This window comes from Streptomyces sp. NPDC001515 (genome assembly GCF_053597115.1).
The window spans coordinates 50817-98361 of sequence record NZ_JBSFHN010000033.1 but is presented as its reverse complement, the minus strand read 5'-3'; the positions used below and the strand labels follow the sequence as shown (position 1 = coordinate 98361).

Annotated in this window: 45 protein-coding genes, 1 tRNA gene, 1 pseudogene and 1 riboswitch; of the genes and pseudogenes, 24 read left to right on the top strand and 23 right to left on the bottom strand. The window is 72.2% G+C overall.

Annotation, left to right across the window (positions count from 1 at the left end):
• The 8 genes and pseudogenes from ACWCXC_RS29405 to ACWCXC_RS29370 all read left to right on the top strand — a co-directional run.
• Window positions 1-94: pseudogene (locus ACWCXC_RS29405) on the top strand (esterase); the annotation flags it as partial.
• Window positions 69-2036, top strand: a complete 1968-nt coding sequence (gene shc, locus ACWCXC_RS29400; RefSeq protein ID WP_450891022.1) for a squalene--hopene cyclase — start codon at window positions 69-71, stop codon at window positions 2034-2036. The pseudogene ACWCXC_RS29405 and the gene shc, both read left to right, overlap by 26 nt.
• Window positions 2036-2695, top strand: a complete 660-nt coding sequence (locus tag ACWCXC_RS29395) for a phosphorylase family protein (protein ID WP_450681215.1) — start codon at window positions 2036-2038, stop codon at window positions 2693-2695. Before shc ends, ACWCXC_RS29395 begins: the two co-directional genes overlap by 1 nt.
• 5 nt (window positions 2696-2700) lie before the next feature.
• Window positions 2701-3720: an adenosyl-hopene transferase HpnH gene (hpnH, locus tag ACWCXC_RS29390; RefSeq protein WP_450681214.1), complete on the top strand. Its 1020-nt coding sequence runs from the start codon at window positions 2701-2703 to the stop codon at window positions 3718-3720.
• Window positions 3721-3883: 163 nt separating this feature from the next.
• Entirely contained in the window at window positions 3884-5812 is a 1929-nt protein-coding gene (gene dxs / locus ACWCXC_RS29385; RefSeq protein WP_450891021.1) for a 1-deoxy-D-xylulose-5-phosphate synthase, read from the top strand.
• Complete coding sequence (locus tag ACWCXC_RS29380) at window positions 5809-7206, top strand: aspartate aminotransferase family protein (protein WP_450681212.1); 1398 nt, start codon at window positions 5809-5811, stop codon at window positions 7204-7206. Before dxs ends, ACWCXC_RS29380 begins: the two co-directional genes overlap by 4 nt.
• 79 nt (window positions 7207-7285) lie before the next feature.
• Window positions 7286-7894 (top strand): helix-turn-helix domain-containing protein, encoded by a 609-nt coding sequence (locus tag ACWCXC_RS29375; RefSeq protein ID WP_450681211.1) that lies wholly within the window; start codon window positions 7286-7288, stop codon window positions 7892-7894.
• A 46-nt stretch (window positions 7895-7940) separates the two neighbouring features.
• Window positions 7941-8117, top strand: coding sequence for a DUF6126 family protein (locus tag ACWCXC_RS29370; protein ID WP_450681210.1), 177 nt, complete (start codon window positions 7941-7943; stop codon window positions 8115-8117).
• A 42-nt stretch (window positions 8118-8159) separates the two neighbouring features.
• On the opposite strand, the gene ACWCXC_RS29365 is transcribed toward ACWCXC_RS29370, so the two are convergent.
• The gene (locus tag ACWCXC_RS29365) at window positions 8160-8972 is read right to left on the bottom strand and encodes a tyrosine-protein phosphatase (RefSeq protein ID WP_450681209.1); all 813 of its coding nucleotides are present in this window, start codon (window positions 8970-8972) and stop codon (window positions 8160-8162) included.
• 500 nt (window positions 8973-9472) lie between these two features.
• Window positions 9473-9627, top strand: a riboswitch (cyclic di-AMP (ydaO/yuaA leader).
• Window positions 9628-9630: 3 nt separating this feature from the next.
• Between ACWCXC_RS29365 and ACWCXC_RS29360 the strand changes: the two genes are divergently transcribed.
• Together ACWCXC_RS29360 and ACWCXC_RS29355 are read left to right on the top strand one after the other, a co-directional pair.
• Window positions 9631-10560 carry a M23 family metallopeptidase gene (locus tag ACWCXC_RS29360; RefSeq protein WP_450681208.1) on the top strand — a complete coding sequence of 310 codons (930 nt, stop codon included), beginning with the start codon at window positions 9631-9633 and terminating at the stop codon, window positions 10558-10560.
• A gap of 186 nt (window positions 10561-10746) precedes the next feature.
• The gene (locus ACWCXC_RS29355; protein ID WP_450681207.1) at window positions 10747-11571 is read left to right on the top strand and encodes an SGNH/GDSL hydrolase family protein; all 825 of its coding nucleotides are present in this window, start codon (window positions 10747-10749) and stop codon (window positions 11569-11571) included.
• A gap of 15 nt (window positions 11572-11586) precedes the next feature.
• On the opposite strand, the gene ACWCXC_RS29350 is transcribed toward ACWCXC_RS29355, so the two are convergent.
• From ACWCXC_RS29350 to ACWCXC_RS29320, 7 genes are all read right to left on the bottom strand, one after another.
• The gene (locus tag ACWCXC_RS29350) at window positions 11587-12501 is read right to left on the bottom strand and encodes an STM4011 family radical SAM protein (protein ID WP_450681206.1); all 915 of its coding nucleotides are present in this window, start codon (window positions 12499-12501) and stop codon (window positions 11587-11589) included.
• Window positions 12502-12508: 7 nt separating this feature from the next.
• Window positions 12509-13873: an STM4012 family radical SAM protein gene (locus ACWCXC_RS29345; protein WP_450681205.1), complete on the bottom strand. Its 1365-nt coding sequence runs from the start codon at window positions 13871-13873 to the stop codon at window positions 12509-12511.
• On the bottom strand, window positions 13870-14685 hold the full coding sequence (locus ACWCXC_RS29340; protein ID WP_450681325.1) for an STM4013/SEN3800 family hydrolase: 816 nt from the start codon (window positions 14683-14685) through the stop codon (window positions 13870-13872). Before ACWCXC_RS29340 ends, ACWCXC_RS29345 begins: the two co-directional genes overlap by 4 nt.
• A gap of 28 nt (window positions 14686-14713) precedes the next feature.
• On the bottom strand, window positions 14714-15838 hold the full coding sequence (locus tag ACWCXC_RS29335) for an STM4014 family protein (RefSeq protein ID WP_450681204.1): 1125 nt from the start codon (window positions 15836-15838) through the stop codon (window positions 14714-14716).
• A gap of 78 nt (window positions 15839-15916) precedes the next feature.
• Window positions 15917-16867 (bottom strand): STM4015 family protein, encoded by a 951-nt coding sequence (locus ACWCXC_RS29330; RefSeq protein ID WP_450681203.1) that lies wholly within the window; start codon window positions 16865-16867, stop codon window positions 15917-15919.
• 157 nt (window positions 16868-17024) lie between these two features.
• Window positions 17025-17420 (bottom strand): hypothetical protein, encoded by a 396-nt coding sequence (locus ACWCXC_RS29325; RefSeq protein ID WP_450891020.1) that lies wholly within the window; start codon window positions 17418-17420, stop codon window positions 17025-17027.
• 59 nt (window positions 17421-17479) lie between these two features.
• Window positions 17480-18688: an IS110 family transposase gene (locus tag ACWCXC_RS29320; RefSeq protein WP_450891019.1), complete on the bottom strand. Its 1209-nt coding sequence runs from the start codon at window positions 18686-18688 to the stop codon at window positions 17480-17482.
• A gap of 297 nt (window positions 18689-18985) precedes the next feature.
• On the opposite strand from ACWCXC_RS29320, the gene ACWCXC_RS29315 reads away from it, so the two are divergent.
• Together ACWCXC_RS29315 and ACWCXC_RS29310 are read left to right on the top strand one after the other, a co-directional pair.
• Window positions 18986-19312 carry a hypothetical protein gene (locus tag ACWCXC_RS29315; RefSeq protein ID WP_450685113.1) on the top strand — a complete coding sequence of 109 codons (327 nt, stop codon included), beginning with the start codon at window positions 18986-18988 and terminating at the stop codon, window positions 19310-19312.
• A 67-nt stretch (window positions 19313-19379) separates the two neighbouring features.
• Window positions 19380-20381 carry a DUF6745 domain-containing protein gene (locus ACWCXC_RS29310; protein WP_450685112.1) on the top strand — a complete coding sequence of 334 codons (1002 nt, stop codon included), beginning with the start codon at window positions 19380-19382 and terminating at the stop codon, window positions 20379-20381.
• A 56-nt stretch (window positions 20382-20437) separates the two neighbouring features.
• Here ACWCXC_RS29310 and ACWCXC_RS29305 read toward each other — a convergent pair whose 3' ends face one another.
• The 3 genes from ACWCXC_RS29305 to ACWCXC_RS29295 all read right to left on the bottom strand — a co-directional run bounded on the left by ACWCXC_RS29305 (window position 20438) and on the right by ACWCXC_RS29295 (window position 23112).
• The gene (locus ACWCXC_RS29305) at window positions 20438-21028 is read right to left on the bottom strand and encodes a TetR/AcrR family transcriptional regulator (RefSeq protein WP_450685111.1); all 591 of its coding nucleotides are present in this window, start codon (window positions 21026-21028) and stop codon (window positions 20438-20440) included.
• Between the two features lie 90 nt (window positions 21029-21118).
• Window positions 21119-22327, bottom strand: coding sequence for a Glu/Leu/Phe/Val dehydrogenase dimerization domain-containing protein (locus ACWCXC_RS29300; RefSeq protein WP_450891018.1), 1209 nt, complete (start codon window positions 22325-22327; stop codon window positions 21119-21121).
• A 197-nt stretch (window positions 22328-22524) separates the two neighbouring features.
• Entirely contained in the window at window positions 22525-23112 is a 588-nt protein-coding gene (locus tag ACWCXC_RS29295) for a carboxymuconolactone decarboxylase family protein (RefSeq protein WP_450685109.1), read from the bottom strand.
• 220 nt (window positions 23113-23332) lie between these two features.
• Here ACWCXC_RS29295 and ACWCXC_RS29290 point away from each other — a divergent pair, with 220 nt between their 5' ends.
• The 7 genes from ACWCXC_RS29290 (at window position 23333) to ACWCXC_RS29260 (ending at window position 29684) form a co-directional block, all read left to right on the top strand.
• Entirely contained in the window at window positions 23333-23773 is a 441-nt protein-coding gene (locus tag ACWCXC_RS29290; protein ID WP_450685108.1) for a TIGR03618 family F420-dependent PPOX class oxidoreductase, read from the top strand.
• 96 nt (window positions 23774-23869) lie between these two features.
• The gene (locus tag ACWCXC_RS29285; RefSeq protein ID WP_450891017.1) at window positions 23870-25132 is read left to right on the top strand and encodes an MBL fold metallo-hydrolase; all 1263 of its coding nucleotides are present in this window, start codon (window positions 23870-23872) and stop codon (window positions 25130-25132) included.
• A 391-nt stretch (window positions 25133-25523) separates the two neighbouring features.
• Window positions 25524-27500: an ATP-binding protein gene (locus tag ACWCXC_RS29280; RefSeq protein ID WP_450891016.1), complete on the top strand. Its 1977-nt coding sequence runs from the start codon at window positions 25524-25526 to the stop codon at window positions 27498-27500.
• 7 nt (window positions 27501-27507) lie between these two features.
• A complete protein-coding gene (locus ACWCXC_RS29275; RefSeq protein WP_450891015.1) occupies window positions 27508-27942 on the top strand; it encodes a roadblock/LC7 domain-containing protein in 435 nt (144 codons plus the stop codon).
• A 2-nt stretch (window positions 27943-27944) separates the two neighbouring features.
• Complete coding sequence (locus ACWCXC_RS29270; protein ID WP_450685104.1) at window positions 27945-28316, top strand: DUF742 domain-containing protein; 372 nt, start codon at window positions 27945-27947, stop codon at window positions 28314-28316.
• 220 nt (window positions 28317-28536) lie between these two features.
• A complete protein-coding gene (locus ACWCXC_RS29265; RefSeq protein WP_450685115.1) occupies window positions 28537-29106 on the top strand; it encodes a GTP-binding protein in 570 nt (189 codons plus the stop codon).
• Window positions 29103-29684 (top strand): GAF domain-containing protein, encoded by a 582-nt coding sequence (locus ACWCXC_RS29260; protein ID WP_450685103.1) that lies wholly within the window; start codon window positions 29103-29105, stop codon window positions 29682-29684. Before ACWCXC_RS29265 ends, ACWCXC_RS29260 begins: the two co-directional genes overlap by 4 nt.
• Before the next feature lie 66 nt (window positions 29685-29750).
• Here the strand turns inward: ACWCXC_RS29260 and ACWCXC_RS29255 are convergent, their stop codons facing one another.
• Together ACWCXC_RS29255 and ACWCXC_RS29250 are read right to left on the bottom strand one after the other, a co-directional pair.
• A complete protein-coding gene (locus ACWCXC_RS29255; RefSeq protein WP_450685102.1) occupies window positions 29751-30656 on the bottom strand; it encodes a transketolase family protein in 906 nt (301 codons plus the stop codon).
• 78 nt (window positions 30657-30734) lie between these two features.
• Window positions 30735-31436 (bottom strand): transketolase, encoded by a 702-nt coding sequence (locus ACWCXC_RS29250; RefSeq protein WP_450891014.1) that lies wholly within the window; start codon window positions 31434-31436, stop codon window positions 30735-30737.
• Between the two features lie 126 nt (window positions 31437-31562).
• Here ACWCXC_RS29250 and ACWCXC_RS29245 point away from each other — a divergent pair.
• Window positions 31563-31636: transfer RNA gene (locus ACWCXC_RS29245), tRNA-Pro, on the top strand.
• Window positions 31637-31746: 110 nt separating this feature from the next.
• On the opposite strand, the gene ACWCXC_RS29240 is transcribed toward ACWCXC_RS29245, so the two are convergent.
• The 8 genes from ACWCXC_RS29240 to ACWCXC_RS29205 form a co-directional block, all read right to left on the bottom strand.
• Window positions 31747-32211, bottom strand: a complete 465-nt coding sequence (locus tag ACWCXC_RS29240) for a tyrosine-type recombinase/integrase (protein WP_450685100.1) — start codon at window positions 32209-32211, stop codon at window positions 31747-31749.
• Window positions 32212-32727: 516 nt separating this feature from the next.
• Window positions 32728-34953: a catalase/peroxidase HPI gene (katG, locus tag ACWCXC_RS29235; RefSeq protein WP_450891023.1), complete on the bottom strand. Its 2226-nt coding sequence runs from the start codon at window positions 34951-34953 to the stop codon at window positions 32728-32730.
• Between the two features lie 250 nt (window positions 34954-35203).
• Window positions 35204-35473 (bottom strand): DUF6510 family protein, encoded by a 270-nt coding sequence (locus ACWCXC_RS29230; RefSeq protein ID WP_450685099.1) that lies wholly within the window; start codon window positions 35471-35473, stop codon window positions 35204-35206.
• 48 nt (window positions 35474-35521) lie between these two features.
• A complete protein-coding gene (locus ACWCXC_RS29225; RefSeq protein WP_450685098.1) occupies window positions 35522-36232 on the bottom strand; it encodes an FAD-binding oxidoreductase in 711 nt (236 codons plus the stop codon).
• 3 nt (window positions 36233-36235) lie between these two features.
• On the bottom strand, window positions 36236-36835 hold the full coding sequence (locus tag ACWCXC_RS29220) for a sulfite oxidase-like oxidoreductase (RefSeq protein ID WP_450685097.1): 600 nt from the start codon (window positions 36833-36835) through the stop codon (window positions 36236-36238).
• 120 nt (window positions 36836-36955) lie between these two features.
• Window positions 36956-37783, bottom strand: coding sequence for an alpha/beta fold hydrolase (locus tag ACWCXC_RS29215; RefSeq protein WP_450891013.1), 828 nt, complete (start codon window positions 37781-37783; stop codon window positions 36956-36958).
• Between the two features lie 397 nt (window positions 37784-38180).
• Entirely contained in the window at window positions 38181-38387 is a 207-nt protein-coding gene (locus tag ACWCXC_RS29210; RefSeq protein ID WP_450891012.1) for a hypothetical protein, read from the bottom strand.
• A gap of 315 nt (window positions 38388-38702) precedes the next feature.
• Window positions 38703-39041 (bottom strand): hypothetical protein, encoded by a 339-nt coding sequence (locus ACWCXC_RS29205; RefSeq protein WP_450891011.1) that lies wholly within the window; start codon window positions 39039-39041, stop codon window positions 38703-38705.
• A gap of 718 nt (window positions 39042-39759) precedes the next feature.
• On the opposite strand from ACWCXC_RS29205, the gene ACWCXC_RS29200 reads away from it, so the two are divergent.
• Window positions 39760-40698, top strand: a complete 939-nt coding sequence (locus ACWCXC_RS29200; RefSeq protein WP_450891010.1) for an RNA polymerase sigma-70 factor — start codon at window positions 39760-39762, stop codon at window positions 40696-40698.
• 197 nt (window positions 40699-40895) lie between these two features.
• Here ACWCXC_RS29200 and ACWCXC_RS29195 read toward each other — a convergent pair whose 3' ends face one another.
• The gene (locus tag ACWCXC_RS29195; RefSeq protein ID WP_450891009.1) at window positions 40896-41504 is read right to left on the bottom strand and encodes a hypothetical protein; all 609 of its coding nucleotides are present in this window, start codon (window positions 41502-41504) and stop codon (window positions 40896-40898) included.
• A 206-nt stretch (window positions 41505-41710) separates the two neighbouring features.
• A complete protein-coding gene (locus ACWCXC_RS29190; RefSeq protein ID WP_450891008.1) occupies window positions 41711-42790 on the bottom strand; it encodes a DUF5954 family protein in 1080 nt (359 codons plus the stop codon).
• Window positions 42791-43114: 324 nt separating this feature from the next.
• Here ACWCXC_RS29190 and ACWCXC_RS29185 point away from each other — a divergent pair, with 324 nt between their 5' ends.
• From ACWCXC_RS29185 to ACWCXC_RS29175, 3 genes are all read left to right on the top strand, one after another.
• Window positions 43115-44086 carry a helix-turn-helix domain-containing protein gene (locus tag ACWCXC_RS29185; protein WP_450891007.1) on the top strand — a complete coding sequence of 324 codons (972 nt, stop codon included), beginning with the start codon at window positions 43115-43117 and terminating at the stop codon, window positions 44084-44086.
• A gap of 292 nt (window positions 44087-44378) precedes the next feature.
• Window positions 44379-46292 carry a PhoX family protein gene (locus ACWCXC_RS29180; RefSeq protein ID WP_450891006.1) on the top strand — a complete coding sequence of 638 codons (1914 nt, stop codon included), beginning with the start codon at window positions 44379-44381 and terminating at the stop codon, window positions 46290-46292.
• A 74-nt stretch (window positions 46293-46366) separates the two neighbouring features.
• Window positions 46367-47545 (top strand): N-acetylmuramoyl-L-alanine amidase (locus tag ACWCXC_RS29175; RefSeq protein WP_450891005.1); only part of this gene is annotated, 1179 nt, incomplete at its 3' end.

The following is a 47545-nucleotide window of genomic DNA, read 5'->3' as shown; positions in this document are numbered from 1 at the left end:
GATCTCCTCCACGGACGTCGAGGAGATCCTGCTGGAACAGAGCTACCACGTCGCGACGTTGGACCATGATGCGGAGCGGATCTTCGACGAGAGCGCCGACAACCGAATCAACCCTCGCCGCGGACGACGTCCTCGCCGCCGCGCGGCGGGCCGCGGAACGCTCGGTGGAGCACCTCCTCGGCCGGCAGGACGAGCAGGGCTGGTGGAAGGGGGACCTCGCCACCAACGTCACCATGGACGCCGAGGACCTGCTGCTCCGTCAGTTCCTGGGCATCCAGGACCCCGAGACCGTCCGGGCCGCGGCGCTCTTCATCCGCGGGGAACAACTCGGTGACGGCACCTGGGCCACCTTCCACGGCGGACCCGGGGAACTCTCCACCACCATCGAGGCGTACGTGGCCCTGCGTCTGGCCGGGGACCGGCCGGACGACCCGCACATGGCCCGTGCCGCCGGATGGATCAGGGAACAGGGCGGCATCGCCGCGAGCCGGGTCTTCACCCGGATCTGGCTGGCCCTCTTCGGCTGGTGGAAATGGGAGGACCTGCCCGAGCTGCCGCCCGAGCTGATGTTCTTCCCGAAGTGGGTCCCGCTCAACATCTACGACTTCGGCTGCTGGGCCCGCCAGACCATCGTGCCGCTCACCGTCGTCTCCGCGAAACGGCCGGTGCGGCCCGCGCCCTTCGCCCTGGACGAACTGCACACCGACCCGGCCGACCCCAATCCGCCGCGCCGCCCGGCCCCCGCGACCAGCTGGGACGGGATTTTTCAGCGGCTCGACAAGGCCCTGCACCTCTACCATCGCGTCGCCCCGCGCAAGCTGCGCAAGGCCGCCATGAACGCCGCGGCCCGCTGGATCATCGAACGCCAGGAGAACGACGGCTGCTGGGGCGGGATCCAGCCGCCCGCCGTGTACTCCGTCATCGCCCTGCACCTGCTGGGCTACGACCTCGACCACCCGGTGATGCGTGCCGGGCTGGAATCGCTGGACCGCTTCGCGGTGTGGCGCGAGGACGGCGCCCGCATGGTCGAGGCCTGCCAGTCCCCGGTCTGGGACACCTGCCTCGCTACCATCGCGCTGGCCGACGCCGGGGTCGCCCCCGACCACCCGGCGCTCGTCAGGGCGGCCGACTGGATGCTCGGCGAGGAGATCGGCAGACCGGGGGACTGGTCCGTACGCAGACCCCGACTGGCCCCGGGCGGCTGGGCGTTCGAGTTCCACAACGACAACTACCCGGACATCGACGACACGGCCGAGGTGGTCCTCGCCCTGCGCCGGGTCCGCCACCCCGACCAGGCGCGGGTGGACGCCGCCATCCGGCGCGGAGTGCGCTGGAACGTCGGCATGCAGTCCCGCAACGGCGCCTGGGGCGCCTTCGACGCCGACAACACCAGCGCCTTCCCCAACCGCCTGCCCTTCTGCGACTTCGGTGAGGTCATCGACCCGCCCTCGGCCGATGTCACCGGCCACGTCGTGGAGATGCTGGCCGTCGAGGGCCACAACCGGCACCCGGCCACCCGCCGGGGCATCGAGTGGCTGCTCGCCGAACAGGACGCGGGCGGAGGCTGGTTCGGCCGCTGGGGCGTCAACTACGTGTACGGGACCGGGTCGGTGGTCCCCGCCCTGATCGCCGCCGGGCTGCCCGCCTCCCATCCGGCCGTCCGCCGGGCGGTCGGATGGCTGGAGTCCGTCCAGAACGACGACGGCGGCTGGGGCGAGGACCTGCGCTCGTACACCGAGGACAAGTGGATCGGCCACGGCGCCTCGACCGCCTCCCAGACCGCCTGGGCGCTGCTGGCCCTGCTCGCCGCCGGACGGCGCGACACCACCGCCGTCGCCCGGGGCATCACCTGGCTGACGGAGACCCAGCAGGCCGACGGCTCGTGGGACGAGCCGTACTTCACCGGGACCGGCTTCCCCTGGGACTTCTCCATCAACTACCACCTCTACCGGCAGGTCTTCCCGCTGACCGCGCTCGGACGGTACGTGCACGGCGACCCGTTCGCCGGCCGGGCACCGCTGCGCGAGGGGGCCTGATGGGCGATGCCCGGGGGGCGACCGTCCCCGCCGGCCCGCTGCTCGTCGCCTGCGCGCTGGGCATCGAGCAACTGGCCCTGCGCAGCGGCCGGGGCCGGGCGGGCTCGGCGCCCGGACCGGTCACCGTCCTGCGTACGGGCATGGGGCCCAGGGCCGCCGAGGCGGCCGTCGCACGGGCGCTCGACGGCGAGCGGGCGCGCGGCGCCGCCGTCATCGCCTCCGGGTTCTGCGCCGGGCTCGCCCCCGGCATGCACCCCGGCGATCTGGTGGTGGCCGACGAGACCCGGGCCGCCGGGCAGCCGGTCACCTGCACGGGCACGGAGGTGCTGGCCGAGGCACTGGCCAGGGCCGTCCCCGGACGCACCGTCCACACCGGTCCGCTGACCGGCTCCGCCCATGTCGTACGCGGACACGAGCGGGCCGAGCTGCGGGCCACCGGAGCGATCGCGGTGGACATGGAGTCCGCCGCGACCCTGAGCGCCGCGCTGCGGTCCGGGCCGCGCCCGGTTGCCGCCGTACGGGTGGTCGTGGACGCTCCGGAGCACGAGCTCGTCCGCATCGGCACGGTCCGCGGTGGAATATCGGCATTCCGCGTTCTTCGTGCCGTCCTTCCCGCTTTCTATGAATGGCACCGATCTTTGCTGCTCCCCAGGAGGTGAGCCAGATGGCCATGCCGCTCCGTCAGTCCATCAAGGTTGCGACGTACCTCATTGAACAGAAGCTCCGAAGGCGGGAGAAGTTTCCGCTGATTGTCGAGTTGGAGCCCTTGTACGCGTGCAATCTCGCCTGCGAGGGCTGCGGGAAGATCCAGCATCCGGCCGGAGTGCTCAAGCAGCGCATGCCGGTGGCCCAGGCGGTCGGCGCCGTGCTCGAATCGGGCGCGCCGATGGTGTCCATCGCCGGTGGCGAACCCCTGATGCACCCGCAGATCGACGAAATCGTGCGCCAGCTGGTGGCGCGGAGGAAGTACGTCTTCCTCTGCACCAACGCCATGCTGATGCGCAAGAAGCTCGACAAGTTCACGCCCTCGCCTTACTTCGCCTTCACCGTGCACATCGACGGACTGCGCGAGCGGCACGACGAATCGGTCGCCAAGGAAGGGGTCTTCGACGAGGCGGTGGCGGCGATCAAGGAAGCCAAGAGCCGCGGCTTCCGGGTCACCACCAACTCCACGTTCTTCAACACCGACACCCCGCAGACCATCATCGAGGTCCTGAACTACCTCAACGACGACCTCAAGGTCGACGAGATGATGATCTCGCCCGCCTACGCCTACGAGAAGGCACCGGACCAGGAGCACTTCCTGGGCGTCGACCAGACCCGCGAACTGTTCAGGAAGACCTTCGCGGGCGGCAACCGGACCCGCTGGCGCCTCAACCACTCCCCGCTCTTCCTGGACTTCCTGGAGGGCAAGGCGGACTTCCCCTGCACGGCCTGGGCCATCCCCAACTACTCCCTGTTCGGCTGGCAGCGCCCCTGCTACCTGATGAGCGACGGCTATGTGCCGACGTACCGGCAGCTCATCGAGGACACCGACTGGGACAAGTACGGCCGGGGCAAGGATCCCCGCTGCGCCAACTGCATGGCGCACTGCGGCTACGAGCCGACCGCCGTGCTCGCCACCATGGGATCGCTCAAGGAGTCCCTGCGGGCCGCACGGGAGACCGTCGGCGGAAGCCGCTGAAGTGACGACCGCCCGGGAACCGGCCCCGCCGGATCCCGGGCAACCGCCGGCCCCGGCCCCTCGCGACGCGCCGGGCCGGCGGGGTCACGGACGCGCGGGCACCCCCTCACGGGGGTCCCGCCGTCGTCGTGTGTGGAAACAGGAGCAGAGAGGGGGCCCGGGAATGTCGCTGTTGCCGTCCATCCGGGGGCCGCACGATCTCAAGGCGCTGAGCGGAGCGCAGCTGGACGAACTGGCCGAGGACATCCGGACGTTCCTCATCCGGGCGGTGGCCAGGACCGGGGGCCATCTGGGGCCCAACCTCGGCGTGGTGGAACTCTCCATCGCCCTGCACCGGGTCTTCGACTCGCCCGTGGACCGGATCCTCTGGGACACGGGCCACCAGAGCTACGTCCACAAGCTGCTCACCGGACGCCAGGACTTCTCCAAACTGCGCGGCAAGGGCGGCCTGTCGGGCTATCCCTCCCGCGAGGAGTCCGAACACGACGTCATCGAGAACTCGCACGCCTCGACCGTCCTCGGCTGGGCCGACGGCCTGGCCAAGGCCAACGAGGTGCTGGGCAGGGAGAACCACGTCGTCGCGGTCATCGGTGACGGGGCGCTCACCGGAGGCATGGCCTGGGAGGCGCTGAACAACATCGCCGCCGCCAAGGACCGCCCGCTGATCGTCGTCGTCAACGACAACGAGCGCTCCTACGCCCCGACCATCGGCGGCCTGGCCGACCACCTCGCCACCCTGCGCACCACCGACGGCTACGAGCGCTTCCTCTCCTGGGGAAAGAACGTGCTCCAGCAGACCCCCGTGGTCGGCCGCCCGCTGTACGAATCGCTGCACGGCGCCAAGAAGGGGTTCAAGGACACCTTCGCCCCGCAGGGCATGTTCGAGGACCTCGGGCTCAAGTACCTCGGCCCGGTCGACGGCCACGACACGGCGGCCGTCGAGACCGCGCTCCAGCGCGCCAAGCGCTTCCACGGTCCGGTGCTGGTCCACTGCATCACCGAGAAGGGGCGCGGCTACGCCCCCGCGCTGGAGGACGACGCCGACCGCTTCCACACCGTCGGCGCGATGGACCCGCTGACCTGTGTGCCGCTCGCCCCGGCCCCCGGGCCCTCCTGGACCTCGGTCTTCGGGGACGAGATCGCGGCCATCGGAGCCGAGCGGCCGGACGTCGTCGCCCTCACGGCGGCGATGCTGCACCCCGTCGGACTGACGAAGTTCGCGGAGGCGTTCCCCGACCGCGTCTGGGACGTCGGCATCGCCGAGCAGCACGCCGCGGTCACCGCCGCCGGACTGGCGACGGGCGGACTGCACCCGGTCGTCGCCGTCTACGCGACCTTCCTCAACCGGGCCTTCGACCAACTGCTGATGGACGTCGCCCTGCACGGGTGCGGGGTGACCTTCGTCCTGGACCGGGCCGGGGTCACCGGCCCCGACGGCGCCTCCCACAACGGCATGTGGGACATGTCGATCCTCCAGGTCGTCCCCGGACTGCGGATCGCCACCCCGCGCGACGCCGTGACGCTGCGCCAGGAACTGCGCGAGGCGGTGGCCGTGGACGACGCCCCCACCCTCGTGCGCTTCCCCAAGGAATCCGTCGGCGAGCCGGTCCCGGCGGTCGGCCGGATCGGCGGGATGGACGTCCTGCACCGCGCGGAGGACGCCGACGTCCTGCTGGTCGCCGTCGGTGTCATGGCCCCGGTCTGCCTCCAGGCCGCCGACCTGCTGACCGGCGCCGGCATCCGCTGCACCGTCGTCGACCCCCGCTGGGTCAAGCCGGTCGACCCGGCCCTGGCACCGCTCGCCGCCGCGCACCGGCTCGTCGCGGTCGTCGAGGACAACAGCCGGGCCGCGGGCGTCGGCTCCGCCGTCGGCCTGGCGCTGCGGGACGCCGGCGTCGACGTACCGTTGCGCACCTTCGGCATTCCCGACCAGTTCCTCGCCCACGGCAAACGGTCCGAGGTACTGGCCGACATCGGACTCACACCGGTCGAGATCGCCGGCCGGATCGGCGCGGCGCTGGCCGCCCGGGACGCGGCGGACGGGACGGGGCGGGACGCCCCGCACCACGGTCACCAGGGGAGCGGAGCATGAACGACGAGGGGCCCAAGGGCTTCGATCTGGCACGGCTCCTCGCGGAGCGCGGCGCCGAACGCTACGAACTGCACACCAAGCACCTCAACCACCAGCTGCCGCGCATGCTGCACACCATCGGCTTCGACAAGGTCTACGAGCGGGCCGAGGGCGCCCACTTCTGGGACGCGGAGGGCAACGACTACCTGGACATGCTGGCCGGCTTCGGCGTGATGGGGCTCGGCCGCCACCACCCCGTCGTCCGCCGGGCGCTCCACGACGTCCTGGACGCCTCCCTCGCCGACCTCACCCGGTTCGACTGCCAGCCCCTGCCCGGCCTGCTGGCCGAGAAACTCCTCACACACAGCCCGCACCTGGACCGGGTCTTCTTCGGCAACAGCGGTACGGAGGCGGTGGAGACCGCGCTCAAGTTCTCCCGGTTCGCCACCGGCCGGCCCAGGATCCTCTACTGCGCCCACGCCTTCCACGGGCTGACCACCGGCTCCCTCTCGGTCAACGGGGAGTCCGGCTTCCGCGACGGCTTCGCCCCGCTGCTGCCCGACACCGCCATCGAGCTGGGCGATCTCGACGCGCTGCGCCGCGAGCTGAAGCGCGGCGACGTCGCCGCCCTGGTCGTCGAACCGATCCAGGGCAAGGGCGTGCACGCGGCACCCCCGGGCTTCCTGCGCGAGGCCCAGGAGCTGCTGCACCGGCACAAGGCGCTCCTGATCGCCGACGAGGTGCAGACCGGCCTCGGCCGGACCGGCGACTTCTACGCGTACCAGCACGAGGAGGGCGTCGAGCCCGATCTGGTCTGTGTCGCCAAGGCGCTCTCCGGCGGCTACGTGCCGGTCGGGGCCACCCTCGGCAAGGACTGGATCTTCAAGCGGGTCTACTCCTCGATGGACCGCGTCCTGGTCCACTCCGCGAGCTTCGGGTCCAACGCCCAGGCGATGGCGGCCGGTCTCGCCGTGCTCACGGTGATGGAGGACGAGGAGACCGTCGCCCACGCCCGGCGGACCGGGGACCTGCTGCGCGAACGGCTGGCCGCGCTCGTCGGCCGCTACGAGCTGCTGCACGAGGTGCGCGGACGCGGGCTGATGATCGGCATCGAGTTCGGCCGGCCGTCCTCGCTGAAGCTGCGCAGCCGCTGGACCATGCTCCAGGCCGCCCGCAAGGGGCTCTTCGCACAGATGGTGGTCGTCCCGCTGCTCCAGAAGCACCGCATCCTGACCCAGGTCTCCGGCGACCACCTCGAAGTGATCAAGCTGATTCCCCCGCTGGTGATCGACGACGCGGACGTGGACCGGTTCGTGACCGCGTTCACCGCGGTGATGGACGACGCGCACAACGGCGGCGGTCTGATGTGGGACTTCGGGCGGACCCTGGTGAAGCAGGCGGTCGCCAACCGCTGACCGGGCGCGGCCGTGCCGAGGGATTTGCCTGGGAGGCAAGAAATTTGCCTCTCAGGAAAGTTCCTGGCCCAATAGGAGTATGAATCCTCCGGAAGGAGGGGTGGCCGACGAGCTGCCCGGGGTCGCGCCCCGTCTGCGCGATCTGCGTCGCAGTCGTGGTCTCACCCTGGAGAGCGCCGCCCAGCGGGCCGGACTCTCGCCCGCGCATCTCTCCCGGCTCGAAACGGGCCGGCGCCAGCCCTCGCTGCCGATGCTGCTCGGTCTGGCCAGGATCTACGGTACGACGGTCTCCGAGCTGCTGGGCGAGATGCCCCCCGAACGTGACGCGATCGTGCGCGGCCGGAGGTTCGAGGGCGCCGAGGCCGACGGCTGGACGTACCAGCAGGCCGGGGGGTCGGGCCGGGCGATGCAGGCGCTGCGCGTCCTCGTTCCGTACGGGGCCCAGAGCGATCTGGTGCGCGTCCATCCCGGCGAGGAGTGGCTGTACGTCCGGAGCGGGCACCTGCGGGTGGTCCTCGGTGAATCCGCGCACGACCTCGCGCCCGGCGACAGCGCGCACTTCGACTCGCTCACCCCGCACCGGATCACGGCCACGGGACGTGAGGGCGCCGAACTGCTCTTCGTCCACACCCTGCTGCAGAGCCCCGCCGCCGAGCTGTGTCTCGGCGGCGGCGTCCACCGTGCCTGAGGCACCGCCCCGCCACCGGCCCCCGGGCCGGCAGAGAGGAACCGTCATGTCGGATTCCGAGAACTACGACCCGCTCACCCCGGCGCGGAGCAGGAGCGGCGACCCGCAGGAGAAGAAGATGCCCCGGGGGCTCGTCATCAGGCTCTTCGCCTACCTGGTGGCCGGGCACGTCATCGCGGGCTTTCTCTATCTGCTGTTCGCCGTGGGGATGCACAACCAGTAGCGAACGGGGCGCCCCCGCCGGGCGGGGGCGCCGTGGCCGGGATCAGATCCCGTCGAGCAGCCGCTCGCGCAGCCGCTCGCGCGTCCGCGGAGCGAGCTTCAGCCCGTCCGCGAGGTAGCGGTCGGTGCCGCCCCAGGTGGAGTCGATCGTGTCGAAGGCCGCGGCGAGGTAGTCGCGGTGGGCCCCGAAGAGCGGATTGAGCAGTTCCATCACCTCGGGCGACATTCCGGCGGGGGAGGTGTCGCTGCGGCGGACCCGGTAGCGGCGGTGGGCGTCGTTGGACTTGAGGTAGTCGGCCTCGATGGCGTCGCGCTCGACGCCGACCGCGAGCAGGGCCACGGCGATCGAGAGCCCCGCCCGGTCCTTGCCGGCCGCGCAGTGCATCAGCGCCGGAACGCTGTCCTCGGCCAGGGCGTGCAGGACCCGGCTGTGCTCGGCGGTGCGCTCCAGGATGATCCGGCGGTACGAGGCGATCATGCGGTCGGTGCCCTTGCCGTCGGCCAGGATCGACCGCAGTTCCGCCATGTCGCCGTCGCGGACCATCCGCCAGAACTCGGCCCCGTCGGCGGGGTCGCTGAGCGGGATGCTCACATTGCGCACGCCCGGCAGTTCCACGTCCAGCCCGTCGAGCTTGTGGTCGGCGCCGTTGCGGAAGTCGAAGACCGTGTGCAGGCCGAGGCCCGAGAGGAAGGCGGCGTCCTCGGGGGTGGCGTTCGCCAGGTGGCCGCTGCGGTAGAGCCGCCCGAAACGCACCCTGCGCCCGTCGGTGGTGGGGAGCCCGCCCACGTCGCGGAAGTTGCGGACCCCGGTCAGCTCGGGCTCCGTCGGCGGGGTCTGCGGCAGCTGCTGCGTCACGTTCACTCCTGGAGGCTCGGTCGCCGGCGCGGGTCGCCGGAGCGTTCACTTCCGTGACGATACGACATTGTTTCGTCGGGCAATCATCTCGGCTCCGGCCTTCTCCTCCGGCCTTCTCCCGGCGCTCGTCGCGGCTTCCCGAAGCCGCCGCGCGGGCCGTCCCGGAGCCCCGGTCGCGCGCCAGGGGGCCCCGGACGGGGGCGGTGGCCATGACATGTCCGATTTGGTGCATATGGTCGAACGTGCCCTGATTGCACGGGAGATGGTCCGGCCCTCGTGAGCGGGATCATATCCGTGACGGTGTGTGGTGACGCGCCCGTGGGGTATTCCCCGACGCCTCGCGGAAAGCCAAGATCCGTAATCCACGGAGGGTGACCGGAATTCCGCGCCGGGATTCGGGCGGGGAATCCGCCGCGCAAGCGATGGCTTGTTTCCGCCGTCCCGGCTCGCTTACGTTCCATGTCAATCCGGACGGACCGCCTAATCCTGCCGCCGACCGGAATTCGCACTCACTCACCGCGTGGCAGGAGCGGGGGAACCAGGTAGGCCGCCGTCCGGAATTCCGGACGGCTCGGGGTGAAGTCGCGCCCGCCGCGACCGGACATCTCCAGTCCGAACCCGACAGCTCACCTCGCAGGCGCCGGAGAGGAAATCCTTCATGCCCATGTCGGGTAAGCACCGCCGTCCCAAGTCCAGCACCATCGCCCGCGGCGTCGTCGTGGCCAGCGCCGGCGGAGCCGTCATCGCGCTCCCGCTCCTCGGTGCCACCGGTGCCAACGCCGCGGAGCAGACCGCTCCCGCCGCGAAGACCGTCGCCGCGCACGCCACCCCGGCCAAGCCGGCCGCCGCCCAGCAGGCCGGCGCCACCACGTACTCCGTCGTCTCCGGCGACTACCTCTCGAAGATCGCCGCCGAGCACCACGTCAAGGGCGGCTGGCAGAAGCTGTACCAGGACAACCGCGAGGTCGTCGGCGAGAACCCGAGCCTGATCTTCCCGGGCATGAAGCTGACCCTCGGTGCGAAGAGCTGGGGCCACTCCGCCGGCGCGTCCGCCACCGCGAAGGCTCCCGCCGCGAAGGCCCCGGCCGCCGCCGAGTCCAAGGCCCCCGCCGCCTCCGCCCCGGCCTCCTCCGGCTCCTCGGACGCCCAGGAGAGCACCGCCCCGGCCGCCCAGAGCAACGGCTCCGGTTATGTCCACCCGGTCCCGGGCAACCACACCACCGCCTACCGCGCCTCCGGCTCCAACTGGTCCAGCGGCAGCCACACCGGCATCGACTTCCCCGTCTCCACCGGCACCAGCGTGAAGGCCATCACCTCCGGCACCGTCGTCACCGCCGGCTGGGGCGGCGCGTACGGCAACCAGGTCGTCATCAAGCACGCCGACGGCCACTACTCCCAGTACGGCCACATGTCCTCGCTCTCCGTCTCGGCGGGCCAGACCGTGACCGCGGGCCAGCAGGTCGGCCTCTCCGGCTCGACCGGCAACGCCACCGGCCCGCACCTCCACTTCGAGGTCCGCACGGGCCCGGAGTACGGCTCGGACATCGACCCGATCGCCTACCTGGCGTCGCACGGGATCAACGTCTGATTCCCCAGGCGGTACGGGGCCGGTGAACCGGACCCGGCAATAGGTAGAGGGACGGTGCGCGGCGGCGCGACCGTCCCTCTGCTTATTCCCCCTTTACCAAAACCTGACCGGGTGGTCTATCTCACCACCCGTCAACCCCTTATTACGGTCGCGTAGGTCACATTCGGCGGTGCAGGATATGCCCTTGTGGCAGACGATTCGAACAACATCAAGCAGGGCGCCGGACGACGACAGGGCGCCATCGAGTCGTACGCGGCGATTGGCGACAGCTTCACCGAGGGCGTCGGCGACCCCGGCCCCGACGGAACCTTCGTCGGCTGGGCGGACCGCTTCGCGGTCCTCCTCGCGGACCAGCTCCCGGACCCCGGAACGGCCCACGGGAACTTCCGCTACGCCAATCTCGCCGTACGAGGACGCCTCCTCGACCAGATCGTCGAGGAGCAGGTGCCGCGCGCCAAGGAACTCGCCCCCGATCTGGTGAGCTTCTGCGCCGGCGGCAACGACATCATCCGGCCGGGAACCGACCCGGACGACGTGGCCGAGCGCTTCGAGCGCGCGGTCGCCGATCTGACCGGAGCGGTCGGCACCGTCATGGTGACCACCGGCTTCGACACCCGCGGGGTGCCGGTCCTGCGCCATCTGCGCGGCAAGATCGCCACGTACACCGCCCATGTGCGGGCCATCGCCGACCGCTACGACTGCCCGGTGCTCGACCTGTGGTCGCTGCGCTCGGTCCAGGACCGGCGTGCCTGGGACAACGACCGGCTCCACCTCTCGCCCGAGGGGCACACCCGGGTCGCCCTGCGCGCCGCCCAGGTCCTCGGCTACGAGGTGCCCGCCGACCCGGACCAGGCGTGGCCGCCGCAGGACCCGCGCGGCACGCTCGAAGTGCGCCGCGACGACATCCACTGGGCGCGCGAATACCTCGTGCCGTGGATCGGCCGGCGGCTGCGCGGCGAGTCCTCGGGCGACCACGTCGAGGCCAAGCGCCCCGATCTGCTGCCGCTCTGACCGGCCCCGCTGTCCTCAGTCGCCCAGGGCCGGCACCCCGGCCGGGGGGACGGGGGACAGCGGCAGCAGCCGGGACACCGGCACCGCCGGTACGCGCTCCAGCACCCCGCCCGCGAAGACGTCGTACAGGGGCAGCGTCTCCAGATGGACGTACCCGATGTGGCAGTCGCACACCGCCTGCGGACAGGCCCGGGGCCGCAGCGCCGCCCGGTAGCTCCCGTCGTACAGATTGCCCAGCTCCGCGCGGACGAAGTGGCAGCGGCGCACCGTCCCGTCGCCGTCGACCGAGATCACCGACTCACCCGTCCGGCAGGGCAGCCCGGCCGAGCGGTGCGGATGACGGCTGTAGGGGAACAGCGGGTCGATCTCCGTCCACCGCCCGGCCTCCTCGTCCGTGTAGCTCACGCCCTCGGCGGCGTTGATCCAGAGGTAGACCTCCTCGGGCAGCGCCGCGCGCAGCCGCCGCGCCTCGGCCAGGTGCTCGTCGAGCCCCACCACGCCCACGCTGTACCGGACCCCCAGGGCCCGCAGCTCCTCGCAGCGGCCCAGGAACCGCTCGTACGGCGTCTGTCCCGGGTGGTACGTGCACCACAGCGCGATCTTCTCGCGGCCCGCCGCACCGGCCTCGGCCAGCCACCGCGTCCGGCCGCTCAGATTCGTCTGGATCGCCACCCGGCGCACCTGCGGCAGCCCGGCCAGCTCGGTCATCGCCCGGCGGTACCAGGACCGCACCAGCCCCTCGCCCCACGGGGTGAACAGCACCGAGATCCGGTCCCCGTCCTGCTCCGCAACCCACGCGGTGAACCGCTCCAGCGCCGCCCGGTCGGCGAGCAGCCGCTCCCGGCTGTCATGCCGCTTGGCGAACGGGCAGTACGGGCAGTCGTAGTCGCACGAGGCCAGCGGGCCCCGGTAGAGGATCGTCAGGTCCACGCCCCGCTCACCTCGTCTCGTACGCGGCCATCGCGGCCCGCACGGCGGGGGAGAACAGCTCGGGGCCCAGCGCGTCCGAGTACGCCAGCCCCTCGGCCGTCAGCCGCAGCAGCCCTCGCGCGGGAGCCGACGGATCCAGCCAGCCCCGCTCCTCGAAGCGGGCCAGCTCCCGGGGGAAGTCCTCGTACGGGGAGGTGCCGAACCGGTCGCGGTACCCGGCCAGCTCCATGCCCTGCGCCTGGAGGACCGACTGGAGGAGATGGCGGCGCCGCGCCTCGTCCCCGTCGGTGTACCGTCCGACCTCGGCCCGGGAGAAGTCCTCGGTGGCCGTGTAGCGGTCGATGATGGACCGCACCTCGCGCATCTCCACCGCGTAGTCGAAGGAGTAGTGCAGCCGCGAGGTGTACGAACGCGCCCCGCAGCCCAGACCGATCATGCCGTCGGTCTGGCACGCGTAGTCGTCCGGGCCCTCCGCGCGCGGGGCGTCGGCACGGCGGAACATCCGCATCGACACCTGCTCGTACCCGCGCTCCAGGAGGTGGTCGCGGCCGGCGCGGTACAGCCGCAGCCGCTGCCCGTCCCACTCCCGGTCCGCGGCCGCCTCCCCGGCGGCCCCTCCTCTGTCGAGGCCCGTCAGGGGCCTGACGTACAGCGGGTAGAGGTACAGCTCCTCGGGGCGCCACCGCAGGGCCGTGTCCAGCGAGCCGAGCCAGCTGCGCTCGGTCTGGCCGTCGATGCCGTAGATCAGGTCGATGTTGAGCACGGGGATGCGGGTGGCGCGGATGAGGTCGAGGGCCCGCTCCACGTCCCGCAGGCGCTGGGGGCGCACCGCCGCCCTGGCCTCCTCCTCCACGAAGCTCTGCACCCCGATGCTGATCCGCGTCGTCCCCCGGTCCGCGAGGACGGCCAGCCGGTCGGCCGTCGCCGTCGACGGCGAGGTCTCCACGGACAGCGGAATCGCCCGCAGATCGGCGCCCATCCGCTTCTCCGCGATGTCGCACAGGCGGTCCAGCTCGTCCGCCGTCAGATACGTCGGCGTCCCCCCGCCGAACGCGGCGGCGGCGAACCGCACGGGCTCCGCGTCGCCCAGCGCGTCCCGTACCGCCGTGGCCTGCCGGTCCAGCGCGTCGAGATAGCGGGTGGTCAGCTCGCCGGGCGCGCCGATCCGGGTGAAGAGATTGCAGAAACCGCAGCGGACCTCGCAGAAGGGTATGTGCGCGTACAGCGAGAGCGCGTCCTTGCTCTCGCCCGCCCACAGCGCGTCGAGCGCGGGCCGGCCTGCGGGGTGCCCCTCCAGGTCCTCGTACGCGGTCTTGTGCGGATAGGCGTACACGTAGTTCTGGTACGGCCGTGCGGTGGTCCGGCTGATCATCGTGCGGTGGCTCCCGGTTCCAGGAAGAAGTGCGCGTAGGGAACGGTCCAGACGGACTCGTGGCCGAGCCGGTGACCGGTGAAGCCGTCGTCGCCGTAGGCCGTGCCGTGGTCGGAACAGACGATGGCGAACGCGCGGCGCCGGCTGCTCACCGCGGCGAAGAGCCGCCCGATGTGGGCGTCCACGTACTCCAGGGCAGCCGCGTGCGTGGCACGGCTGTCGCCGTCCTCGGGCGTCGCCCCCGGGAGGTGGAACCAGTTCGGCTGATGCAGCGCCGGCACATTGACGAACAGGAAGAGCTTCCGGTCGGCCGGCAGCTGGGCGACGACCTGCTCGGCACGGGCCACCTGGGCCTCGAACGAGGTCGGCGAGGCCACCCCGAACTCCGGCTCCCAGTGGGCCTCCTGGAAGAGCCCCGGCAGCACCGAACCGAGCGGAGGCCGATTGGTGAAGAACCCCACCCCGCCGATGCACACCGTCCGGTAGCCGATCGAGGCGAGCGCCGAGACCAGATCGGGGGTGTCGAAGACGAAGGTCCCGTCGGCCGTGGTCTCGCTGCCCGCGAACCGGGCGGCGAACAGCCTCGGGTGCGGACCGGGAGAGGCCGGCGTGGGCAGGAATCCGGCGAAGATCGCCTGGTGGGAGGCGTAGGTGAAGCTCCCCGGCGCGTGGCGCTTCTCCCAGACCCCGCCCGGTAGATGGCGGGCCAAGTGCGGGATGCGCCCGGCGGCGGCCAGCTCGGCCGCCACGTCGTACCGCAGGGTGTCCAGGGTGACGAGGAGGAGGTCGTGGCTGCCCACGACCTCGCCCATGTCGGGGCCGGTCGTGCCGGAAGGTGGTTCAGGACGGTGCGCTGACACGGTGGTTCCTCGTTCGGTTCAGTACGGCGGCGACCTGCGCCGCATAGGTGTCCAGTCCCTCGGCGCCGCTGCCCGGCAGACCCGTCAGCCGGGGCAGCAGATCACCGAAGGCGTTGACCTCACCGACGGCGAAGCGCCGCCAGCCGGTCGAGGGCAGCAGATCCACGCCGACGCACAGGGTGCCGGGGAACGCGGCCGCCGCCCGTTCGCAGACGGCCATCGCCCGCTCCCAGCCGCCCCCCGCCACCGCCTCCACGCGTGCCCGCGCCTCGTCCAGATCGCCGCGGGCGCCGCCGAGATGGAGATTGGTCATGGGGGAACGGCTGGTGCGCACGACCGCGTGGGTGGCCCGGCCGTCGACCACCACGACCCGGAGGTCCGCGACCCGGCCGTGCAGGGCGGCCTTGGGCAGCCAGCGCTCGACATGCAGACCGTCCGGCGCCAGCGCGTCGACCAGCGCGGCGACCTCGCGCTCGGTCGTGCAGTGGCGGACCCGCAGCGAGTTGAAGAGCCGGCCGGCCGCGTCCCGCTCGACCGAGGTGGCCGCCCGCACCCGGCCGGGGCCCGCCGTCTCCAGGGCCAGCACCCCGGAGGCGGAGGAGCCGTGCGCGGGCTTCACGAACACCCTCCGCATCCCGTGGCCCGCCATCAGCGCGCGCAGACCGGCCCAGTCCCGCACCGGGTCCGCGTCCGGGCCCGACGTCGGCGAGGCGGGGACGGGGACGCCCGCCGCCTCCAGGATGCCGTGGCACAGCCGCTTGTCGAACAGCACGGCGATGTCCGCCGCCCGGTCCACGAGCCGCGCCCCCGCACCCGTCGCCGCCCGCTCCACGTCCCGCACGGCGGAGGTGAACCGCGCGTACCAGAGCGCGGAACCCTCCACCCGTGTCGGGTCGTCGACCCCGCGCAGCAGCCGCTCGACCTCCGCGTCCTCCCCGGGAGAATCGACGCGCACGGTCTCGCCGGGCAGGAACTCCGCCCGCCCGGCTAGCACATCGCGCCACGGGACCGTGCGGACCGGCGGCAGCCCCGCGGCCCGCACGGCGGCCGCGAACAGCTCCACCCGGCGGCTCCCCGGATTGCCGACCACCGCGAAGCGGAGCACGTCAGGCCCCTGCCGCGCCACGAGCGGACCCGCCGCCCCGGCACCCGGCCGGGCCGGACACGGGCCCCCGGAGCGCGATCACTCCGACACCGTGACGTACCGGCCGGCCGCCCCGCGGTCGCCCCACGGCTCGCACCGCTCCGACACGTCCACCCGCACCCCGTGCGGCTCCAGAGCCTCGACGACCCGCCGCTCCATCGGCTCGGTGAGGAAGTGGTGGTGCAGATCCAGTGCGTCGAGATGGGTCAGCGGCTGGCCCTCCAGCAGCGCCGCCGCGCCCTCGTCGCCGAGCACACCGCAGGACAGGTCGAGGGACGTCAGCCGCGCCACGACCGGGGCCGAGGCGAGGGCCGAGGCGATCTCGTTCTGCACCTCGCTGTTGCGCAGCCCCAGATGGCGCAGGGCGGGGAAGCGCGTCCCGGACAGCAGCGGCGCCAGGTCCGCCACATCCGCGTCGCCGCCGTAGGCCGAGACCCCGAGCCACAGGTCCAGACGCTCCAGGGCGGGCAGTTCGCTGTCCAGCACCCCGCGCACCACCTCCCTCGGCAGCCCGCCGGTCTCGATGGTCAGCGACTTCAGCCGCTCGTGCTTCGTGGCCGGGAAGACCAGCTCGGAACCGCCGCGCACGCCCAGCTCCACCAGGGCGGGGAAGGCGGTGAGCAGCGCGGTGACATCGCTCTGCTCGATCCAGGAGATCTCCGCCTCCTCCTGCACCAGATCACCGACGAACACCGCTTCCAACGAGGTCAGCCGGTCCGCCGCCGCGATGACGAGCCCGATCGGATACGAGGACTTCTCCTCGTACGACTCGCCCCACTGCCCGATGATCAGCGCCCGGACACCGGCGGGGTCCACCTCGTCCAGGAACGCGGTGAACTCCTCCTCCCAGGTCTGCTCGTCCTCGTACGCGTCGATCGAGACGCGCCAGGCCGCGGCGTCGGCGGCCGGCCGGGGCCCGCCCTCCGCACCGGACTGGAAATCGACGGCCGGAAGGCCGAGCAACTCGTTCAGGTGGTCCGCATCGGACATGGCCCTGATCTCCTGATGACGACGTCGGATTGATGTCCGCAAGGTGTATCAAGGCCCACTGACAACGCCGCGACCGGGCCCGCCCCGAACGGACGGCGCGACCGATTGATGCTCCTATTGGCAGTCAAGGGTTGCCAAGAACCTGAGGGTGGCCCGGTCAGGTTTGGTAGGGGTGCAGGGCGACACTGTCCGATCCCACGCTGATCTGCACCCACGAACCGTGCAGGCCGCTGGGGACGGGTGATGCCAGATCGAACAGCACCGACCAGTGACCCATCTGGAGGTAGGCGGCGCCGTCGTCGATCAGGTGGAGGCGGCCGTTCATGATCACCCGGTCGCCTTCCTGCCGGAGTGCCGGCTCGGCGGCAGAGGCCGCCCGGGTGTTCTGGTCCCAGTGGATGTCCTCGTCGACGGTCCATTCGATGAGGTGCTGGCCGTCGGCGTCTCGCGGATCACCGTGCCAGAGCACGACGGCGGACCCGATGGGGGTGTGAACCCGAACCGTCATGTGCTGCTGCGGGGGGTGCGGCAGGCTCTCCGTGCGGACGAACATCGCCCCATCATCCACCGACGTCACGTCTCAGGATCAAGGAGTTGACGGGTTGGCCGAGGTCAGGCCGCGGTGAGCCAGTCTCGGTAGGAGTTGGCGAGGTCGTCGTCGCGGCGTGTGCCGCGTTCGATGCAGGAGATCACCGCCGGCCAGACGCCGAAGTGCTCGGCGACGGTGGTGAGGGTGATGCTCTTGGCCTGGCGTGCGGGCCGGAGGTCGGAGACGTCCGGGACGGTGATCGGTGTGGTCAGGTAGCGGAAGATCTCCCGGGCGATCGCCCGCTTGAGCAGGCGGATGATCTCCTTCTTCGTGCGTCCGGCGGCGGTCTGGCGAACGACATACTCGCGGGTGCGGGCGTCGCTGGACATGCGGACGAGAGCGATGCGGTAGAGGGCTGAGTTCGCTCCGCGGTCGCCGCCCCGGGAGAGGCGGTGGCGGTTGGTCCTGCCGCTGGAGGCAGGGACGGGTGCGACGCCGCAGAGCGCTGCGAAGGATGCCTCCGTGCGCAGACGGTCGGGGTTTCCGCCAGCGGTGACCAGGAGCTGGGCCGCGGTGTCGGGGCCGACACCGAACGCGGCGCGCAGGCCGGGATTGTTGTCGGTGGCGGCGGTGTCCAGGGCGGCGGTGAGAGTGTCGTGTTCCGCGGTCAGGGCCTGGACCCGGCGGGCGAGGGTCTTCAGCGCGGTCAGGAGAGCGACGCGCGGCCCGTCGCCGGTGGGACGGAGCCGGGAGATGGCGTCGACCTGCGTCTTGCCGCGCAGCGCGGTGTACTTGACGCGGATGTCGTCTGGGGCGGTGATGAGGATGTGCGCGATCTGGTTCAACGTGGCGGTGCGGGCTTTGACGGCGGATCGGGCGGCGTTGTGGAGGGCGCGTATGCCGCTGACGGTGTCGTCCTTGGGGATGACAGATGCCCGGCCGGACAGCGCGGCGCGGGCTGCTGCGTAGGCGTCGATGGGGTCGGACTTGCCGATCCGGCGCCGCTCGGCCTTGTCTGGGCGGTTGACCTCGATCACGGTCAGGCCCGTGTGGCGGGCGGCCCGGGTGAAGCCGAGGCCGTAGGAGGAGGTTCCCTCGACGCCTATGGCGGTCACCGCGCCGTGGGCGTTCAGGAACGCGATTGCCGCAGCGTATCCGGCCGCCGTAGTGGGGAACTCGGCGTCGGCGACGTGGCCGCCCCGGTCGGTGATGACAGCAACGTGGATCGTGTCCGCGTGGGAGTCCACTCCGCCGAACACCGCATCCAGTTCGGTGGCGGGCGTGATCGTCATGGTCATCCTGTCAGCTGCCTTCCGGGCCGGAGGTGACGCCGGCCGGGTGGGTCAGACAGGACATTGAGGGGGCCTCTGGCCAAGCTCCTATCAGGTCATGTTCCACCCACCTGGCCGGAGCCATGGAGAACGGATCCCGGCGGCCGGACAGAACAATCGCAGGACAGCCCAGCAGGACGTCAGTCAGACCCTGAGCCACGACCACCGGAACCCGCTACGAGTATCAATGTCAGACCCCCGCCGTAGCGTTTTCGATGTGGCCGGCACACCGGGTGCCACCACGGAGGGGAGAGGTCTGTGTACCGGCAGGGCGACGTACTGATCATGGCGCTGGAGGAGTCCGCGGTGCCCCCGCACCTCCTGGACGCGCCGGGTGAACTGCGCGACGGGCGCGGCAGGCTGGTCCTCGCGCTCGGCGAGGTCACCGGCCACGCCCACGCCGTGCCCGGACCGGGCCGGCTGATCCGGGAGGCCGGGGTGTTCGGCCCGATGCTGCTCCATCTCCCCGACGGCGGGCGGGTGGTGCACGAGGAGCACGCGGTGATCACGCTGCCGCAGGGCTGGTTCCGGGTGGTGCGCCAGCGGGAGTACGCGCCGGGGGCCGTCCGCGTCGTCGCGGACTGAGCGGCGGACGGCACGGCGGGCGCACACACGGATGTCAGGGATACGGGAACAGGGGACGGGGAAACCGATGCAGTACGTGGACTCATGGCGGGCCGTGGCGGCGGCGACGGGCGCGGCGGACCGGGCGGCGGCCGAGGACGGGGTGCGCCTCGCCTACCGGCTGGCGGGGCTGGCCGAGCCGGAGGAGTTCGTCTGGGCCGATTCGCCCAGGGCCGCCGTGGAGGCGGTGGAGAAGCTGGCCGACGCGGGGCGCTCGGTCCGTGACGACGTACGGACCCGCCCCTGGGCGCAGGAGCGGCGCCGGATGTACGACGAGCTGGGCCCGGCCGGCTGGTCGGCGCTCTGGTCGGCCACCGGGGCCCAGCTCTGGGAGAGCACGGCGGCCCTCGCCGACCGGATACGGGCGGGCGTCGTCGCCGACCTCGCCGCCCGCCCGGAGGACGAGACCGATGTGCGCCTCGTGCTGCTCGACGCCGTCCTCGGCCAGCACGACGCGGCCTGGCTCGCCGCGTTCGACGGCCGGGGCGAGCGCCTCGAAGGGCTGGCCGCCGTCGCGCGGAACGCCGGATGGTGGTGGCCCTACGAGCGGGCCGTGGTGCTCACCGAACGCCCCGAGGCACTCCACCGGGACGAGGCGGGCCGCCTGGACCGGGGCGACGGACCGGCCCTGGCCTACCGGGACGGCTTCGCCCTGTACGCCTGGCGGGGCATGCCGGTGCCCGCCGCGTTCCTGGCCGAGCTGGCCGCGCTGACGCCCGAACGGATCCGCGCGGAGGAGAACGCGGAGCTGCGCCGCGTGATGCTGGAGTTCTACGGCTACGACCGCTACCTCACGGAGTCCGGCGCCGAACCGGTCCACCGCGACGAGACCGGGGTGCTCTGGCGGATCGCGCTCGCCGGGGACGAGGACGTGGCGATGGTCGAGGTCGTCAACTCCACACCCGAGCCCGACGGGACGTATCGCACGTACTGGCTGCGGGTCCCCCCGAGGACCCGGACCGCGAAGGAGGGAGTGGCGTGGACCTTCGGTCTCCGGGGCGAGGACTACGCGCCGCTGCGCCAGACCTGACGAGCGCTGGGCTGGGCGGGGCGCGGAAGGCGAGGAGGGGGGGAAGGGAGGAGCCGTCAGGCCGTCAGCGCGGCGTGGTCGATGCCGAGTTCCCGGGCGAGCGCCTCCTCGGCCCACTCCAGCATGGTGGCCCGGGACAGCGGACCGGCGTACGAGGTCATCTGCACCGCCAGACCGTCCAGCAGCGCGGTCAGCTTCCAGGCCACCGACATCGGGTCGTCGCAGTGGAACTCGCCCGCCGCCGCGCCCTCCTCGATGACCTCGGCCAGCTCCGCCTTCCACTGCTGGTCGAGATCGCCCGCCACATTGCGTAGCGCCGGATCGCGCAGCGAGGCCGCCCAGCCCTCGATCCACAGCCGCCAGCCCTTGGCCTGCCCCGTCGGCGCGTACCACCGCACGGCGGCGCGCAGCCGGCGGACGGCGGTGGTGCGCCGGCTCAGCAGCTTGCGCAGATGGGCGAGATCGGCCTCGGCGGCGTGGGCGAACGCGGCGGCGACCAGCTTCTCCTTGGTGGAGAAGTGGTACAGGACGAGGGCGTTGCTCACACCGAGCACGGAGGCCACATCGGCGATGCGCACCGCCGCCACGCCCCGTACCTCGATCTGTTCGACGGCGGCGCGCAGCAGTTCCTCGCGTCGCTCCGCCACTCCCAACCGCACTCTTGCCACGCCGTCACCCTAACGAATACCGGCGGCGGGGGAGGGGGCCGGTCGGGCGCCGAGGGAGACGGGCCCGGCTCAGCGGTACCAGCCGTAGCGGTCGGCGATCACCGGGAGCCGGTCGGCCACCACGGCGTGGGCCGCCGCGCGGGGGGTGCAGCGGTCCCGCTCGGCGCGCTCCAGGACGAGGCCGACCAGGTCCCGCATGGCGTGCCGGACGTGGGCGAACGCCTCGTCGGCGTCGGGGCCGATGTCCCCGAACAGGGTCCACCACCACCAGGCGTTGGTGCAGGAGTTCACCACGACATCGGGCAGGACGGTGATCCCCCGCGCGGTGAGCCGTTCCTCCGCTTCCGCAAGGACCGGCATGTTGGCGGCCTCGACCACCCAACGGGCCTTGACGGCGGCCTGGTTGGTCAGGTCGATGGCGTAGGAGACCGCGGCCGGGACCAGGATGTCCGCGTCGCTGTCCAGCCAGGCGTCGGCGGGCAGTTCCCGGTCGCCGGGACGCAGGGCGGCGCGGTCCACGGTGCCGTGGGCGTCCCGGGCGGCCAGCAGCGCCTCGACGTCGAGCCCGTCCGGGTTGGCGAGGGTGCCCTTCACATCGGCGACGGCCACCACGCGCAGCCCGGCCCGGGACAGGAAGCGGGCGGTCGCCCCGCCCATGGTGCCGAGGCCCTGGAGCGCCACGCGTGCGTCGGTGTGGGCGACCCCGGCCCCGTCCAGTGCGGCGAGCGCCGATTCGGCGACCCCGCAGCCGCCGACCAGTTCGTCGAGGCCGATGCCGTCCACCTCGACGGCGAAGGCGTCGGCCAGCCGCTTGCGGGCGGCGGCCTCGTCGTCGAGGAGCGGGTAGACCGCCTGGACGGTGGAGACCAGCCCGGCCTCGGCGGCGGCCCGGTCGACCAGGTCCTGGGTGAGGCCCAGGTCCTCACCGGTCGTCCAGACGTGCTCGACGTAGGGCCGGACCGCGCGCAGATAGCGGACCAGGACGCCGTACGCGGCGGGGTCGCGGGGGTCGCAGTCGATGCCGCCCTTGGCGCCGCCGAGAGGTATGTAGCGGGCGTTCGGCCGGTCCGCGTCGAAGTGCAGGGCCTCCTTCATGGTCATGCCCCGGGCGAGCCCGGCCACCTCCTTCAGCGTGCAGCCGGCCCGCATCCGCAGCCCCCCGCTGGAGACCCCGCGCACCAGCCGGTCGACGACCAGGTGCCCCTGGCGGCCGGTGACGTGGTCCGTCCAGGTCAGCGAGATCAACGGGGCGGGAGGGGAGGCCGGGCGTGTGGTCATCGGTGGGGACTCCTCGGTCACGGCGAGCGGGCCGGGCTCGGGGCGGCGCCGTGGTCCAAGGGGTGCGGACCCACCGCCCCCGATGCCGGCCGACGTACTTCTACTGAATCGCCAGTCAGTATCAGGAGGCGGGGCCGCCCTGTCAACGAGGCCCGGGGCCCGCCCGGCCGATCATGGCCGGACAGCCCCGCCCGGGGTCACCCCGCGGCGGCCCCGGTGTCGCGCCCGGCGGCGGGCGGCGGCACCTCGCACCGGTCCTTGAAACCCTGACTGGCGATCCCGAGGGCGTCATTGGTCCGCGCCCGCATGTTCTCCACCGCGATCACCGCCGTCAGCTCCACCAGCGCGGACTCGCCGACCGCGACGCGCAACCGCTCCACCAGGTCGTCCTCCACCTGCGGCGGCGTGACGGACATGCCCTCCGCGTACGCCAGGACGTCCCGCTCCAGCGGTGTGTAGGCATCGCTGTCGTGCCAGGCGGGCACGTCGGTGAGCTTGCGCGGGTCCATGCCCTCGTTGTGGTGCAGCCAGTACCCGAAGTCCATGCACCAGGCGCAGCCCACGGTGGCCGCCGCCCCCATCACGGCCAGCGCCGAGAGCCGCGGGTCCAGCTTCTTCCAGCGGGCCACGGACATCTCGTACCGGGAGTTGGCCCACAGCACTCCGGTGTGGTGGGCGCCGGCCCGCAGCGGGTCCATGACCTTTCCGTACGTCCGCTTCGAGTACCACGAGACGGCGCGGAACAGGAGGCTGCGGGGCGGGTCGAGCGAGATACGGGCGGTCATGACCGGTCTCCTTCGGTGCGATGCGGTGCGGTGCGGTTCGGTCCCGGGCGGCGCGGCGGGGCGCCGGCGCCCGGAAGTGCTCTCACGGAGGGGACGGGCGGGGGCCGCCGGATGTGACATGGCGCCGGGGGCGGTGCGCGAAGTGGCCGGAACCGTGCGCCCGGGGCCGCCGGGCCGCCCGCAGCGGAATCCTGCGCGAGGGCCGTACGTTGGACCGGGCATGACGGGAATCGACGCACACCGGGAAGCGCTGCTGCGGCTGGTCGGAGAGGAGGACGGGGGCGTCCTGGTCACGCTGAGGAAGGACGGCAGACCGCAGCTGTCCAATGTGAACCACTTCTACTACCCCGACGAGCACCTGGTCCGCGTCTCGGTCACGGCGGACCGCGCCAAGACGCGCAACCTCCTGCGGGACCCTCGCGCGAGCTACCACGTGACCAGCGCCGATCGCTGGGCCTGGACGGTCGTGGACGGCACCGCCGACCTCACCCCGGTCGCCGCCCGGCCCGACGACGCCACCGTGGAGGAACTGATCACGCTCTACCGCGACGTCCAGGGCGAGCACCCCGACTGGGACGACTACCGCGCCGCGATGGTCAGGGACCGCCGCCTCGTGGTGCGCCTGCGCGTCGAGCACGTGTACGGGCAGCCGCGTGCCTGAACCCTCCGTAGCTGCCTCCCGATGGCCGCTCCGGGCTCGCACAGCCGTACGCCCTGCCCATAATTGAGAACGACACCGACGCCCCAGGAGACCCTTGTGACCGGCGCTGACCCCCTTGCGTTCCGCACCCGGCTGCGCGCCCTGCGCCCCGCCGCCTTCGGAGCCGACCCGGACGGCGCCCGCATGGAGCGCATCCGCCGCTCCCCGAACTTCGCCGACGGCGTCTTCCAGAACCCGGTGGGGGCGCGGATCAGACCCTCCGGCTCCCCGCTCGACTTCGCGAAGGTCTTCTTCCGCAAGGAGGAGCGGGTCCTCAGGACGCCGACCGGGACCGTTCCCGTGCACGCGACGACCCTCGCCGATCTCGCCGAACCCCCCGCCTCCGGCCTCCGGCTCACCTGGATGGGGCATTCCAGCGTCCTCGCCGAGATCGACGGCCGACGGGTGCTCTTCGACCCGGTCTGGGGCGAGCGCTGTTCGCCCTTCCCGTTCGCGGGGCCCAAGCGGGTGCACCCCGCGCCGCTGCCACTGGGCGCGCTCGGCGCGGTCGACGTCGTCGTGATCTCCCACGACCACTACGACCACCTGGACCTGCCGTCCATCCGCACCCTGGCGGGCACCGGCACCGTCTTCGCCGTCCCGCTCGGCGTCGGCGCCCATCTGGAGCACTGGGGCGTCGCCCCGGACCGTATCCACGAACTCGACTGGAACGAGTCCGCTACCGTCCACGACATCACCCTGACCGCCACCCCGGCCCGCCACTTCTGCGGCCGGGGCCTGCGCAACCAGCAGCACACCCTGTGGGCCTCCTGGGTCGTCGCCGGCCCCGAGCACCGGATCTACCACAGCGGCGACACGGGCTACTTCCCCGGATTCCGGGAGATCGGCGCCGCGCACGGGCCCTTCGACGCGACCATGATCCAGATCGGCGCGTACAGCCAGTTCTGGCCCAAGGACCGGACCGACAGCGAGCCCGAGCCCGGGGCCTGGCCGGACATCCACATGAGCCCCGACGAGGGCGTCCGGGCCCACCTCGACCTCCAGGGCGACGACGCGTCGGCGGGCGTCATGCTGCCGATCCACTGGGGCACGTTCAACCTCGCCCTGCACCCCTGGGCCGAACCGGCCGAGTGGTCGATGCGGGCCACCCAGTTCGCCGGGGTGACGATGGCCGCCCCGCATCCGGGACAGCCCTTCGAACCCGCCGACCCGCCCGCCGTCGAGCCGTGGTGGCGCGCCGTCGCCGCCGAACCGGCGCCCGGCTGGGGCAACTGGCCCCCGGTCCATGTGCCGCTGACCGCTCCGGCCGAGGCCGTCACCGCTCCCGACCAGGACCGTGCGGGGGCCGCACAGCCCTGACCCCCGCCCCGGTGGGCGCACCCACCGGCAGGCCCGCGCGAAGCAAGCCCCCTCGGCCGTGACCGAGGGGGCTTGCCGCGTTCCTCCTCCGTCGGGCCACCGCTCTCCGCCGGGTCCCGGGGGCGCGCCCCTCCACGGCCCGCCGGGCGAACGGACCATCGGAGAAATAGGTCTTCAGTGCGAGCGGTCATACCAGAGCGGGACGGATGGCGGGCAAGTTCCACAACTGCCCGCCACGCCCGCGTACGAGGCGACTACCGTGTGTGGCCGGTGATCAACGGTGGGCTCATATTCTCCGAGCCTGCCAGGCCGATGACCGGTGAATGACCGACCACCGTAGGTGGCACCACATGAATGCCGATTCCTGGTGTCCCACGTACCGAGGACGCTGATGTCTCAACTTCGCGCACCCGACGCGCGACCGGAACGACGAGAGGGCGGGCGGCACGGCCGACCGGGTCCCCGTTCCCACTCGGCCGCGGCCCGGCCCCGAGCCGCCCGGCCGTCCCCCGAGGCGCGCATACGCCCTCAACTCCTGCGGACCGCCGTCCTGCCGGCCGTCGCCGCGACCCTGGCCGGCGCCGGCGCGGTGATCTTCACCGCCCGCGCCGGCGGCGTACGGCCGACCCGGGAGCTCTGGACGGCGTACGGCGCCGCCGGCGGGCTCGTCCTCGCCGCGATGGTCGCCGCGTTCCTGGCGGCCAACCGGGTCGCCACCACCGTGCTGGGCCGCTGTCTCGCCCTGCGCCGGGCCAGCGTCCAGAACCAGGCCGACCTCCAGCAGGTGGTGGAACAGCTCCGCAATGGCGAACCCGTGCCCGCCCGGCGCGCCCCGCACCAGGCCGCGCCCGGAGGCGACCCCTTCGCACTGCTGGCCCAGGAACTGGGCCGCCAGCAGGAGGGCGCCGTGGCCGCCGTGGTGGAGGCGTCCCGGCTCGCCGAACCCAGCGGCGAGGACCAGAAGGTCGAGGTCTTCGTCAACCTCGCCCGCCGGCTCCAGTCGCTGGTGCACCGCGAGATCCAGCTGCTGGACGAGCTGGAGCACGAGGTCGAGGACCCCGACCTGCTCAAGGGGCTCTTCCACGTCGACCACCTGGCCACCCGCATCCGCCGGCACGCGGAGAACCTGGCCGTGCTCGGCGGCGCCGTCTCCCGCCGGCAGTGGAGCAACCCCGTCACCATGACCGAGGTGCTGCGCTCCGCGATCGCCGAGGTCGAGCAGTACCCCCGGGTGAAGCTCGTGCCCCCGATCGACGGGACCCTGCGCGGCCACGCCGTCGCCGACGTGATCCACCTGCTCGCCGAACTGGTCGAGAACGCCACGGTGTTCTCCGCACCGCAGACCCAGGTCCTGCTCCGCGCCCAGCGCGTCACCGCGGGACTCGCCCTGGAGGTCGAGGACCGGGGACTGGGCATGCCCGGCAACGAGCAGAAGCGGATGAACGCCCTGCTCGCCGACCCCGACCAGGTCAATGTCGCCCGGCTCCTTCAGGACGGCCGCATCGGCTTGTTCGTGGTCGCCTCCCTGGCCCGCCGGCACGGCATCGTCGTACGGCTGCAGAGCAACATCTACGGCGGCACGCAGGCCGTGCTCGTGCTGCCGCAGACGCTGCTCGGCGCCGACGAGGACGCCTCCGGCGAGTCCGGCGGCGCACCCGCGCCGCCGCTCGGGCCCGCCCACCGCCCCGCCCCCCAGGACGACACCGGGACCCACCGCGCACCGCAGGCCCAGGCGCCCGCACCGGTGCCCGCCCCCGGCCCGGAGCACCGTGCCTACGTACCCGACCAGCAGCCGCGCCCGCAGCGGGCGACGGCGCCGGCGGCGCAGCCGCCCCGGGCCCCGCAGGGGGAGGCCCCACCGCTGCCGATGCGTGCCGAGCGCCTCGACCGGCCCGCCGATGCCGCCGGGGCCCGCCACGGTGAGGACGCCGTTCCCCCGCTTCCGCAGGACAGCGGTGCCGGGCCCGGCACGGCGGCCCGCCCCCAGCTGCCCCGCCGGTCCACCCAGGAGAACCTGGTCCCGCAGCTCAGGGAGGCGCCGGCGCCGCGTACCGAGGAGGAGCCCAGCCTGCACGACCCCGGGCTGGTGGCGGCCTTCCGGCGCGGCATCGATCTGGCCGAGGCACGGGCCGAGACCGAGTTCGACACCGACGCCGAGGGCGAGCCGGCCGGGGACGGTGCCGGTTTCCGCCCGGACGGCGCCCCGGGACTGCCCGCCGGACCGGGCGCGGGAACACCTGCCGCGTCCCGGGGGCCCCTGGAACCGCTCCCGGTCCGCGGCGCCGCTCCGGTGAGGCTCTTCCGGCCCGGCCCGTACCCCGGCGACCACGACCCACTCGACGCCCACGCGAACACCACCAAGGAGTAGATGCACCATGGCCACCGAAATGCCGTCCGGCCAGGTCTCGGACCTCGACTGGCTGCTGAGCGGGCTCGTCCAGCGCGTGCCGTACACCCGCAGCGCGGTCCTCCTCTCGGCCGACGGGCTGGTGAAATCCCTGCACGGCCTGGACGCCGACAGCGCCGACCACATGGCGGCGCTGGCCGCGGGCCTGTACTCACTCGGCCGCAGCGCCGGGGCCCGGTTCGGCGACAACGGCGAGGTCCGCCAGGTGGTGGTGGAACTCGATTCGACACTCCTGTTCGTGGCCACGGCCGGCTCCGGCACCTGTCTCGCCGTGCTCGCCGGCCGCAACGCCGACGCCGCCGTCCTCGGCTACGAGATGACCATGCTGGTCAAGAGCGTCCGGCCCTATCTGATGACCCCGACGAGACAAGCGGCCGGGGCGCCGGGCGTCCCGGGGCTGTGACCATGCCGACCACGCAGGACGGGCCGTTGCTCGACGATGCGGCAGGCCGCCTCATCCGCCCCTACACGGTCAGCAACGGCCGTACCCGTCCCACCACCGTGCTCGACCTGCTCTCCCTGATCCGCGCCACCGGCACCGTCCCGCAGACCCATCTGGGTCCCGAGCACTCCGTGGCGCTCGGCCTGTGCGGCGGCCCCACCTCGGTGGCCGAGATCGCCGCCCATCTGCGACTGCCCGCCGTGGTCACCAAGGTCCTCCTCTCAGACCTGGTCGACTGCGGTGCGGTGACCGCCCACCCGCCCGCCTTCCATGACATGCCCACCGACCGATCCCTGCTGGAGGCAGTGCTCGATGGCTTACGACGACAGCTCTGACGGCTTCGACGGATCCGCCCCGTACGCGGGGACGGCGAGCCCCGGACATGTCGGCTACGCGGACGCACCGGCTCCGGGCGGCTACGCCGACCCACCGGGGGACCCCGGCGGCTACGCGAATCCACCGGGGGACCCCCGGTACGGCGGCGGCGACGCCTACGGATACGCGCACCACGCCCAGCCACCGGCGACGCCCGAGGGCTTCCCGGTCGCGCTCAAGGTGCTGGTGGCCGGCGGCTTCGGCGTCGGCAAGACGACCTTCGTCGGCGCGGTCAGCGAGATCGCGCCGCTCAGTACGGAGGAGCTGCTGACCCAGGTCAGCGCCGCCACGGACAGCCTCGAAGGCATCGAGTCCAAGACCTCCACGACGGTGGCGATGGACTTCGGCCGGATCACGCTGGACGAACAGCATGTGCTCTATTTGTTCGGCACACCGGGCCAGGAGCGCTTCTGGTTCATGTGGGACGAGCTCTCCCAGGGCGCGCTCGGCGCCGTCGTCATCGCCGACACGCGGCGACTGGAGGAGTGCTTCGCCGCCGTCGACTTCTTCGAACGGCGCGGCATCGGCTTCATCGTCGCGGTCAACGAGTTCGACGGCGCCTTCCGCTACGGCCCCGAGGAGGTGCGGGCCGCCCTCGATCTGGCACCCGAGGTACCGGTCGTGCTCTGCGACGCCCGGATCGCCAGCTCGGGCACCGGAGCGCTCGTCACCCTCGTCCAGCACCTGATCAACGCCACCGACGCCGCGGCCCCGCTCTCCGGTCACGGAAGCTACGGGGCACCCCGGTGACGACGCCGCACGCCCTGGGGCGCCTGCTGCTGACACCCGTCGACAGCGACGCCCGGGTCCGTACCCAGCGGCTGCGCAGCCTCGATCTGGGCGAACGGCCCGACGGCACCTTCGAGACCTTCGACGCCTTCGCCGACCGGGTGGCCGAAGTGACCGAGGTGCCGTTCTCGATGGTCAACTTCATCGACGGGAACCGCCAGTTCTGGGCCGGACTGCACACCCCGGCCGGCACCCGCAGGGGCTCCGACCTGGGGGCGGCGGCCGCCGGGAGCGGGCGGTTCGTCGCCCTCGACCACGGCTACTGCCCCCATGTCGTCGTCCGCCGCAAGGCCCTCGTCCTGGAGGACGTCTGCGACTACCCGCGATTCGCCGGGAACCCGGTCGTCGACGACATAGGCATCCGCTCCTACCTCGGGGCGCCGCTCATCGACCGCACCGGCCTCGCTCTCGGGGCCGTCTGCGCCGTCGACATCGTGCCCCGCCCCTGGGGGCGGGCCGGGCTCGACACCATCAAGTCCCTGGCCCAGGAGCTGGTCCGCCACCTCGACCGGCGGGAGGACACCCTCCTCGGGATCTGACCCTCCCTGCGGCCCGGCGGACCGTCCCCTGCGGCCCGGCGGACCCCCGCCCCGCCCCGGAGTCCCTCACTCCCCGCCGAGGAAGGCGCCGATCCGCTGCCGCAGGCCGCGCGGGTCCAGTCCGTGGGCGGCGAGGTGCTCGTCCATCCGCCCGTAGCGGCGCAGCTCCTCCCGGGCCACGCCCAGCCCCAGGACCCGGTGGGGGACGGCGGCGAGCGCGTCATTGGCCGCACCCGTCGAGGTACCCGCGAGATACGGCTCCACGATCACGACATCGGCCGCGTCCTGCCCGGCCACCGCCTGCCGCAGGCTCCGTGCGTCGAACGGGCGGACGGTCGTCGCGTACAGCACGGTCGTGTCCAGTCCCTCGGCGGCGGCGAGCACAGGGTCGAGCATCGGTCCCACCGCCACGACCACACCCCGCCCGCCCTCGCGCACGGTGGCGAACCGGCCCGTGCCGCCCACCGGCCGCGCCCGGCCGTTGGACTGGACCGAGAGCCGCACGTACACCCGCCCGTCTCCGGCCACCGCCTCCCTCAGCAGCGTCTCCGCCTCGTCCGGGTGGCCCGGTACGTGAACGGTCCAGCCGTCCAGGGTGTCCATGAGCGCCACATCGCCGGGCGCCATGTGCGTGAACCCGCCGGCCGGCCAGTCGTACGAGGCCCCGGCGCTCACCAGCACCCCGCCGACGCCCTGGTGCCCGAAGTCCAGCTTCACCTGCTCGAACGGCCGCTCCACCAGGAAGCTCGCGAAGGTGTGCACGACGGGCCGCATCCCCGTGAGGGCCATCCCGGCCCCGGCCCCGATCAGCAACTGCTCCCGGATGCCGACATTGACGACCCGGTCGGGGTGGTCCCGCTCGGCGCGGGCGAATCCGTCCCGGCTGACCTCCGCGAGGACGAGCGCCAGGCGCGGGTCCTCGTCGAGCAGCCGGGTGGTGGTGGCGATGAACCGGTCACGCATCGTGTCCATGGCAGAGGTCCTTCTTCTCGGTCCGAAAAGGGGCGGGTGAGGGGGCGGCGGGTTCGGCGGAAGGGCGAGGAGCGAGGATCAGCGCTTGGGAGCGACCCGGGCGACGACGGCCCGTGGCCGTCCGGGGTGCGGCGCGGTGAAGGCGGCGTACAACGCCTCGTGGTCCCGCCCGTCCACCGAGTCGACCGACCAGCCCGCCGTGGCGAACCGCTCGGCGATCCCGCCGGGGCGTCCGTACGTCGCCGAGGCGTTGTCGATCACCACGGTGTGCAACTGGTCGAGCCCGGCCGGGCCTGCGTAGGCGATCGCCTCGTGATTGCTGCCCTCGTCCAGCTCCGCGTCCCCGGTCAGCACCCAGACCCGGGGCTCGCGCAGCCCCTGGGCCCGCAGCCCCAGCACGCTCCCCACGGCGAGCGGAAGCCCGTGCCCCAGAGACCCGCTGCCGATCTCGACCCCCGGCACCAGCATCCGGTCGGGATGGTGCCCGAGCGGCGACTCGTACGAACCGAACCCCGCCAGCACCCCCTCCTCGAAGAAGCCCCGCGCCGCCAGCACCGCGTAGTACGCCATCGGGCCGTGCCCCTTCGACAGCAGAAAACGGTCCCGGCCGGGCGCGTCCGCGGTCTCCGGTGTGACCCGCAGCACCCGGTCGTACAGCACCCACAGGGCATCCAGCGTGGAGGTGGCCGCGGGCCCGTGCTTCTCGTCGCCGGTCATCAGGCTCATCAGCCGGGGCAGGTCGCGGTATCCGGACGCCGGCGCGGTGATCGTGTTCGTCATGCGCCGAGCGTCTGACATCAAGTGCGCTTGAGGTCAAGCGGTGAATGCGTTCGTGACCACCCTGTGGAGTGCGGTATTGTTCTCATGCGCGTTCAGCCAGGGGGAAACCCCAGGTCAGACGGGCATCGGGACGTGGCGCAGCTTGGTAGCGCACTTGACTGGGGGTCAAGGGGTCGCAGGTTCAAATCCTGTCGTCCCGACTGGAGACAGTCGTAGATCAGGGCCGGTTTCGGAGACATCCGAAGTCGGCCCTTGATCATTTTTGGGGACCAGTTGGGGACCAACTGGAGGTCCGGCGTCCTTGACCAGGTCAGCGGGTCATGACGATGGGACTCGGCAGCGAGCGTGGTGCGCGCAGCGCGCTGAGGCGGGCGGAGAGCGCCGCCCCGGCTGCCGTGATTTTGTGGACATCCGGGTGAAGGTAGCGCTGGGTGGTGGTCAGTGAACCGTGGCCGGCGATTCTGCGGAGGATGTGTACGTGGACCCCGGCGTCGGCGAACCAGGTCAGGCCGGTGTGTCGGAGGTCGTGGTGGCGCAGGCGCTCGTAGCCGAGCTCGGTGACGACGTCGTCCCAGTGGGTGGCGTCGCGCAGCACGGCGGTGGAGATGCGTCCGCCGCGCGGGCCGGTGAACAGGCGGGCGTCCGGGTCGCGGCCGGCGGACAGGATGCGCTGGGCGACGAGGGGACGGATCTCCTCGATGATGGGAACCTTGCGGGCCCGCATGCCCTTGGTCCCCTTGTCGGTCAGTCCACCGAGTGTGGTCTGACGCCGCACGGTCCAGATTCACTGGGTGGTGTCGATGGCCCCGACGCTGCGACCGCGACGTGGCCCACGGCGGGCACGGCACGCATCCGCCAGCCTGACAGGTAGGGGTCGAGTGTTTGCAACTCCAAGCCACGCAGGGCAAGTTCCCTGATCGCGTTGCCGTATTCGGCGCGCTTCATTGTGGCGAGCGACGAAGGCAGCCCTGCCTCAGCTGCCTCGATGATGGACTGAGCCACTCGTGCGCCTTGTCCTCGTCGGCCTTCCCCCGGACAGGGGCAGACGCCGCTTTGTAGCCGGATCGAACCAGCGGCCTCGGGGACCAGGTTCGACGAACTCGCCGACCGCTACTGGGCGGAGTCGCCTGGCCCCCTGGTCCACCGGCTCCGCGAACCAACCGAAGGAGCACTCGTCAGACATTCCTTCGCCGCACGTCGGGAGAGGGCGGCGTGCGTGACGTTGGCGCGCGCCGGGTCCGGGTGGGGGCGGTCGTGCCTGGTCCCGGTCCCGGCAGCGCGAGCGGAGGTGTTACACGCTGTGGTGGCGGAGGTCGAAGCGGTCCAGGTCCATCACTTTGGTCCAGGCGGCTGCGAAGCCCTGAAGGAACTGGTGTTTCCCGTCGTCGGAGGCGTAGATCTCGGCGATGGCACGGAGTTCGGCGTTGGAGCCGAAGACGAGGTCGGTGCGGCTGCCCGTCCAGCGCTGTTTGCCGGTCGCGGTGTCCACGCCTTCGAAAATCTCCGGATCGTGGTCGGTAGGGGTCCAGGTCAGTTTCGGGTCGAGCAAATTGGCGAAGAAGTCGTTGGTCAGGGCACCGGGGGTGTCGGTGAGGACGCCCATGGCCGACTTCTGGTACGTGGCGCCGAGAACACGCAGACCACCCACCAGAACGGTCATCTCCCTCGGGGTGAGACCGAGCAGGTCCGCCCTGTCGACGAGACGGTACTCGGCCGGAAGAGTGTCGTCCTTGCCCAGGTGATTGCGGAAGCCGTCGGCAGCCGGTTCCAGAAAGGCGAGGCCGTCGACGTCGGTCTGGTCCTGGGTGGCGTCGACCCGGCCGGGGGTGAAGGCGACCCGGAGCTCGTGGCCGGCGTCGGCGGCGGCCTTTTCGACTGCCGTCGTGCCGGCCAGGACGATGAGGTCGGCCGTGGAGACGCCGTGGCCCGCGGGCCGGGACGAGTTGAACGTCTCACGGAGGTGCTCCAGCTGTGCCAGCAGGGACGTCAACCGGTACGGCTCGTTGACGCTCCAGCCGTTCATGGGCTCCAGCCGGATGCGGGCACCGTTCGCACCGCCTCGCTTGTCGCTGCGCCGGAAGGTGGATGCGGACGCCCATGCCAGCCACACGAGATCGGCGACCGGCAGGGCCGACGCCAGGATCATGGATTTCAGCTCCTCGACGGCGGTGTCGTCGAGCGGGGCATCCACGGGATCGGGGAGGGGGTCCTGCCACAGCAGGTGCTCCGAGGGTACCTCCGGCCCCAGATATCGGGTGACGGGGCCCATGTCGCGGTGGGTCAGCTTGAACCAGGCGCGGGCGAAGGCGTCGGTGAACTCGTCGGGGTGATCGAGGAATCGGCGGCAGATACGGGCGTAGTCGGGGTCCACACGCATCGCCACGTCGGTGGTGAGCATGGCCGGAGTACGCCGAGCCGTGGGATCGTGGGGGTCGGGCACGGTGCCTTCTCCGGCACCGTTCTGGGGGCGCCACTGGTGGGCACCGCCCGGACTGGTGGTGAGTTCCCACTCGTACCCGAGGAGGATCTCGAAGTAGCGGTTGTCCCAGCGGGTCGGGGTATCGGTCCAGATCACTTCAAGGCCACTGGTGGTGGTGTCGTTGCCGGTGCCGGACCCGAAAGTGCTCTTCCAGCCGAGGCCCTGCTGTTCGATCGGAGCCGCTTCGGGTTCGGGGCCGAGTCTGTCGGTACCGGAGGCGCCGTGAGTCTTGCCGAAGGTGTGACCGCCGGCGCACAGGGCGACGGTCTCTTCGTCGTTCATCGCCATGCGGGCAAAGGTCTCGCGGATGTCGGTGGCCGACGCCATCGGATCGGGGTTTCCCCGAGGGCCCTCGGGGTTGACGTAGATCAGGCCCATGGTGTCGGCGGCCAGCGGGGTGAACAGTTCGCCGTCGTCCTTGTGCCGTTCGTCAGTGAGCCAGTTCGTCTCCGGGCCCCAGTAGACGGCTTCGTCGGGGCCCCAGACCTCTTCCCGGCCGCCGCCGAATCCGACCGTGTCCAGGCCCATCGATTCCAGAGCGACGTTGCCGGAGAGCACCATGAGGTCGGCCCAGGACAGGGCCCGCCCGTACTTCTGCTTCACCGGCCACAGCAGCCGACGGGCCTTGTCCAGGTTGACGTTGTCCGGCCAGCTGCCGACCGGGGCGAAGCGCTGCAGGCCGGCGCCGTTGCCTGCGCGGCCGTCGGTCGCCCGGTAGGTGCCCGACAGGTGCCACGCCATCCGGATGATGAACGGTCCATAGTGACCGAAGTCGGCGGGCCACCAGGCCTGGGACGTCGTCAGCGTGTGCGCGATGTCGTTCTTGACCGCTTCCAGATCGAGTGCGCCGAAGGCTTCGGCATAGTCGAACCCTTCGCCGTAGGGATCGCTGTTGCGCTCGTGCCGGCGCAGGACTTCGAGATTGAGACGGTTCGGCCACCACTGCCGGATGCCGTCGCCCTTCATCGGGTCGGCGGCGGCCTGCTGCACGGGGCAGCCCTCGGCCGCCGGGTCCGTATTGTCGGGCAGCGACTTCATGTCGGCTGGTACGCGCTCTTCGTGCACGGGGAGACCTTTCTGGCGAGGAGAGGGGGAAGGAATATTCGGCGGGGACTGTGTGCGTGCGCCGACCGGCGCGGTCGTCACAGGTCCCGGCTCCGGGCTCATGAGCGGGCTGCGACGAGACCGGGCCGGGCGCGTCGGGCTTCACCGGGAGAGTGCCGTCCGGGCCAGGGGCCCGCGCACGAATCCGGTGACCGAGCTGTCGGAGAACGCGCGCACCTGTCTGTCAGAGACGGGGGAACCGGAACGCCCCCTTCCCGTCGCCCAGTTGCAACCAGAGGTGTCCGGGCTGTTCGACCAGGCGAAGAGCCAGCGCCTCACAGCCGGGGCAGCGCCCGGTGAGCCCGGGATTTGGCCCGTAGACGCGCAGTTGCGCAAGCGAACCGGTCAGCCCGCAGTGGGGGCAGCGCCGCCGGGCGATCGTCGGATCCACGGCGAAGATCTGTGACAGGGGCCCGGCAAGAGCGTTGCCGTCACGAGGTGAGGGGGAGGTCACGTGTGCTCCAGGGGCAGGGGCTGCACGCGGCAGCTACGAAGACGGCGGTCAGCCGAAGCGCTCGGCGCGGATGCGCTCGGGGGCGAAGCCGACGCGGACGAGGAGATCGGTGGCGTGCTCCACGAAGCCGGTGGGGCCGCAGACGAAGCACAGAACTGAATCGCGCGCGGACCGCCCCGGCGGCAGTAGATCGTCGGCGGTGATCCGACCCGGAGGCCGGGACGAGCCGGTCGGCACGCGGCGGGTGAAGACGATGCGCGAGGCCGGGGGCGAGTCGGTGTCCGGCATGAGTTCGTCGCGGTACCAGACCTGATCGGGGTCGCGGACCGAATAGAGCAGCCCCATCGGCGCGGCGGATCCCGTCACACGGTGGGCGCGCATCATGGCCATCAGGGGCACGATGCCGCAGCCTCCCGCCACCAGCAGCACCGGGTCGGTCTGCTCGGCCCGCCAGACGAACCACCCGCCCAGTGGGCCCATCACCTCGACCTCGGCACCGACCGGAAGGTCCCGTGCGAGGTAGGGGGAGACCTCGCCGCCCGGGACGGCCTGCACGCCCAGCTCGATGTCGGTCCCCATCGTGGGCGCGGCCAGGGAGTAACTGCGTACGGCCTGGTAGCCGTCGTCCGCGCTCAGCCGTACGTCCACATGCTGACCGGCGAGGTGGCCGGGCCACTGGGGGACGTGGAACCGCAGTGAGCGGCCCGTCGGGGACTGATCGTCCCGCCCGACGAGGCGGGCCCTCCACCATGCACTCACGGGTCAGTCGCTCCAGCCCCGCTGCTCGCGCCAGGGATCGCCGTAGTTGTGGTACCCCACGGATTCCCAGAAGCCCGGTTCGTCCTGCTGGGTGAGAGTGAGCCCGGTGACCCACTTCGCGGACTTCCAGAAATACAGGTGCGGAACCAGCAGGCGGACGGGCCCGCCGTGTTCGGGGGACAGCGGGGACCCGTCGAAGGTGTGGACGAGCCACGCCTTGCCTTCCAGCAGGTCGTCGAGGGGCAGGTTGGTGGTGTAGCCGCCCTCGCTGCGGGCCACGGCGAAGTCCGCCGTGCTCTCCACACCGGCGAGGAAGGCGTCCAGCGACACACCGCGCCACGCGGTGTCGAACTTCGACCACCGGGTGACGCAGTGGATGTCGACGGTCACGTCCTCCTGGGGGAGCGCCGTCATGGCGCCCCAGTCCCAGCGACGGGTCCGCCCGTCCTCCGCCGTGACCGTGAAGGACCAGTCCTCGGTGCTGATCTGTGGAGTCGGCCCGGCCGAGAGAACGGGAAATGAATCCGTCGGGTACTGCCCCGGCGGAAGCCGCTCCCCGAATCGGTGCGTAAGGCCGTGGAAGCCCGGGGAAAGACCACTCATGTGTGCCTGCCTTCACGTTCCCGACCGGCGTGATGGGTACCGCCGGAACGACCGTTCACTCACAAGCTCCCACCTCCGTCGGCTGCCGGCGGAGGTGGGTCACCGGACGGACGGACCCGGTCAGCTCCTGAGGAAGTCCAGCAGGTCCTTGTTGAACTTCTCCTTGTCGCCCGGCACCAGCGCGATGCCGTGGGAACCGCCCTCGTAGACCTTGAGGGTGGCGTTCGGGATGAGTTTCGCCGACTTGCGGCCGGTCGCGTCGATCGGGACGACCTGGTCGTCGTCGCCGTGCACCACCAGGGTCGGTACGTCGAACTTCTTCAGGTCCTCGTGGAAGTCCGTCGAGGCGAACGCATCCACGCAGTCCACGCCGCCCTCGATGGTCTGCGCCATGGCCATGTACCAGAAGGCGTCCTTGTTGCCCTGGGTGACCTTGTTCCCCTCCCGGTTCGCGCCGAAGAACCCGACGGCCGTGTCCTTCCAGAACTGCGAGCGCTCGGCCAGGATGCCGTTCTTGATGTCGTCGAAGACGCTCTGCGGCACGCCCTCCGGATTGTCCGCCCCCTGGAGCATCAGGGGCGGGACCGCCGACAGCAGCACGGCGGACTTGATGCGATCGGTGCCGTGTCGGCCGATGTACCGGGCCAGTTCGCCGCCGCCCATCGAGTGCGCGACCAGCGTGACGTCGCGCAGGTCGAGCTGCGTGATCAGATCGTTCAGGTCATCGGCGAAGGTGTCGAAGTCGTATCCGTCGTACACCGGTGTCGACCGGCCGTGACCGCGCCGGTCGTGGGCGATGCCGCGGTACCCCGCGTCGGCCACGGCCTTCAGCTGGTCCTGCCAGGCGTCGCCGTTGAGCGGCCAGCCGTGGATGAAGACCACGGGGCGCCCCCGACCCCAGTCCTTGTAGAAGATCTCGACACCGTCGCGGGTGGTACAGACCGGCATGAAAGTCTCCCGTGCTCGCGCGGCAGCCCCGCCACCTTGTGACCCGCATGGATGAGAGCTCTTCCAGCCTTCGCTGGAGCCGCTGGGCGACCACGGCTCGCGAGCCCCTTCTTCCCCATCGTCCACACATCGGGCACCCGCGCATCCCTACGCCGCCGAAGGCGCCGCGCACCGCCCCTCGAACAGCCGAAGCGTCATCGATGGGACGGTGTGCGGCCGGCACGCGCGCCGGCCGCACAGCGTTCACCTGAACCGGCTCCCCGGCGATCGCTCCGCGCTGCGGATCCCATGTCCCTCGCGTCGGCCGAGTCGCGCTCCGAGCGATCTGTACTGTCGGAGTACTCCCGGCCCCATCACTTCTCCCACCGTGGCAACGGGGTGGGTCGAGCGACGCACCTCACTCGCCTCCGGCCACCGCTTCGGCCGCATGCCGGCGCAGCGCGACCCGGGCCGGTACCCCCGTCGAGGCCAGAGCCAGGCCGGCCGCCGAGGCGAGCACCGCCGCATACGTGGTCGGCGGGATGAACGGGGCGGCGGGTCGCAGGTTCGAATCCTGTCGTTCCGACTGGAGGAAGTCGCAGATCAGGGGCGGTTTCGGAGACATCCGAAACCGCCCCTTGATCGTTTTGGTGACGGGTCGTGCAGCGTCCGCGTCCTGCGCGGAACTGAGCGCCGCCCGTCCGTCGATCAGCGCGACACCCCGCTCGGAGCCCGGGCCTGCCGGGCGGTAGCCGCGCAGGCCGGTGGGCGTTGCCGGTGGGGCCGGGCGCCGGCACCGGGCTGAGGGGCGACGTCCGCTACGGGCGCTGCCTCACCCGGACGATGCCCCTGTCCACCACGTAGGACAGACGGGCGCTTGCGCACCCCGGCCTGCCGGCCAGGCGAACTGCACTGCAGGGCAATGCGGTTCGACGCATCGCTACTTCCACACCACGGCCACCACCACCGCGGCGGCCGTGACCGTGGCCACCGCGTAGAAGGCCCAGGCCGCTCTGGTGCGCATGCCGATCAGGGCGATGAGAGCCACGAGGACGTCGAGGCCGAGTTTCACGGCCATCTTGGCGTGCGGGACGGGCAGGTCGAGGTCGAGGCGGGTCCAGACGAGGCCGATGCCGGTGACCAGCTGGACGACCGCGCTGGTCACCATGTAGTCGCCGGTCACGGGGTCCTTGCCCCGCAACTGGTAGAAGATGCCGCCGAGGATCGCGGCGAAGCCGAAGAGGTGGAAGACGAGGAAGATGTAGCGGAGCGTTTCCATGGCGGGGTCCTCCTGTGCGAGGTGATGAGGGGAACGGGGCGGGACGAGGCGTCGGCTCAGCCGGTGAAGGGGGCGGGCCGAAGCGGCCCCGGGCGGTGAACGCGGCCAGGGGCGGGCAGGCGACGCCGCCGGTGATCGGGGCCCGCTCGTCCCTGAGCGGTCGCGTCGCGGCGGCGCGGACGAGCAGGGCGGCGAGGCCGCAGGCCGCGCGCGGGACCTGGGCGGGGGCGTTGCCGAGGAGTGCGTGGAGGATCAGGCCGGCCGCGGCGAACACGTCGACGCGGCCGGTGGCCTTGAGGGCGCCGGGGGCTGAAGTCCCTCGCCCGCCGCTCGGACGCGTCGGCCGAGGCCGGCTTCTCGCGGGGAACGGACATCGTGGAGCTGTGCACGAGGCGGACGGCTGCCGGCGCTCCGGCGGTGATCCTCTGCTCGATGTTCATGGACAACTCCCTGCTCGGTGTCTTCTGGACCCGGGACGAGGCAGTGGCCGGTTCTGTGACACGGCCGGGCCGGGATCGGAGGAGACGCGCGTCACATCGCGGCAGAACGGGGCGGAGCAGAACGGGGCGGGCCGCCGGCGGGCGGCTTCCGTGGAATCGCCGCAGCCCAGGACAGGAAATGCCATGGGCTTCTGCGGAATCGCCGCAGCCCAGGGCGGGAAATGCCATGATCCGAAAGCGGGGCCCGGCACCGGGACCCGCACGAGGGATGCGGACACATGGGGGAGCAGGGCGTGGACAGGGCCGAGGAGTTCGAGGATCTGAGACCTCTGCTGTTCTCGATCGCGTACCGGATGCTGGGCAGCGTCAGCGAGGCGGAGGACGCCGTGCAGGAGACCTGGCTGCGCTACGCCACCTCGTCCACGCGGCCGGACTCCGTCAAGGCGTACCTGGCGACCACGGTGACCCGGATCTCGGTCGACGTCCTGCGGTCCGCGCGGGTGCGGCGCGAGGCATACGTCGGGCCCTGGCTGCCGGAGCCGTTGCTCGACGATCCGTACGAGGACCCGGCGCGCGCGGCGGAGCTGACCGACTCCGTGTCGATGGCGGCGCTGCTGCTCCTGGAACGGCTCAGTCCGCTGGAGCGCTCGGTCTTCGTGCTGCGGGAGGTCTTCGCCTTCGGCTTCGACGACGTCGCCGCGGCGGTGGACCGTTCACCGGCGGCCTGCCGGCAACTGCTCGTCCGGGCACGCCGGCACATGGACGAGGGCCGCCCCCGGTTCGACGTGGACCGGGAGAAGCGGGACGAGCTGGCGCGGCGGTTCTTCGACGCGATGGCGCAGGGGGACATGGACGGGCTGCGGACGATGCTCTCCGCCGATGTCCAGCTCGTCGGCGACGGGGGCGGCAAGGCGCCGCAGTTGGCCCGGGCCGTCGCCGGTGCCGAGAAGGTCGCGCGTCTGCTGGCCGCCGCCCGTCCCGCGATGACGCGGGTGGGCATCACGTGCACGCCGCGTACGGTCAACGGCCAGCCCGGGGCGCTCTTCCACGACGGCGAGGGGAACGTGCTGGACGTCTTCGCCCTGGATGTGCGGGACGGGCAGGTCCACATGGTCCGCTCCGTCCTCAACCCGGACAAGCTGGCCCACCTCGGACCCGTGGCCGATGTCTGGGCGGTCCACCGCGAGGTGCGGCGGGCTCGGCGGACGCCGGGGTGAGTGCGCCGACGCGACCGGATCGAGGTCGTCGTCCGTCTCCGCGGGGCCGCGAAGTGGCATACGGAGAGGGGTGCCCCGGCCCGCGCCCCCGAGAGGCCGACCGCCGGTAGGGCAGGTTCGCCGGTCGGCGGAGCACGGGCAGCCGCCGGGGCCCGGAGCGCTGGTCGGACGCTCCGGGCGCCGGGGTCCGGCGTCGGTCAGACGCTCCAGATCTCCTTCATCGTGGCCACGTTCCCCTGCGCGTCGCGCGTGATCTCGTAGATGCTGCCGAAGCAGCCGAACGGGGGTTCCACCTTGGGGTAGCCCTTGATGCTGGTCCCCAGCTCCTCGGCGAGGCAGCGGTCGATGTGGAGCGCCAGTTGATCGTGGTCGACGCGCTTCCACATGCCGGGGCCGTCGGCCAGGGCCAGATCGGCCTTGACGGTGTCCGGGAGGACGTAGTGCCGGGTCTCGGTGCCCTTCTCGGCCCCGTAGATCCAGTCGTTCGGTGTGCAGTGGGGCGTGGCGACGGCGGCTTCGAAGCCGGCGGCGTCCCGCATCAGTTCCACCTTGACGCGGAGGTGCCCCTCGGGCAGGACCGGCGGCTTCCCGCAGTTCTCGCCCGCTCCGTCCGCGTCGGCGGCCGGTGCGCTGCCGCCGTTGCTGTCCGCGTCCGGTGATCCGGAGTCCTCGGCCGCGGGCGAGGCGCTGGTGTCGGCGCCTCCGGTCGTGCCTGCGGCGTCGGTGTCGTCGGGGCCGCAGGCGGCCACACCGCTCAGGGCGGCGATCAGCGCTATCGCGCTGAGAACACGGCGATTTGAAGACATGGTCATTCCCCCGAATGAGATGTTCAGCGACGTGATCATGATTGATCGACGGGGCTTTCTACACCAGGGGGTTGTTGAATCGCCAATCGTCGAGGCCACGGGGCGGGACGGTTCGCCGTCCCCGACGGGACGCCGACGCGACGGCCGGGCGTCGAACGGCCGGCTCCGCTTCCCGGCCGGTACGGGAGCGGAGCCGACGGGCGGGTCTACTCGGCCTCGGGCTGGATGACGCCGTTCTCGTCCAGGGGCGGGTGCATCGCCATCGGGGTCTGGGTGTTGACGTCGGACGGGCGGGGGCCCTCCGGGCCCTCGGGGCCCCAGCGCAGGAGCCGCCGGGAGCGGACGATCCGGTACGTCGTGCCGCGTGCCTCGACCTCGTTGAGACGGCCGGCGCGCAGCCGGTCTGCGGCCTCGGTGAACTCCGCCAGCCGGTCCGCCACGGGACTGTCGCCCTCGGCGATCACGCTGTACGCGTCCACGCCGGCCGGCGCGTCGAAGGGGATCAGGCCGAGCAGGCGCGGCTCCATCCAGGTCAGGCTGTGGTAGAGCGCGCTCCGTGCGGCGTGGGCGGTGGTGTGGAGGCTGCCGCCCGGCCGCCAGTTCTTCTTTCCCGACCGTTCGACGACGATGAACGAGGCGGGCAGCAGCAGCACGTCGGGGTGGGTCTCCACGGCCCGCGCCGAATCGCCGCGCACGGCCGCGGGGAACCGCGTCCCGGTGTAGGCGAGGGAACGCATCGCCAGCCGCTCGGCCGCCTGGAGCGGGGAGATGGGCGCGTCCATGTCCAGGACGAGGTCCACGTCGAGCGGGTCGCTGACCCCGGGCTCCCAGTCGTCGTCCAGGGGATCGGGGTCGGTCGGGCGGGGCAGCTCGATGTTGCCGCTGCCGTCCATGCCCGCGTACTCCTCGGCCCTGACCACGCGGAAGCGGGTGTCGAGCACGGTCAGCTCGTTCACGTACTCCCGCTCCAGGCGGGAGACCGCCGCCAGTAGTCCGCGTCGCTCGGCCACGTCCTTCGCGTCGTCCTTCGCGCGGAACCACAGCAGCGAGTTGAGGCTGTCGCGGGCCTGTTGCGGGCAGCCGTGGATGATCGGGACGGCGACCCGCCACCGGGCGCCGTCCGCCGGACACTGTGTCGCCACACCGAACAAGGGGCCGCGCACGGCCAGGGATTCGTGCCGGACCGCCGCGTCCAGGGCGTCCGCCTCGATCGCGGCCTCGACCGGTTCCACCGGGATCCGCACCACGACCGGCTGTCCGAACGGCCCTTCGCTGTGATTGCTCATGGATCCATCCTGGCGCCAACTGCACTTCTCTATCCCGGTTTCGCCGGATTCACTCCTCCGAAGGCGGCCGTCCCCGGCATCCCTCGCAGGACGGGCGGCGTCCCTGGGACGCGTCCCGGCCGCTCGCGCGGGCGACGCACCCCAGATGGGAGGCGCCCTTGACGGCAGGGGCCCGGTCCGGGGCCGCCGACCTGCGCGGCCGTACGCGTTCCGGCCCCGGCCGGTCCGGTTCGGGACCGTCTCCCGCGCCGCATATTCTGTCCCTCGCGCCACTCGACTTGGGGAACTCGGGTGGGCGGGCACAGGACTGAGGGGGGCTCTTCCATGTCGAACCAGAAGAAGGCCGCCGACGCCGCCGCGTCGGCGCACGCACGGCTCAGCGCGGAGATGCGGCGGATCAAGGAGGTGTCGCAGCTCAGCTTCGGCGGGCTGGCCGACCGGACGCACTACAGCCGTTCGTCGTGGGAACGCTTCCTGAACGGCAAGCAGTTGCCGACCACCGTCGCCGTCGAGCAGCTCGCGGCCGTGGCCGGAACGGACCCCGAGCCGCTGCTCGGACTGCTGGCCGAGGCGACCGCCGTCCCGGCGGGCGGCACCGCACCGACCGCACCGGCCCCGGCCGCCGCACCGGTGGAGGAGCCGGGCACGGCCGCACGGCCCAAGACCGCGCAGCCCGTGAGAACCGTGACGGCGGAGCCCGCGGAGCGGAGCGCCGCGACGGACGCCGGGGGATCCCCCCGGCGGTCCACGTGGCGGCGCAGGTCCGCCGTGATCGGATACATCGCGGCCGGAGCGCTGATGGGCTCCGTCGCGACCGGCGTGGTCCTGCCCCTGGTCACCGACGCGGCGCACGGCGCGGACACCTCGGCGGGCGGGACGCGCGGCGCGGGGGCGGACGACGAGGGCACCGACCTCGTGCCCGGGGCCGGGGACATCCAGGTCAAGTGCACGTCCGACACCTGCATCCGCAACGATCCGCAGGCCATGGAGTGCCAGTGGGACGCCGAGACGGTGAAGAGCACCTTCCTGCGCGGCATGCACATCCAGCTCCGGTACAGCGCCGCCTGCCAGGCGGTCTGGGGGCGGATCGAGGGCGGCGCCGTCGGTGACAAGGTGACCATCCGGGACGCCCGGGGCAATGAACTGGAAGCCCTGATCCGCTTCGAGCACGACTCGTACACCAAGATGCTCGCCGTGTCCGAGGAGGCCCCGCTCGCCTCCATGAGCGTGTGCGGAGTGATCCCCAAGGAGAAGCAGCGGCAGTGCGCCCCGGAGGGCGCCGTCCAACTGCCCTGATCGCGCATCCCAACCAGCCGGGGCCGGCGCCTCCCCGGGGGCGCCGGCCCCGTCGTATGCGCGCGTCCCACGGCCGGACGGGACACGGGGGACCGTCCCTGGGACGGCGGGCCGGCGGGATCGCGCCCCGGCTGACCTACATTCGGGTCCCGCACCCCACGACCTCGGACCGTCCGTCGCGAACGGACCGGTCCGCGTGCCCGGCACCGTCCGGGCGACGGGTCCCGCCGGGGGTGCGGCTCCCCAGCCCTTCACACGCCGCCGTGCCCGCACGGCGGCACCAAGGAGACACATGTCGGACGACAGCCGCCCGGCCGCACACGCCGCCCCCTCCGGTGCCCGGGACTTCCAGGATCTGGTGACCGCCCGGATGAGCCGCCGGAACCTGCTGGTGACCGGTGCCCTCGTCGCCGCCCAGGTCGCGCTCTCCGGCGGTGCGACGGCCCTCGCCCGCACCGGAACCGGGACGGCCGGCCCGGGCTTCGTGCCCGTGGCGGCGAACTCGGCCGACCGCGTCACCGTGCCCGCCGGCCACCGCGTCCAGGTCCTCGCCCCGTGGGGCGCCCCGCTCTCCGCACGGGGCGGCCCCGCCTGGCGGCGCGACGGGACGAACACCGCCGCCGAACAGGCCGCCCAGATCGGCTCCCACCACAGCGGGCTCGCCTTCCTCCCGTCCGGCCGGGGCACCGGCGCCTCGCGGCGGGGCACGCTCCTGATCAACCACGAGTCGGTGGACCCCGTCCTTCAGTACGCGGGCGGCCGCGCCGGCGACCGTACGGTGTCCGCCGAGCAGGTCGCGAAGGGCCTCGCCGCGCAGGGCGTCACCGCGCTGCCGATCCGCCGGCGGGCAGACGGCAGCTGGGCCCCGGCGGGGCCGGGGTCCGCAGCCCGGATCACCGGCACCACCCCGGTGGTCTTCTCGGGCCCCCTGACCTCCGCGCACCCGGCCCTGCGGACCGGGGAGGCCCCCGTCGGCACCCTGAGCAACACCGGTCACGGGGTGACCCCCTGGGGCTCGTTCCTCTCCTGCGAGGAGAACGCCAACGGCTGGTTCGGCACCGAGGACCCGTCCTGGCGGCCCACCGCCACCCAGCGCCGCTACGGGCTGAGCGCACGGGGCCACGGACACCGCTGGCACACCGCCGCGCCCCGCTTCGACCTCGCCGCGACCCCCAACGAGCCGCACCGCTACGGCTGGATCGTCGAGGTGGACACCTCCGACCCCGCCGGAACGACCCCGGTCAAGCGGACCGCGCTGGGCCGCTTCAACCACTCCTCGGCGGCGGCCGGCGAGACCCGCGACGGACGCGTCGTCGTCTACAGCGGCGACGACCAGGACGGCGGCTACCTCTACAAGTTCGTCGGCGACAGCCCCTGGAAGAGCGTCCGGGCCCGGGGCCGCAGCCCGCTGGACCACGGCGTCCTGCACGTCGCCCGGTTCCACGAGGACGGCACGGGGGAGTGGCTGCCGCTCGTCCACGGCCGGGCGGCGCTCACCACCGCGCTCGGCTGGAAGGACCAGGCCGATGTCGTCCTGAGGGCCCGCGAGGCCGCCGACGCGCTCGGTGCCACCCGCATGGACCGGCCGCAGCAGATCGCCGTCAGCCCGGTCGACGGCACCGTGCACTGCGCCCTCGCCAACGGCTCGGGCGGCCACTCCCACGCGGTGGGGCCCCGCGACGCCAACCCGTACGGCCACATCGTGCGCTGGCAGGAGGAGACCGGCACCGGGACGGGCTTCCACTGGGACGTCTTCCTGCTCGGCGGCGACCCCGCGCTCGACCCCGAGGTCCGGGCCGACGCGTACGGACAGTTCGCGGCACCGAAGGGGCTGGCGTTCGGCAGCGCGGGACAGCTCTGGATCAGCACCGGCATCTCGGCCGACGCGCTGAACCGCGCCGAGCGCGGCCACGCCGCCCTGGGCAACAACGCGCTCCTGGCCGCCGACCCCCGTACCGGACGGGTCAGCCGCTTCCTCACCGCGCCGCGCGGCGCCGAGGTCACCGGGGTGAGCAGCACTCCCGACGGGCGCACCCTCTTCGTCAACATCCAGCACCCGGGTTCGGCGACCGCGGCATGGGGCGCCCCCACCGCCGCGAACCCGGCGGCGGTCAGCGACTGGCCGGACCGCGCCCGCCACGGCCGCCCCCGCTCGGCCACGATCGCCGTCCGCCGCGAGGACGGGGGCGTGATCGGCGCGGTCTGAGACCGCACGCCGCCTCCCCTCCGCCCCCGTCAGCCCGCCCCATACGCCGAACGCGTACGGAGAGAACCAGTCCCATGGTCACCATCGTCAGCCGCGAGGAATGGGGCGCCAAGCCCCGCAAGAAGCCCGAGACGGATTCCTTCTCCCCCTGGCTGGGAGGAACGATCATCCACCACCTGGGTCCGGGCAAGCAGGCCCAGAGCCACCACGACGACTGCTACGCGCACATGCGGGACATCCAGAACGAGCACATGTACCCGCCGTTCTGGTCCAACGACGACGTGTACGACGACATCGCGTACAGCTATCTCGTCTGCAACCACGGCATCGCCTTCGAGGGCCGGGGCAGCAGGGTCCGGTCCGCCGCCAACGGGACCAAGACCCCCGGAGCCAACCAGAACTACTTCGCCGTCTGCGGGATGATGGGGCTGGAGGACGACGTCCACGGCGAGATGATCAGCACCATCCGCGACATGGTCGCCTGGCTGCGGGCGAACGGCCAGGCCGGCTACCAGGTTCTGGGCCATCGGGACGTCTTCAACACCGAGTGCCCCGGAAAGCTCTACCCGTACGTCCAGAGCGGAGCGTTCTACGCGCCCCCGCCGGGCGGGGGCGGCGACGAGGAACTGCCGCTGCCGCCCAAGCCGGGCCAGTCCCTCTTCTTCTACAGCCGCAGCGAATGGGGTGCCCGGCCGCCGAGGGAGGTCACCCGGGTCGACCCGTCCGCGCGCACCGGCTTCACCGTGCACTACTCGGCGGGGCCCACGTCCCAGACGGTCCGTCAGATCCAGAACTACCACATGGATTCCAACGGCTGGTCGGACATCGGCTACAACTTCCTCGTCGACCACGACGGCCGGATCTTCGAAGGGCGCGGCTGGGACGTGGTCGGGGCGCACGCCACGGGGCACAACACGACCCACATCGGCGCCTGCTTCATCGGGTACGACGGGGACGCCACCCCGCGCGCCCTCTCGGCGCTGCGCGCCCTGTACCTGGAGGCGAACCGCCGCACGGGCCGCACCCTGGAGAAGACCTGGCACAGCGGGCTCTCCGGGCAGTCGACCCAGTGCCCGGGGTCGGCGCTGCGGGCCTGGGTCCAGGGCGGGATGGACGCGGCGCTCATCCCGGTGCAGGGCGGCGTCGGCGGGTCGAGCGGGGGCAGCGCCGGCGGTGGGGGCGGCGGGATGACGTCCGTGCGTTCGGTGGCGGCCCAGCAGATGGCGGTCAACGGGATGGGGTACAGCCCGGCG

What these genes read in the sequence shown, in the direction of transcription:
- ACWCXC_RS29275 (WP_450891015.1), top strand. Translation starts at nt 27,508, where the DNA reads ATGGCCACCGAAATGCCGTCCGGCCAGGTCTCGGACCTCGACTGGCTG.
- ACWCXC_RS29255 (WP_450685102.1), bottom strand. Translation starts at nt 30,656, where the DNA reads ATGGACACGATGCGTGACCGGTTCATCGCCACCACCACCCGGCTGCTC.
- katG (WP_450891023.1), bottom strand. Translation starts at nt 34,953, where the DNA reads ATGAAGTCGCTGCCCGACAATACGGACCCGGCGGCCGAGGGCTGCCCC.
- ACWCXC_RS29250 (WP_450891014.1), bottom strand. Translation starts at nt 31,436, where the DNA reads ATGACGAACACGATCACCGCGCCGGCGTCCGGATACCGCGACCTGCCC.
- ACWCXC_RS29380 (WP_450681212.1), top strand. Translation starts at nt 5,809, where the DNA reads ATGAACGACGAGGGGCCCAAGGGCTTCGATCTGGCACGGCTCCTCGCG.
- ACWCXC_RS29210 (WP_450891012.1), bottom strand. Translation starts at nt 38,387, where the DNA reads ATGTCTCCGAAACCGCCCCTGATCTGCGACTTCCTCCAGTCGGAACGA.
- ACWCXC_RS29295 (WP_450685109.1), bottom strand. Translation starts at nt 23,112, where the DNA reads ATGACCGCCCGTATCTCGCTCGACCCGCCCCGCAGCCTCCTGTTCCGC.
- ACWCXC_RS29300 (WP_450891018.1), bottom strand. Translation starts at nt 22,327, where the DNA reads ATGACCACACGCCCGGCCTCCCCTCCCGCCCCGTTGATCTCGCTGACC.
- ACWCXC_RS29325 (WP_450891020.1), bottom strand. Translation starts at nt 17,420, where the DNA reads ATGTTCGTCCGCACGGAGAGCCTGCCGCACCCCCCGCAGCAGCACATG.
- hpnH (WP_450681214.1), top strand. Translation starts at nt 2,701, where the DNA reads ATGGCCATGCCGCTCCGTCAGTCCATCAAGGTTGCGACGTACCTCATT.
- ACWCXC_RS29200 (WP_450891010.1), top strand. Translation starts at nt 39,760, where the DNA reads ATGGGGGAGCAGGGCGTGGACAGGGCCGAGGAGTTCGAGGATCTGAGA.
- ACWCXC_RS29290 (WP_450685108.1), top strand. Translation starts at nt 23,333, where the DNA reads ATGACGGGAATCGACGCACACCGGGAAGCGCTGCTGCGGCTGGTCGGA.
- ACWCXC_RS29375 (WP_450681211.1), top strand. Translation starts at nt 7,286, where the DNA reads ATGAATCCTCCGGAAGGAGGGGTGGCCGACGAGCTGCCCGGGGTCGCG.
- ACWCXC_RS29395 (WP_450681215.1), top strand. Translation starts at nt 2,036, where the DNA reads ATGGGCGATGCCCGGGGGGCGACCGTCCCCGCCGGCCCGCTGCTCGTC.
- ACWCXC_RS29345 (WP_450681205.1), bottom strand. Translation starts at nt 13,873, where the DNA reads ATGATCAGCCGGACCACCGCACGGCCGTACCAGAACTACGTGTACGCC.
- shc (WP_450891022.1), top strand. Translation starts at nt 69, where the DNA reads ATGCGGAGCGGATCTTCGACGAGAGCGCCGACAACCGAATCAACCCTC.
- ACWCXC_RS29280 (WP_450891016.1), top strand. Translation starts at nt 25,524, where the DNA reads ATGTCTCAACTTCGCGCACCCGACGCGCGACCGGAACGACGAGAGGGC.
- ACWCXC_RS29320 (WP_450891019.1), bottom strand. Translation starts at nt 18,688, where the DNA reads ATGACGATCACGCCCGCCACCGAACTGGATGCGGTGTTCGGCGGAGTG.
- ACWCXC_RS29270 (WP_450685104.1), top strand. Translation starts at nt 27,945, where the DNA reads ATGCCGACCACGCAGGACGGGCCGTTGCTCGACGATGCGGCAGGCCGC.
- ACWCXC_RS29190 (WP_450891008.1), bottom strand. Translation starts at nt 42,790, where the DNA reads ATGAGCAATCACAGCGAAGGGCCGTTCGGACAGCCGGTCGTGGTGCGG.
- ACWCXC_RS29215 (WP_450891013.1), bottom strand. Translation starts at nt 37,783, where the DNA reads ATGCCGGTCTGTACCACCCGCGACGGTGTCGAGATCTTCTACAAGGAC.
- dxs (WP_450891021.1), top strand. Translation starts at nt 3,884, where the DNA reads ATGTCGCTGTTGCCGTCCATCCGGGGGCCGCACGATCTCAAGGCGCTG.
- ACWCXC_RS29195 (WP_450891009.1), bottom strand. Translation starts at nt 41,504, where the DNA reads ATGTCTTCAAATCGCCGTGTTCTCAGCGCGATAGCGCTGATCGCCGCC.
- ACWCXC_RS29370 (WP_450681210.1), top strand. Translation starts at nt 7,941, where the DNA reads ATGTCGGATTCCGAGAACTACGACCCGCTCACCCCGGCGCGGAGCAGG.
- ACWCXC_RS29185 (WP_450891007.1), top strand. Translation starts at nt 43,115, where the DNA reads ATGTCGAACCAGAAGAAGGCCGCCGACGCCGCCGCGTCGGCGCACGCA.
- ACWCXC_RS29330 (WP_450681203.1), bottom strand. Translation starts at nt 16,867, where the DNA reads ATGTCCGATGCGGACCACCTGAACGAGTTGCTCGGCCTTCCGGCCGTC.
- ACWCXC_RS29340 (WP_450681325.1), bottom strand. Translation starts at nt 14,685, where the DNA reads ATGGGCGAGGTCGTGGGCAGCCACGACCTCCTCCTCGTCACCCTGGAC.
- ACWCXC_RS29310 (WP_450685112.1), top strand. Translation starts at nt 19,380, where the DNA reads ATGCAGTACGTGGACTCATGGCGGGCCGTGGCGGCGGCGACGGGCGCG.
- ACWCXC_RS29220 (WP_450685097.1), bottom strand. Translation starts at nt 36,835, where the DNA reads ATGAGTGGTCTTTCCCCGGGCTTCCACGGCCTTACGCACCGATTCGGG.
- ACWCXC_RS29205 (WP_450891011.1), bottom strand. Translation starts at nt 39,041, where the DNA reads ATGGAAACGCTCCGCTACATCTTCCTCGTCTTCCACCTCTTCGGCTTC.
- ACWCXC_RS29360 (WP_450681208.1), top strand. Translation starts at nt 9,631, where the DNA reads ATGCCCATGTCGGGTAAGCACCGCCGTCCCAAGTCCAGCACCATCGCC.
- ACWCXC_RS29180 (WP_450891006.1), top strand. Translation starts at nt 44,379, where the DNA reads ATGTCGGACGACAGCCGCCCGGCCGCACACGCCGCCCCCTCCGGTGCC.